Here is a 57671-nt window from a genome sequence, read left to right as displayed (position 1 = left end):
AGGGCACGGCCGACGCCGTCTTCCAGAACCTCGACATGCTGCGCCGCCATCGCCCCAAGTACATCCTGGTCCTCTCCGGCGACCATGTCTACAAGATGGACTACGGCCGCATGCTCGCCTTCCACGTCGCCGAGGAGGCCGACATGACCGTGGCCTGCATCGAGGTGCCGCGCGAGGAGGCCAGCGCCTTCGGCATCATCAGCGTGGGCGAGGATTGGCGCGTCACCCGCTTCACCGAGAAGCCGAGGGACCCCGAGCCCGTCCCCGGCAAGCCCGATCGCGCCCTCGTCAGCATGGGCGTGTATGTCTTCAATGCCGGTTTTCTCTTCGAGCAATTGATCCGCGACAGCGACGACCCGGCCTCCTCCCATGACTTCGGCAAGGACATCATCCCGCACATCGTGCAGCGCTACCGCGTCTTCGCCCACGATTTCGCCGGGAGCTGCGTCGGCAGCGAAGAGGGCGAGCCCTACTGGCGCGACGTCGGCACGCTGGATGCCTACTGGGAAGCCAACATGGACATCATCCGCGTCACGCCGGAGCTGAACCTCTACGACGATGCCTGGCCGATCTGGACCTACCAGGAGCAGCTGCCGCCGGCCAAGTTCGTCTTCGACGACGACGATCGCCGCGGCATGGCCGTCGATTCGATGGTCTCGGGCAACTGCATCATCAGCGGCGCCGTCGTGCGCCGCTCGCTGCTCTTCTCCGGCGTGCGCGTCGAGGAGCGCAGCGTGGTCGAGGATTCGGTGATCCTGCCCAAGGTGCAGATCGGGCGCAACGCCGTCATCAAGCGCGCCATCCTCGACAAGCGCTGCCGCATCCCGGACGGCATGCAGATCGGCGTCAACCGCGAGGAAGACGCACGCCGCTTCCACGTCACGGAAAAGGGCATCACGCTGGTGACGCCGGAGATGCTCGGCCAGCAGGTGCATCGGGTCCGGTGACCCGCCAGCGGTGAACGCAATGGAAACCCAGCGCAGGCTCGACCTGGTCTTCCTCTGGCACATGCACCAGCCGGATTATCGCGACCACGCCACGGGCGAATTCCGCCGGCCGTGGACCTATCTCCACGCCCTGAAGGACTACACCGACATGGCGGCGCACCTGGAGCGGCATCCTCGGGTGCGCGCCGTGGTGAACTTCGTGCCGGTGCTCCTCGACCAGATCGAGGACTACGTGCGGCAGTTCGACACCGGCGCCTTCCGCGACCCGCTGTTGCGCCTGCTGGCGCGCGAATCCCTCGACCGCCTGGAAGCGGATGAGCGGGCGCTGATCCTCGCCACCTGCCTGCCCGGCAACCATGCGCGCATGGTGGCGCCCTACCCCCGCTTCGAGCGGCTGCACAACCTCTTCCGACCGATCGCCGGCCAGGGCATCACCGCCACCGCCTACCTGTCGGGCGCCTTTTTCGCCGACCTGCTGGTCTGGTACCACCTGGTGTGGACCGGGGAAACCGAGCGCCGGCACCAGTCGCTGCTGGCCGAGCTGATGTCCAAGGGCGAGGGCTTCACCCTCGATGACCGGCGCCGCCTGCTGTCGTTGATGGCGGACGCCATGCGCGGGCTCATCCCGCGTTACCGGACACTCGCCGAGCGCGGCCAGGTCGAGCTGTCGGCGACGCCGGACACGCACCCCCTGGCGCCCCTGCTCCTCGATTTCGCCTCGGCGCGCGAGGCGCAACCCGACCTCGCCCTGCCGGCATCGCATTTTTATCCGGGCGGCCGGTCGCGCGTCGACCGGCATATCGCCCTGGCACGCGACAGCCACGCGCAACGCTTCGGCCAGCCGCCAACGGGAATGTGGCCGGCCGAGGGCGCACTGTCGACCGCCTTCCTGCAGCAACTGGCGGCCCAGGGCTGCCGCTGGGCCGCATCGAGCCAGGGCGTGCTCGCCAACAGCCTGCGCCGCAGGCACGTCGATTCATCGAAGGGCCATCTCTACCATCCCTGGCGGATCGAGGCCGCGCCCGGCATCGCCGTTTTCTTCCGCGACGAAAAACTGTCCGACCTGATCGGCTTCGAGTATGCCAAGTGGCACGGCCGCGATGCCGCCCAGCATTTCGTCGACCAGCTCGCGCGCATCCGCGACGAGGCGCCCGTCGGGGAAACGCCGCTGGTCTGCGTCATGCTCGACGGAGAAAACGCCTGGGAGCACTATCCCTACAATGCCTATTACTTCTTCGAGGACCTCTACGGGCTGATCGCCGCCCAGTCCTGGCTCGCCACCACCACCCTGGCCGACTGGCTGGCCCGCCACCCCGATCGCTCGGGAACGCTGCCCGCACTGGTGGCGGGCAGCTGGGTGTACGGCACCTTCTCCACATGGATCGGCGACCCGGCCAAGAACCGCGCCTGGGACCTGCTCTGCGCCGCCAAGCAGGCGTATGATCTGGTCATGGACAGCGGGCGGCTCGACGACGCCGCGCAGCGCGCCGCCGAGGCGCAACTGGCGGTATGCGAGGGCTCGGACTGGTTCTGGTGGTTCGGCGACTACAACCCGCGCGAAGCGGTGGAAAGCTTCGACGCGCTGTTCCGCGCCAACCTCGCCCACCTCTACCGCCTGCTGCGTCTGCCCGAGCCGCGCGAACTCGCGGTACCGCTCTCCAGCGGCGGCGGCTCGCCAGAGGGTGGCGGCGCAATGCGGAGAGCCTCATGACCCAACCCGTTTCCCTCCTCCTCGGCGTGCATGCCCACCAGCCGGTCGGCAACTTCTCCTCGGTCCTGGAGGAGGCGCACGAGCGTTGCTACCGCCCCTTCCTGCGCACCCTGCACCGCTACCCGCAGTTCCGCTTCGCCGCGCATTTCTCCGGCTGGCTGCTCGACTGGCTGCTGGCGCAGCACCCGCTGGACATGGCGCTGCTCAAGGAGATGGTGGCGCGAGGCCAGGTCGAGCTGTTCGGCGCCGGCGACTGCGAGCCGGTGCTGGCTTCGATACCTCAGCGCGACCGCATCGGCCAGCTGAGCGTCCTGTCGGACAAGCTGCAGCGTCGCTTCGGCGCCCGCGTAGAAGGCGCCTGGCTCACCGAGCGCGTCTATATCCCCACCGTGGTGCCGGCGTTGGCCGACTGCAGCATGAAATACGTGACGGTGGACGACTATCACTTTCTCTGCACCGGCAAGGCAGCCGACGAACTCGACGGCTTCTACACCACGGAAGAGGATGGCCGAACCATCGATCTCTTTCCCATCTCGGAGCAGCTGCGCTACCGGCTGCCCTTCTCGCCGGCGGCCGAGGCCGTCGCCTACCTGGAAGGGCTGGCCCGCGAAGGTCACCAAGCCGCGGTGTATTTCGACGACATCGAGAAATTCGGCATCTGGCCGGAAACCTATGAGTGGGTATACGAAAAGGGCTGGCTGGAGCAGTTCATCGAGGGCGTGCTCGCCTCGCCGCTCATCCGCACCGAGACGTATAGCGCATTCCATTCCCGCAGCACGACGCGCGGCATCATCTACCTGCCGACCACCTCCTATATCGAGATGAACGAGTGGGCGCTGCCGGCGCGCGCGGCGGCGGTCTACGACGAAGTGGTCGAGCGCGAGAAGCGCGAAGGCCGCTACGAGCGCACCAAGCCGTTCGTCCGCGGCGGCATCTGGAAGAATTTCTTCATGCGCTACCCGGAATCCAACTGGATGCACAAGCGCATGTTGGGCCTGTCAGACCGGCTGGCGGCATTGCCACCCGGCGGACGCACGGTCGCGCTCACCGAACATCTCTACCGGGCCCAGGCAAACGACGCCTACTGGCACGGCCTGTTCGGCGGCCTCTACCTGCCGCACCTGCGGCGCGAGGTCTTCAGCAACCTGCTCGCGCTGGAGGCGGCGCTCGATGCCGTCGCGCCGCGCCCGCCGCTGGCCGTCGGCGATGCCGACTACGACGGAGTGCGCGAGCTCTTCCTCGGCAACGCCGATGTGCAGGCGGTGGTAAAGCTCGACGCCCACGCCGCCCTGTGCGAACTCGACGCCTATGGGCTGGCCCAGAATTTCGGCGACGTGCTGACGCAGCGCGCCGAACATTACTATCACAAGCTCGAAGCCGCGCCGCAGGCGAAACAGGAAGCGGCGGGCATCGCTTCCGCCCACGACCGCGTCGCCTTCAAGGATGTGATCGGCGCGGCCGACGTCGTGCCGGATGCACGGCCGCGCCGCCTGTTTCTCGATGCCTGGCGCCGCCCCGACGGCAAGACGGTCTGGCCGGAGTATGCGGCGGGCGCCTTCAAGGCGCCGCTGATGAGTGCCGCCTTCGGGGCCGCGCTCGACGGCGGCGAGGTGACGAAGACGCTCACGCTGGCCGGACGCGCGCTGCAGGTCGCCTACCGGCTGCGCAACGTTCCCGGCGGCCGCTTCTCGGTCGAACTCAACCTCGCCATGCCCAGCTGCGACGGCTATTCGGGCCGCTACATCCTCGCCGACGGCAGCATCCCCTGCGGCTTCGGCCAGGCGCTGGACCTCGCCGCATCGCAGCGACTGACTCTGGACGACCGTTTCCTCGGCGGCGGGCTGCGGCTGACGGCAAGCCGGCCCGTCGACATCTCCGGCCGCCCGCATTACACCGTCTCGCAATCCGAGGCCGGCTTCGAGAAGATCATGCAGGCGGTCTGCCTGACCCTGTCCTGGCCGGTCGACGCCGTCCTGCAGGAGCTGACTTTCGCCCTGGAAATCCTCGCCGACAAGTAGGTATCCGCATGCGGCTGCTCGGCACCCTCATCGTCGGTCTCGTTCTCGGCTACGCTGCGCTCGCCGCCCTGCTGGTCGTCTTCCAGTCGCGCTTCATCTACTTTCCCGAGATGGGGCGCGAAGACCGCGCCACGCCGGCGCAAGTGCGGCTGCCCTTCGAGGAGGTGCGCATCGCCACCGCCGACGGCGAAACCCTGCACGGCTGGTTCGTACCGGCGTCCGATGCACGCGCAACGGTCTTGTTCCTGCACGGCAACGCCGGCAGCATCGCGCACCGGCTCGACTGGCTGCCGATGTTCCAGCGGCTGAGCCTGTCCGCCCTGCTGGTCGACTACCGCGGCTACGGCGCCTCGACCGGCCGCCCCTCCGAAGCCGGCACCTACGCCGACGCCGAGGCGGCCTGGCGGCATCTGACCGAAGACCGGCGCATCGCGCCCGGGCGCATCGTCGTATTCGGCGAATCGCTCGGCGGCGCCGTCGCCGCGCGCCTTGCCGCCCGCGTCAATCCGGCCGCGCTGGTGCTGCACTCGGCCTTCACGTCGGCACCGGACCTCGCCGCCGACCTCTATCCCTTCCTGCCGGCGCGGCTGCTCACCCGCTTCTCCTACGACACGCTGGCGGCCGTGCGCGAGCTGCGCTGCCCGCTGCTGGTGGCGCACAGCCTGCAGGACGAGATCGTTCCTGCAGCCCACGGCCGCCGGCTGTACGAGGCCGCAGCCGGCCCGAGGCAGTGGATTGAGCTGGCCGGCTCGCACAACGACGGATTCATTTTCATGCGCACCGAATGGGTGCATCGGTTCGACGAGTTTTTGCAGCGCCATCTGCCTGTCTGAACGGCGGTGGTAAGATTGACGCAAGCGCGCCACAAGGAGGCCACAACATGTCTGACATAGTGAAACTGCTCGGCGACGAAGCCGACAAGCTCCTCAAACACGAATGCCGCGGCATTCCCAAGGCCCGCCTGCATCTGCCCGGCCCGGATTTCGTCGATCGCGTCGTCGCCCAATCCGACCGCAAGCCGGCGGTGCTGCGCAACCTCGCCGCGCTGTTCAACCACGGACGCCTCGCCGGCAGCGGCTACCTGTCGCTGCTGCCGGTGGACCAGGGCATCGAGCATTCCGCCGGCGCCTCCTTCGCGCCCAACCCGGACTTCTTCGATCCCGAACACATCGTGCAGCTGGCCATCGAGGGCGGCTGCAACGGCGTCGCCTCGACGCTGGGCGTGCTGGGCGCCGTGTCGCGCAAGTACGCCCACAAGATCCCCTTCATCGTGAAGTTCAACCACAACGAGTTCCTCTCCTACCCGAACACCTACGACCAGACGCTGTTCGCCGACGTCGAGCAAGCCTTCGAGATGGGGGCGTGCGCGGTGGGCGCGACGGTGTATTTCGGCTCGCCCGAATCGCGCCGGCAGATCTGGGAAGTGTCGCAGATGTTCAAGCGTGCTCACGAACTCGGCATGGCGACCATCCTCTGGTGCTATCTGCGAAACGGCGCCTTCAAGCAGGGCGACATGGACTACCACGTCTCGGCCGACATGTCGGGCCAGGCCAACCACCTCGGCGTCACCATCGAGGCGGACATCATCAAGCAGAAGATGGCGGAGAACAATGGCGGCTTCAACGCACTGAAGTTCAGCAAGACCAGTTCCAAGGTGTACTCCGAACTGACGACCGACCATCCGATCGACCTCGTGCGCTACCAGGTGGCCTGCTGCTACATGGGCCGCGCCGGCATGATCAATTCCGGCGGCGAGTCGAAGGGCGCCGGCGACCTCGCCCAGGCGGTGCGCACTGCAGTGATCAACAAGCGCGCCGGCGGCATGGGCCTGATTTCAGGACGCAAGGCCTTCCAGAAGCCGATGAAGGAAGGCGTCGAGTTGCTCAACGCCATCCAGGACGTTTACCTCTCGAAGGACGTGACCATCGCCTGATCGCCGATTATGCCCGGGACACCCTTTCATCTCGAAGTCAATCCGCAGCTGCCGCCGCGCCTGGCGCGGCTGGAGGAGCTCGCCAACAATCTGTGGTACAGCTGGGACCGGCAGACGCGCACGCTGTTCGCCCGCCTGCACCCCAGCCTGTGGGGGGCGGTCGGCCACAGCCCGAAGGCCTTCCTCAAGCGCGTCGACCAGCAGCGCCTGCTCGATGCCGCCGACGATCCGGTGTTTCTCGGCAATTACGCTCGGGTGCTCTCGGCCTACGACACCTACCACAACGAGCCGGGGCGCACCAACGGCGCCCAGCATCTGCGCCACACGGATCTCGTCGCCTATTTCTGCTTCGAGTTCGGCTTCCATGAGAGCCTGCCGATCTACTCGGGCGGCCTTGGCATCCTCGCCGGCGACCACTGCAAGGCGGCCAGCGACCTGCGCATGCCCTTCATCGCCGTCGGCCTGCTGTTCCGTCAGGGCTACTTCCACCAGACCATCGACAGCGAGGGCGCCCAGCACGCCATCTACCGCGACGCCGACTTCGACGACCTGCCGATTACGCCCGTCCTGCGCACGGACGGCTCCGAGCTGCATGTCCAGGTCGAAATGCCCGACCGCCTGGTCGAGGTCAAGGTCTGGCAGGTGCGCGTCGGCCATGTCACCCTCTACCTGCTCGACACCGACCTGGAGGCGAACAGCGCGCACGACCGGGACATCGCCCACCGTCTCTATGGCGGCGACCGCACCACGCGCATCGAACAGGAGATCATTCTCGGCGTCGGCGGCGTGCGGGCGCTGGTGGCGATGGGCCTCAAGCCGACGGTGTGGCACATCAATGAAGGCCACGCAGCCTTCATGATCCTGGAGCGGATACGGCACCTCACCACCCAGGGCATCGACATCGCCGCCGCCGTCGAAGCCGTGGCATCGCACACGGTGTTCACGACGCACACCGCGGTGCCGGCCGGGCACGACCATTTCAGCGAGGACATGATCCGCCGCTATTTCGAGCATGCCTGCAAGGAGTTGCAGGTATCGACCGAACAGCTGCTGGCGCTGGGCCGCGTGCCAAGCGGCCACGAGTTCAACATGACCGCCCTGGCGATCCGCGGCTCGCGCTTCCACAACGGAGTCTCGCGCATCCATGGCGGCGTCTCTGCCCACATCCTGTCCGGCCTGTGGCCGCAGATCGAGGCCGACGACAACCCCGTCACCTACGTCACCAACGGCGTGCATGTGCCGACCTTCCTTTCCAACGAATGGAACGAACTGTTCGACCGCTTCCTCGGCCCGGGCTGGAGCCAGCGCGTCATGGACAAGGGTTGCTGGGAAGGCATCCACACCATTCCCGACCACCAGTTCTGGAGCGTGCACCAGTCGCTCAAGGCGCAGATGCTGCACCTCGTGCGCCACCGTGTTTCCACCCAGCACGCCCGCAACCACGGCTCCGAAGCGCACCTCGACCGCATGTTCCGGCTGGCCAATCCGGACAATCCGAACGTCCTGACGATCGGCTTCGCCCGCCGCTTCGCCACCTACAAGCGCGCCGCGCTGCTGTTCGAGAACCTCGATTGGCTTCGCGAGATCCTCTGCGATCCGCAGCGCCCCGTGCTGTTCCTATTCGCAGGCAAGGCCCATCCGGCCGACCAGCCGGGGCAGGCACTGATCCGCCGCGTCATGGAAGTGGCCCGCATGCCGGAATTCGAAGGGAAGATCCTGCTGGTCGAGGACTACGACCTGCGCTTCGCGCGACGCCTCGTCTCCGGCGTGGATGTCTGGCTGAACAATCCGCAATATCCGCTGGAAGCCTGCGGCACGTCGGGCATGAAGGCCGCTATCAACGGTATCCCCAACCTCTCCGTCCTGGACGGCTGGTGGGGGGAGGGCTACGACGGCAAGAACGGGTGGGGCATCAAGCCAGCCTCCGAGACGCTCGACGAAACGCGCCGCAACCGCGAGGAAGCGCGCACGCTCTACGAACTTCTGCAGGACAGCGTGATCCCGCTCTATTACAACTGGGGCCCGATGGGCTACTCGCCCGGCTGGGTGGCAATGGCCAAGCACTCGATCGCCACGCTGCTGCCGCGCTTCAACTCGACCCGCATGCTCTCGGATTATCTGTCCCGCTTCTACGTGCCGGCCTCGCATCAGTACCGGCGCTATTCCCAGGACAACTATGCCGGCGCACGTGCGGTGGCGCAATGGAAGTCTCGCGTGCGCGCTGCCTGGCCGCATGTCACGCTGCGCCGGCTGGACGCCCCGAAGCGGCGCATCCATTTCGGAGACAGCCTGCGCTTCGAGGTGGCGGTCAATCTGGGCGGGCTGCAGCCCGGCGATGTGGTGGTGGAACTGCTGTTCGGCCGTCCCGCCGGCGGCAACCTGCCCAAAAAGGCGCGCAGCCACCGCTTTCAGCATGAGCGGCAGCTCGATCCTGGCGAGCAGCTCTACGCCCTTGAACTGACGCCGGAATACTGCGGCAAGATCGAGTACCGCATCCGCATCTACCCTCACCATGAAATGCTGACGCACCCCTTCGAGATGGGCATGATGATCTGGCTCTAGCCGGTTGTCGAAATTGGCATCGCCTGCAACCGGATTCCGCATGAAAGTTCTTTTCGTCACGCCCGAACTCGCGCCCTGGATGAAAAGCGGCGGCCTGGGGGAAATCTCCTGGTCGTTGCCCGCTGCGCTGCTGGAGGCCGGCATCGATGTGCGCATTCTCGTGCCGGCTTACTCCTCGCTGCTGGCGGCTTTCCCGACCGCAAGGCAGGTTGCGGAATTGCCAGGACCTGGCGGCAAATTGCCGGATTCCCGCTTGCTCGAGGCAAAGGCCGAGAGCGGCGTGCCGCTGCTCCTGCTCGACTGCCCGGCTTTCTTCCGGCGCGAAGGCTCCGCCTATCTGGACGCCGACGGCAACGATTTCGCCGACAACTACCTGCGCTTCGGGCTCCTGTCGAATGTCGCCGCCCTGTTGAGCAGCGAGTCAAGCCCTCTGGACTGGCGTCCCGACGTCCTCCATTGCAACGACTGGCCTTGCGGCCTGGCGCCAGCCTACCTGCATTTCATCGGCGGGGCGAAGGCCGCGACCGTCATGTCGATCCACAACCTGGCCTTTCAGGGGATCTTCCCCGCCGACTCGCTGACCGCGCTCGCCCTGCCGTCCGCAGCCTTCGCAATGGACGGGGTTGAATTCTGGGGGAAGCTTTCCTTCATGAAGGCCGGCCTGCACTACGCCGAGCGGATCACGACTGTCAGCCCCCGCTATGCCGAGGAAATCCAGACGGAGGCTTTCGGCTACGGTTTCGCCGGACTGCTGCGATGGCGCCGCGACGATCTGTGCGGCATCCTCAACGGCATCGACACGAGGACATGGGACCCGGCCACCGATCCCTATCTGCCGAGGCATTACGAGTTCGCCCACCTGAAAGGCAAGGAAGCCAACAAGGCTGCCCTGCGGCAGCGCTTCGGCCTGTCGGCAGAAACCTCCGCGCCGGTGCTCGGGGCGGTGTGTCGCATCACACAGCAGAAGGGTCTCGATTTGTTGCTCGGCATAGGCGACGAGATCGCCGCCATGCCGGCGCAACTCGTCGTGCTCGGCACCGGAGACAAGGGCCTGGAGGCCGCGCTGTCAGGCCTGGCGGCACGTCATCCCGGGCAATTCGCGGTGCGCATCGGATTCGACGACGGCTTGGCACACCTCGTCGAGGCCGGCGCCGACATCTTCCTCATGCCTTCGCGCTTCGAACCATGCGGACTGAATCAGATGTACAGCCTACGCTATGGCACACCGCCTCTGGTCCGTGAAACCGGGGGGCTGGCCGACACGGTGGTCGATTGCAATGAGGCAACGCTTGCAGACGGCACGGCCAACGGCTTCGTTTTTAATGATGCCACCCCGGAAGCCCTGTTTCAAACCATTCGCCGCGCCGTGTCCGCCTGGCACGACAAGGCCCTCTGGCACAAGCTCCAGCGAAACGGAATGGTGCTGGATTTCAGCTGGTCGAAAGCAGCTACTGCCTACAAGGCAATCTATGCCGAGCTGCCGGTCAGCCGCGAGAAAAAGAAAACTGCGGCAAGGACACGAAGTCCCGCCGCTAGCTGAGAACGGTGCGGACGCTCTGGAGGATGATGACAAATCCGCCCAGACCGACTGCGCCGACGAGGAGATTGTTGAGGGCCGAGCCGTTGCGGCGATCCAGCAGGCGCTTGGCCAGCGCCAGCGCACCGATCACCGCGCTCAAAGCAGCCAAGGTGGAGAGATTCGGATCGAGCAGTACGGCCCGAACCCGCTCGACCAGCCATCCGTCGGGCCCCATGGTATAGAACACCGCGCCGATGATGCCGACAGCCAGGCAGGAGAAGACCATCAGGGTCGTAAAGGTTTCCCTGGTTTCATGCATCAAACGTTCCATGGCATCCCCTCTCGTGTAAAAAGAAGCCGGCGCAGACAGGACGCGATCGGTTGGCTCAGGACCGATCCCCGAAGGTAGAGGCATCCTGTCTTACGGGCGGCCGGCATTCGTAAAACCGTCCGTACAACTTGCTGCAAAACTTATTCTCATCCCATTTATAGCAAACGCTGTGCCAGTCACTGGTTTTCCATTTTTAAACATTGCACAAGATGATTTTCTTAATGCCATTCGATAGACACGAATTTGATTAAAGCGTCTGGCGTAGACGACACGCCGCCCGCGATGATGGCGCAACCTTTTGAATCAACGTGATTTTTATTTGTCGCCTGAAAGCGACAATGGAGTGGGGAATATTGGGATGCCCGACAACCCGGGTTCAGGCCTTTTCCGATTTCTCGGCCTTGAACAACGAGGGAGTAAGGTCGTGCCGCTGCAGCAGCTTGTAGAACTCGGTGCGATTGCGCTGCGCCATGCGCGCCGCCTGGGTAACGTTGCCTTCGGTGGCACGGAGCAGGCGCACCAGGTAGTCGTGCTCGAACGCCCGGCGCGCCTCATCGAGGGACACCATCATGGTGTTGTCGTCATGCAAAGCCTGCTGCACGAGCGAGGCCGGGACGACCGGTGAGGTGGAAAGCGCAACGGTCTGCTCAACCACGTTGAGCAGCTGACGCACGTTGCCGGGCCACGAGGCGTTCACCAGCAATTCCATCGCGTCGGGGGCAAAGGTGCGCGCCGGCTTGCTGTAGCGCCCGGCCAACTGCTCGACAAAATGTGCGCACAGGAGCGGAATGTCCTCGCGCCGCTCGGAAAGAGGGGGCAGCGCCAGCGAGACCACATTCAGCCGGTAGTAAAGGTCCGGTCGGAAAGCGCCGACCCGGATGCTCTCCGAGAGATCCCGGTGGGTGGCGGAGATGATGCGCACGTCGATCGGAACCATTTCGGTCGAACCGACCGGCCGCACACTGCGATCCTGCAAGGCGCGCAGCAGCTTGGCCTGCAGGGCAAGCGGCATGTCACCTATCTCGTCGAGGAAGAGGGTGCCGCCCTGCGCCGCCTGGAAGAGGCCGCGGTGGGCATAGATCGCCCCGGAGAAAGCGCCTTTGGCATGGCCGAACAATTCGCTTTCGAGCAAGTGCTCCGGAATTGCCGCGCAGTTGACCGCCATGAAAGGCCCCTTGGATCGCACGCTCGCCAGATGAATGGCCTGGGCGAGCAATTCCTTGCCGCTGCCGGATTCGCCGAAGATCAGCACGCTGGCGTCGGAGCCGGCCACCAGCTTGGCCTGGCGCAGCACCTCTTCCATGCGCTGGCTGCGCGTCACGATGGCGGAGCGCCAGGCCTCGGGCACCCCGACGGTTTCCGTCCCGCCCGAAAATTTCAGTGCCTGCTCGACCTGGGCAAGCAGATCCTTGCCATCAAAGGGCTTGGTAAGAAAGCTGAAGACGCCGCGCCGGGTGGCGGTCACGGCATCGGGAATCGTGCCATGCGCCGTCAGGATGATGACGGGCAGCGTCGGCATGACGGCATGGATGCGATCGAACAGCGCCATGCCGTCCATTCCTTCCATGCGCAGATCGGTGATGACGACGCGGGGGTGGGCTACCGCCAGCTGGGCCAGCGCCTGCGCGCCACTTTCCGCCGTCTGCACCGCGTAACCGGCAGCCGACAGGCGCAGCGAAATCAGCTTGAGCAGGTCGCGGTCGTCGTCGACCAGCAGTATCTGTGCTTTTCCTTCAGTCATTTTCTCTGTGGTTGCCGCGAACGCAAGCTGCGCTCGATGGCCAAAATTGAGTCCAGTTTCTGCTGCAGCTCGTCGGCACGCTTCTGCTCCCGCAGGCGCTCCACCACCTGTTTGAGCAGAAACACCACGAATTGCCGCCTCGGCGAGTCCGGCGGCGCCTTGCGGCTGGCCGACCCATCAAGGAGGCCCACCAGCTTCGCATCGTCACGCCAAGCCGCCCCCGGAACATTCATCAGCATGGCCAAACGCAACCGCGCCAACTCGCTGTGGTCGCGGGCGAACGATTGGCTGGTGCGCTGGTACTCGCGCCTCAAATCCTCCGCCGGCAGGTCGAGCAGTCCCTGATAGTATGCCAACAAGGCCGATACTTCCGAATTTTCCTGCACACGCACCGCTTCGGGCAGGGATGCGGATGCGGCATCCTGATCTGGCGCGGCCCCGGGCATCAATGCGCATCCGCCCACCAGCATTGCAGCGGCAATCCACAGCAATCGTCCCACTCTCAACCCTTCTTTTCCCAGTTCAGCGGAAGCTTGACGCGAAAATGCCCGCCTTTGCCTGCCTCAATGATTTCAATTTTGCCACGGTGCGCCAGGACATACTCCTTGGCGATGGCCAGGCCGAGGCCACTGCCCTTGACCGTGCCGCGTCTGGCCCGCGTGCCGCGAAAGAATGGCTCGAAGACGCGCTCGCGCTCCTCGGCCGCAACGCCAGGCCCCTGATCGGCGACATCGAGCACGGCGCGTCCATCCTGCTTTGCCAGTTCGACGTGAATGATCCCCTCCCGCGGCGAGAACTTGATGGCATTGGTGATCAGGTTGTCGACCACCACACGCAGTTTGTCGGCATCTCCCTCAACCAGGACGGGGGCCAGCTTGCGTTCGAAGCGAATGGCGCGAGCGGCAGCCACCAGGCGATGCGTGCGCAGCACCTGGGTACACACCACGTCGAGCGCAACCGGGTGCGGATCGATGCTGCTTGCCGCAAAACCCGCCTGCTGGTAGTTGATCAATTCTTCGATGAGTTGCTGTAGGCGGCGACTGTTCTGGTCGATGATGCCAATGATGGTTTTCTGCTGTTCGTTCAGCGGCCCCGGCACGCCCTCTCCCAGCAACTGGGACCCCTCGCGGATCGCGGTAAGGGGCGTTTTCAGGTCATGCGAGACATGTCTCAGGAAACGATTCTTCTGCTCCTCCAGTTCCGCCAGCCTGCGCCGCAGCCAGTCCAGCCGCCGGCCGAGATAGGCGAGGTCCTGCGGGCCGGCAACCGTTACGCCGTCGGAGTACTCGGCGCGGCCGATGGCGCGGATGGCCCGATCGACCTGCTGCAACTGGCTGGAAATGATGGCGCGAAACCACAGGGCAATCCCGAGCGTCACGGGTATCGCCGCGAGCAGTTGCCACATCAGTGTACTGCGCGCATCGAGCGCCGTCGTGCGCAGACGCTCAACCTCGGCATCGATCAGCCTGCCGCTGGCCGACAATACGGCCCGCGCCTGCTCGGCGATGGTGGAGAAATCATCCACTGTGGCTGTCCCGCCGGCATTCAGACCCTCCAGCAATTTCCGCTCGCGTTCGAGTACGGCTTGCAGGCTGGCGCGCCCAGTTTCATCCAGCGGCAACTGGGAATACTCCCGTGTCGCCTGCACGAACTCGCCCCGCAGGCGGCGATAATCCTCGAGCAGCCCGCGCTCCCGAAGCACAAGATACTGGCGCAGGGCACGCTCCATGCCAGTCAGGGTTTCATGCATCTCTCGGCTGGCGCGCGTCGCCAAGGCCGCCTCACGCACCGCCCGCTCACTCTGTTCAGCCAAATGCTGGACGTTAAAGGCCGCATTGCCCAGCGCAAACACGAGTGGCAGCGAAACCAGGCCGAAACCGATCAGGATCAGGCGCAGGAAGGATTTAGGATAGAGGCGGCTCACTCGGTATAATCTCGCGGCTGCAACATTCTGCTTTTTTTACGATAACACATCGATGGATCAAGCCCGCAAACCCCGCCTTTCCCTCATCGCTGCCGTTGCCGCAAACGGCGTTATCGGCAGCGACAACGCCCTGCCCTGGCGTCTGCCCGAGGACCTGAAGCGCTTCAAGGCGCTGACGCTGGGCCATCCTGTGATCATGGGCCGCAGGACACATGAGTCAATCGGCCGCCCCTTGCCCGGACGGCGCAACATCGTCGTTTCGCGCAATGCGGCATACAGTGCAGAGGGCTGCGAAGTCGCCGCTTCACTCGATGAGGCAATCAAGGCCTGCATATCAGCCGGCGATGAAATCTTCGTTATCGGCGGCGCGCAGATCTATGCCGCAGCAATGCCCGTGGCGCAGCGCCTCTACCTTACCGAAATCCGGCGTGAATTCCCGGGAGACGCACGATTCCCGGCAATCGACCGCATTGGCTGGCAGGAAAAGAACCGTGAACGGTTAAGCACGCCAGAAGGTCTGGAGTTCGATTTCGTCGTCTACGATCGCATGCCATAGCGGCCGCGTAAATCAGAGGAGCGTCCCGCAGCGGGCCCATCCGGCTACATGCGCGGCCCCTGATACGGCGGTGGCGAGATCGGTTCCGGGGGAAGCTGGTGCGGCGGCTTGTGGGGTGGTGCGATCAGTTCCGGGCTGTCGCCGGAAGAAAAGCCTGGCACCGGCGTGGCGGGAGGAGCCAAAAGCGGATCCAGGGCGCTGCGCCGGGTCAGTAGCGGCAAGGTGTTGGCGTCCGGCACAAAGGCCGATTGTCCCGCTTCCACCAGCAGACAGCCGGCGCTGTTGCAGACCTCGACCAGGCCGGAATTCGTCGTTACGGTAATGCTGTTCCCGTAGGCCACCGCATACTCGGTGCCGCGAATGCCGATGGTGGCCACCGCCGTGTCAAGCCGGTAAGCCTTGCGATCCGTCTTGCCTATGGCACCCGTGATGGTGCGCATTGCTCCCTTCAGCAGGCTGAAAAAGCCCTTCTCGCTACCGTCCGGCTGGCCCTTGAATTCATAGGCGTCAATGCGGAATTGCGTCTGCGGCTGCAGCGAAACCATGGCTCCGTCGGAAAAGCGCAACTGCGCCCGTCCGGCGCCGGTGTCCACCGTCTCGCCGGCACTGACTTTTCCTCCGCGCGCAAGCTGTCGCCGCGTGCCATCCGCCTGCACCGCAACGACTTCGCCGAGCGCAAAATCGACCTTCGCGGCATCTTCTGCCAGCGCCGTCCCGAGCCCGAGGCATGCCCACAGCAACGCGCCGCCAAGCATTGGCCGAAGCCGGACACTATGCAGTAAGGAAATAAGCTTCATAGAACTATTCTAGCGCACGCATCGACAATCGCGAGCCATGCTGATGGCCTCAGCGCGCTGGCCCATCGAGAGGCGGAACGGCGAAGCTTTCGGGCGACAGGCCGGCTGCATGTCGCTCCCACATCATCAGAAAGGCTTGGTCAAGTTCGCGTACGCGGTGCGACGTATCAAACAAGGTGCCGGACTCGCGCATGCGCGCCAACCGCTCGCGCAGCGCGCCCAGCTCGTCTGGATGCGTCGCCAACCGAAACGCCGCATCCTCGTAGGAAACATGGTCGGAAGCGATCAGTTCCGGCAGGCCTGCCGCCCGCACAATGCTCGCACCGATGCGGGATGCCATGGTATTCCCCGCCCAATTCAGCACCGGCAAACCGCCCCACAGGGCATCCGCCGTGGTGGTGTGCGCCCCGCAGTAAAAGGTGTCGAGAAAAAGGTCTGCGCAGACGTGGCGCGCCAAGTGCGCCGCCCGCGGCAGGCGCGGCGCGAAGACCAGGCGCTCCTGCCCCACACCGCGCGCCGCGGCTTCGCGCAGCAAATTGCGACTGGTCTCCGGCCCGGCCTCCAGCAGCCACAGGACGCTGCCCGGCACGCGCAGCAGCAGGTGCATCCAGACGGAGAACACGTCGGGTTCGATCTTGTAGGCAGTGTTGAAGCAGCAGAACACGAAGCCACGCTCCGGCAATCCGCATTCAATCCGGCTAGGCGTCTTGCTGTCAATCACCTCCAGGTCGTTGTAGATCCACAGGGTATCGGGCAGGAAAACCAGCTTCTCGCTCCACCATGCAATCTCCTCATGCGTAGTGGTGAAGTGATCGGTAATGCGGTAGTCGATCAGTTCCCGTCCCATCGTTGCCGGCAGGCCCATGTATGACACTCTCAGGGGAGCCGGTCGCAGGGCAAGGACCTCCGGACGAGAGAAGTCCATGTGACCCGCCAGATCAACAAGAATATCGATACCGTCATACGCAATACAGGCGGCAATTTCCCTATCGCCAAGTTCTGAGACTTCCCTGAATTCATCGCAGGATTCAACGATGCGTTTTCTTAATTCACCCTCACCTTGATGCAGTGAATAGGCGAATACTTCGAAGCAGGAGCGGTCACGCAGGGCAAAGTGCCTTCCGTGCTGCTGTGCCGAGGGATGCTCGCGGAAATTGGGGGACAGAAATCCAAGGCGAATCCTGTTCCCACGCCGAGAGGCAAAAGTCGCTGGGGGGCGATCCCCCAGACGAATCTTTAAGGCCGAAGAGATGCCCTGCGCCAGCGCCTGCTGTTCTCCAGCGCTCAGCGGCAAGGATAGCGCCGTATGATAGAGGCCCATCTCCTCGATGGGCGATGATGCCCTGCGTATATCGCCTGCCAACTCGCGCATGCCGCGGATCAACCGATCCCGTTCGCCCCAGTCGCAGGTTTTCTGTCTTTCCAGCAAGCGCGCCAAGCGAATCTGGCGCGGGTCACGGGTCAGTCCGTCTTCTTTGGCAAGCCCGACGGTGGACGCAGCGGCAGCCCGGTAGCGCCGCGCACCTTCCGGATTCAATTCATGGGCGCGCATAAACGAGGCGCTTGCTTCCGCATCACGTTCCAGCATTGCCAGAACGAGGCCACGCAGCATGTGGTACTCGGCGGTTGCCGGCGCCAGGCGCAAGGCACGTTCGACCGCAGCCAGCGCGTCCGCATAGCGGTCAAGACGCAGCAGGACATCGGCGAGATTGTAGTGTGCCGCCGCGCTGCCGACATGGCTGCGCACCAGGGTCTGGTTGTCCAGCAGCGCGTCTTTCAGGCGGCCAAGCCTCGACAGCAGGGCGCCGCGATTGAGGCGTGCGCGGTAGTCCCGTGGGGATAATCTCAGCGCAGCATCGTATCGCGCCAGCGCCGCCGGCAGATCGCCCACTTCTTCCAGAATGATCCCGGCATCGACGATCGTGCTGATATCCCCCGGGTGCCGCCGACAAAGGTCCTCCGCAAGCGGTAGCGCTTCCCTGGGCCGCTTCAGTTCAAGGTAAAGGATGGCGCAGGCCCGTAGTGCTTCGTCCTGCGCCGGATCGAAGGAGAGTGCATGCAGCATGGCGGCCAAGGCGGCCTCCGGGCGCTGCAAACGATGGCGGGCGGCGCCGACAAGAAACCAGGCACGGGCGGCGAAATCAGGCTCGTCCCCGATTGCCTGCAGGGCAGTCGCCTCGGCTTCCTCATGCTTGCCTTGGTGCAACAGCGCCGACGCCCTATCCAGCGCCGACTCAGTTGCTCGGCCTGGTGTCGTGCCCATTGGAGCGTATGCGGTGACCGGGGAGATGCCTAAGGGGTGATCCGGGAGAGGATTAGGTTCTCCCGGGGATCCTCAGTTTTTCGTGAAAGCGGCTGCGCCGTGGATGGAACCGTATTGCGTGCCCCCGATATCATAGATCAGGCCGGCACGGGCGGCATTTGCACCGGAGAAGAACCCCTGGACATTGGTATAACAGCCACAAGCTCCGCAATCAGCGCCGGTAGAAGTTGCATACGTAGTCCCGGAGAACGAGGACGGCGATGAAACAGATACAGGCCAGCCGCCGTTGCTGCCAATTGTTCCGGCCCAAATCGCCGTGTAGGTATTGGCGCCCAGTGGCACGGTGAGACTGCCGTCAATCAAATAGGATCCGAAATTCGCCGTGATGCTGCCAGTAACTGGCTGAGTGCCGAAGGTGGTTGTCGCATTGTCCCAAGCGGTTGGATAGGTAAAGCCCGTGAGCGAGTAGGTGGCTGTCGTATTCGCGATTTGCAATGCGCTCATGTCAGCCGTTGGCGTTGGCATGCCGCCGACGTAATGCACATGCTGCATGGGCGTCGTGCCGCCGCCGTCGGTATAGGTGCCATCGACCCAGCGCCCCCAGCCCAGAACACCGTCGGTGAGCATGCCGACCGGTGTGCCCTGGGTGAAAGTGTAGCTGTCCGTCCCGTCAAAGGCATAGAAGCTCTGCTGTTGGCCGGCGAGGAACGTCGCGCTGGTCGACATGGCGTCGCCGGGAAACAGGCCCCTGTCGCTCACCCCTCCGATTTGGCCGATTCCCGCAAGCGTATAGCCCGCCACAGTTGTCGGCGTAGGTGGCGGCGGCAAGGCTGTTGAGCTTACTGTGCTCGTCTGCCGGAACGCCGCTGCACCGCTGATGTCGCCATAATCGGTTCCCATGAACTGGTAGGTCAAGCCAGCATGTGAAGCCATCGCGCCTGCGAAAAAGCCTGCAATGGAAGAACTGCAACCGGCCGTGGAACAGGCACCGCCGCTGACCGTGCCGCCACCAAAGAAAAATGCAGGTACGGTATAGGGTCCCGATCCCATGGTGGCCGACCACGCCGATGTGTAGACATGGGCGTCCATCGGCACGCTGAGGTTGCCGGAAACGGTACCCAGGCCGAATTCGGCAGTCAGGCTGCCAGTAACGGGTTGGGTGCCGACGGTCGTCACGCCAGTGCCGGCGTTGTAGGCGGTGGGATACGTGTAGCCGATCAGCGAATAGGTGCCCGCCATGCCGGCTAATTGCAACGCGGACATGTCGGCGTCCGGCGTCGGCATGCCGATGACGTAATGCACATTGTGCATCTCCTCATCCACCACACCGTTGTCATAGATGGTGCCGCTTCCCCAGCGGCCCCAGCCCAGCGTGCCGTCGGATAACGCGCCGACAACTGTCCCGGCCGTCGCCGTATAACCTTGTCCGCCATCGTAATTTGTCAGCGCGCCGCCGGCATCGAAGGTGGCCTGCGAAGTCGAGTAGTGGTTGAAAATCCCTATCATCGGTCCGCTCTCGAATGCGTCCTTGAACTCGCCCGCCAACGCCAGAGCATAACCCGGTCCCGAAGGCAACACCGGGATCAGGCCGGCCGGCGCGCCGCTGCTGGAAGTGTCGTTGCCGGCGGTAAAACCGGGAAGCTGCCCCTCCTGCGCCGGCGGCGGCGGCAGTTCCGCCTTCTTGTCCGTCAGGACCGGCCGTGTGTCATTGTTCTCGACGCGGGCCGTCTCGCCGCTGTTCACGATCAGGCAGCCGGCGGCATTGCAGACTTCGACAATCCCTTCGCCGGTGCTGACGCTGATGCTGTTGCCGTAGGTGACAGAGTATTCCGTACCGCGGATGCCGATCGTCGCAACCGTCGTCGTGACCTTGTAGTTGTCGCGGTTGCTGCGGCCGACCAGGCCGGTGATGGTGCGCAGGCCGCCCTTGATCAGGCTGAAGAATCCCTTCTCGCTGCCATCCGTCTTGCCGCTGAACTGATAGTTGTCGATGCGGAACTGGGTCTGCGGCTGCAGCGATACCTGGGCGCCGTCCGAGAAGCGCACCTGGGCGCGTCCGTTGCCGGTGTCGATGGTCTCGCCGCTGGCGACTTCGGCTCCCTTGGCCAGTGCCCGGCTGCGGCCATCCGGGGCAAGCGCCCTGACATCGCCGAGGGCAAAATCGACGCGCGCCGCGCCAGCCGCCTGCCCGGTCAGCGGAAAGGCTGCGGCCAAGGCCGCCATCAGCACGGCGCTGGATTGCTTCATCTTCAATTCGTTCGGCATGGTGCCTCCTGCTCAGAATTGCCGGCGCACGGTAACGGAAACCACTTCGCGCTTGAAGTCGTTCAGGGTAATGTTCGAGTCGCTGCGGGTATATTGGAATTGCGGCGTCACCAGCCAGTCCTTGGACGGCGTCCAGGCTACGCCCACTCCGAGATTCAGCTGGTTGTCGGTACGCAACTTCAGGAAGAAGGGATCGTCGGCACCATAGCGGCGGTGCTCGTAGCCCAGATTGGCAAAGAAACGTGCATCGCGATGAAACTCGTGCTGGGCGCCGAGGCGAACGCCATACAGGCTATGGCTGAGATGGTCGAAGCCGATCTTTCGGACCACCTCCTCGCCAAGATAGGCGCCGCCGTAAAACACCGTCTTGAAGCCGGCCATGGCGTGCGCCATGTTCGCGCCAATGACAAAACGGTCGGCGTTGCGAACTTCCTGCGTCATGTAGCGCAGATCGGAATACTGGACGAAGAGGCTGGCTTGGTTGCGGGCATCGTAGTTATGCTGCCACTGCGCGGTAAGGCCTGCTGCTTCGCGATAACGGTTGTTATCCACCCAGAACTGGTTGTACTGCAGCGACGCGCTGAAAACGTCCTTGCCGTAAGTGCGCACCACGCCGAGATTGGCGTCGGTGGAGCCAGTGTCGTAGATGTCCACGTCGGTATTGACGCGCTTGCTGCCATTCAAACCCGCAGTAAGCGCCCATTCCTTGTCCAGGGGCTTCCGAAAGCTCAGTCCGGCACCGGCCGAAGTGAAGGAATCGCTGCGGCGCACGCCGCCAGGTCCAAGGGTGAAGATGGCGCCACCGAAGAGGGGCACCGCGACATCGCGATCCGAGGTCGCACTATTGACGTTGGAGTCGTGGCCGATGGTACCCTCCACGTAACCCCGCAGCGTGGTACGGCCTTGATCCTCGACGCGCTCGATTGCGGAGAGCACGCGGTCGATGGTGGCTGCGACTTCACGCGGCACCCCCTGCCGCTTCACCGCATCGAATTCCTGCCTGGCGGTCTTGGTCTCTCCAAGAACCGCGTAGGCGCGTGCGATCTCGGCGCGGGCACGAACATGGTTGGGGTCGACAGCCAGCACTCGTTCCAAGGCAAAGACGGCATTGGTATTCTTGCCCGCCTCGAGGGCCGCCAAACCAAGAAGGAAATCGAATTCGGGGTCGCCGGCACGCTGTGGCTCAAGCGGTTCGAGAAGGGCATAGGCGGCCTTGGCATTGCCCCGGTCTAGCAGCGCGCGCGCATTGTCGGTTACGGCATCGGCCCGCACTGTACCTGCAGCAAGCAACCCCGCCATCAGCAGAGCAGCACGAATTTTGCACTTGGTATTTTTCACGGAGCCCCCTTCACGGCAAATATGCAACCGTGCGCATCCCTTCATAGCCGCACTAGGTTATATGATTTGCTGCTTGCGTTCAATCGTATGACGGCGGGCAGCAGCAGGCAAAAACTGTCTGATGGGCGTATTTTCCAGACCGGTCATGCACACAATTGATCCAATCGCCTGCCAGCCTGATGATGCCGGCATCTCCGCCTGCGCCAATCCCACGGGCACCAGCACCGACAAAACAAGAAAACCCAGAAACATCAGAATGCGCATACTCCCTCTGGACCACAATAAGCCACACTAGCTAGTATATGCAAAATACGCTTTATGTCAATAAGTTATATTGATTTTTTAGCATACAACTTTAAGTCTATCGCTAGAGAATAAAAAACCGCCGCAAGGCGGTTTTTTACTTGCAGTTGCAAGCTACCTGACGCAATCCACGAAATAGCGCACCTTTCCGTTCGACTCGTCTTTGACCAAGCCGTGGATGTCGGTCTCGAACCCCGGGAAACGCTCATTGAAGTCGCGCGCGTATTTCAGGTAATTCACGATGGTGCGATTGAAGCGCTCGCCCGGGATGAGAAGCGGGATCCCGGGCGGATAGGGGGTAAGGAGGACACTGGTGACGCGCCCTTCGAGTTCGTTGATCTCGACCCGCTCGATCTCCCGATGGGCCATCTTGGCGAAGGCCTCGGCGGGCGGCATCGCCGGCACCATGTCCGAGAGGTACATTTCGGTGGTCAGGCGTGCCACGTCATTGGCCTTGTAAACGTCGTGGATCTGCTGGCAGAGGTCGCGCAGGCCGACGCGCTCATAGCGTGGATGCTTGGCCACGAACTCCGGCAGCACTTTCCACAACGGATGGTTCTTGTCGTAATCGTCCTTGAACTGCTGCAGCTCGGTGACCATCGTGTTCCATCGGCCCTTGGTAATGCCGATGGTGAACATGATGAAAAAGGAATACAGGCCGCACTTTTCAACGATGACACCGTGCTCGGCCAGGTATTTGGTGACGATGGCTGCCGGGATGCCCCAGTCGGCGAAGTCGCCGTCCACGTCGAGGCCCGGGGTGATGACCGTGGCCTTGATCGGGTCGAGCATGTTGAAGCCGTCAGCCAATTGACCGAAGCCGTGCCACCGCTCGCCCGGCTTGAGCATCCAGGCCTCGCGCTCCTCGATGCCTTCCTCGGAGAGGTCGTCCGGCCCCCACACCTTGAACCACCAGTCGGCGCCCCATTCCTCGTCGACCTTGCGCATGGCTCGGCGGAAGTCCAGCGCCTCGGCGATGGACTCTTCGACCAGCGCTTTCCCGCCAGGCTCCTCCATCATCGCCGCCGCCACGTCGCAGGAGGCGATGATGGCGTACTGCGGCGAGGTCGATGTGTGCATCAGATAGGCCTCGTTGAAGACGTCGCGGTCGAGCCTGCGGTTCTGCGAGTCCTGCACCAGGATCTGCGAGGCCTGCGAAAGGCCGGCCAGCAGCTTGTGCGTAGACTGTGTCGAGAACACCATCGACTCCTTGCAGCGCGGGCGGTCGGCGCCGATGGCGTGGTAGTCGCCGTAGAAGTCGTGGAAGGCGGCGTGCGGCAGCCAGGCCTCGTCGAAGTGCAGGGTATCGATCCTGCCGTCGAGCATCTCCTTGATTTCCTCTACGTTGTAGAGGATGCCGTCGTAGGTGGACTGGGTAATGGTCAACACGCGCGGCTTGCCCTTCACCTTCGAGGCGAAGGGATGGGCAGCGATCTTTTTCTGGATGTTCTTCCAGGCGAATTCCGATTTCGGGATCGGGCCGATGATGCCGTAGTTGTTGCGCGTCGGCATGAGGAAGACCGGAATCGCGCCGGTCATGATGATCGAGTGCAGCACCGACTTGTGGCAGTTGCGGTCGACGACGACGATGTCTCCCGGCGCCACGGTCGAGTGCCAGACGATCTTGTTCGAGGTCGACGTGCCGTTGGTGACGAAGAACAGGTGGTCGGCGTTGAAGATGCGCGCCGCGTTGCGCTCGGAGGCGGCCACCGGGCCGGTGTGGTCGAGCAGCTGGCCGAGCTCCTCGACGGCGTTGCAGACGTCGGCGCGCAGCATGTTCTCGCCGAAGAACTGGTGGAACATCTGGCCTACCGGCGACTTGAGGAAGGCCACGCCGCCTGAATGGCCCGGACAGTGCCATGAATAGGAGCCGTCGGCGGCATAGTGCGTCAGGGCGCGGAAGAAGGGCGGCGGCAGGGAATCCAGGTAGGACTTGGCCTCCCGTACGACGTTGCGGGCGATGAATTCCGGCGTGTCCTCGAACATGTGGATGAAGCCGTGCAGTTCGCGCAGGATGTCGTTCGGGATGTGGCGCGAGGTGCGCGTCTCGCCGTGCAGGAAGATCGGGATCTCGGCGTTGCGGGTACGAATGCCGACGACGAAGGCGCGCAGTTCGGCGATGGTCTCCTCCTCCTCGTTGGCCAGTTCCTCGTCGTCGATGGAGAGGATGAAGGCCGAGGCGCGGCTCTGCTGCTGGGCGAAGGACGACAGGTCGCCGTAGCTGGTGACGCCGAGCACCTCCATGCCCTCGGCCTCGATGGCTTCGGCCAGGCGGCGGATGCCAAGACCCGAGGCGTTTTCCGAGCGGAAGTCCTCGTCGATGATGATGACCGGAAAGTGGAAGCGCATGGGGGCTCCTGAAATGCGGCGACCCGCACTGAGCGGGTCGCAATAAAAAGGTGGATAGGTTGGGCGCTAGTAACTAGATTTTCGGCAGGGTCACGCCGACCTGCCCCTGATACTTGCCGCCGCGGTCCTTGTACGAAGTCTCGCAGACCTCGTCCGACTCGAAGAACAGCACCTGCGCCACACCCTCGTTGGCGTAGATCTTGGCCGGCAGCGGGGTCGTGTTGGAAAACTCCAGCGTCACGTAGCCCTCCCATTCCGGCTCGAAGGGCGTGACGTTCACGATGATGCCGCATCGGGCGTAGGTGCTCTTGCCCAGGCACACCGTCAGGACATTCCTCGGGATGCGGAAATACTCGACGGTGCGCGCCAGGGCGAAGGAGTTCGGCGGGATGATGCAGAAATCGTTCTTGATCTCGACGAAGGAGTTCGGGTCGAAGTTCTTCGGGTCGACGATGGTGCAGTTGATGTCCGTGAACAGCTTGAATTCGTTCGAGCAGCGGATGTCGTAGCCGTAGCTCGACGTGCCGTAGGAGACGATCTTGCGTCCGTCGACCTCGCGCACCTGGCCGGGCTCGAAGGGATCGATCATCTTGTGCTCCGCCGCCATGCGGCGGATCCACTTGTCGGACTTGATGCTCATCGGGGCGCCCAAAAATAAAGAGCGGAATTATCCGCTCTTTCGGGAGTGGGTCAACACGGAACGGGGCGCCGTGCCGCCGGGACTGACTTTTGCCTCAGGTGTTCTGAATCACGATGTTGGGGAACTTCGCCGTCATGTCCTTGGCCTGCTCGGCGATCTTCACGGCGACGCGCCGTGCGATGCCGCGGTAGATCTCGGCGATGCGGCCCTCGGGGGCGGCCGCCACCGTCGGCTTGCCGGAATCGGTCTGTTCGCGGATGGCGATGTCGAGCGGCAACGCGCCGAGGAACTCGACCTCGTAGTCCTTGCACATCCTCTCGCCGCCCCCGGAGCCGAAGATATGCTCCTCGTGGCCGCACTTCGAGCAGATGTGGATGCTCATGTTCTCGACGATGCCGAGAATCGGGATGCCGACCTTCTCGAACATCTTGAGGCCCTTGCGCGCATCCAGCAGGGCGATGTCCTGCGGCGTGGTGACGATCACGGCGCCGGTCACCGGCACCTGCTGCGCCAGGGTGAGCTGGATGTCGCCGGTGCCAGGCGGCAGGTCGATCACCAGGTAGTCGACGTCGCGCCATTGCGTGTCGCCGAGCAGCTGCTGCAGCGCCTGGGTCACCATCGGGCCGCGCCAGACCATCGGGGTTTCCGGATCGATGAGGAAGCCGATCGACATGGCCTGCAGGCCGTAGGCCTGCATCGGCTCCAGCGTCTTGCCGTCGCGCGACTCGGGCTTGTCGGTGATGCCGAGCATCTGCGGTTGCGAGGGCCCGTAGATGTCGGCGTCCAGCAGACCGACATTGGCGCCCTCGGCAGCGAGCGCCAGCGCCAGGTTCACCGCCGTGGTGGACTTGCCGACGCCGCCCTTGCCGGAGGCCACGGCAATGATGTTCTTCACGTGCGGGATCAGCTTGACGCCGCGCTGCACGCTGTGCGAGACGATCTTGCTATGGACGTTGGCGGAGACGTTGCCGGCGCCCGGGATGGCCTTCAGCTTGTCGATGACCGCCTTGCGGATGCCGTCGATCTGGCTCTTCGCCGGATAGCCCAGTTCGATGTCGACGGCGATGTCGGCACCGTCGACCTTGATGTTCTTGGCGGAACGCGTGCTGACGAAATCCTTGCCGGTATTGGGGTCGGTTATTTCCTTCAGCGCCGTCTGCACTTGCAGCTCGGAAATGCTCATGGGATGCTCCATCAGGTTTCTAATACCTGAGCATTATACTCAGGAATGGCGGGTCTGGTCCGGCAGAATACAGTTTGCCCGCACCAACTGCTAAAATTACTGTTTTTTCAAGCAAATTTTCAGATGCCGCGCCAGATCCTCGTCACCAGCGCCCTGCCCTACGCCAATGGCGCCATCCACCTCGGCCACCTGGTCGAGTACATCCAGACCGACATCTGGGTGCGTTTCCAGAAGATGCGCGGCCATGCCTGCTGGTACGTCTGCGCCGACGACACCCACGGCACGCCGATCATGTTGCGCGCCGACAAGGAAGGCATCACGCCCGAGGCGCTGATTGCCCGGGTGCACGAGGAACACACGCGCGACTTCGCCGGCTTCCACGTCGCCTTCGACAACTATCATTCGACGCACTCGGAAGAGACGCGCTTCTTCGCCAACGACATCTACGGCAAGCTGAAGGCCGCCGGCCTGATCGAGGTGCGCCCGATCGAGCAGTTCTACGATCCGGTGAAGGAAATGTTCCTGCCGGACCGCTACATCAAGGGCGAGTGCCCGAAGTGCGGTGCGGCCGACCAGTACGGCGATTCCTGCGAATCCTGCGGCGCCGCATACGCTCCCACCGACCTGAAGAACCCGGTCTCCGCCGTTTCCGGCGCGGTGCCGGTGCGCAAATCCTCAGATCACTACTTCTTCAGGCTCTCCGACCCGCGCTGCCAGGACTTCCTCCGGCGCGCGACGCGCGAAGTCTGCAAGGCCCAGCCCGAGGCGGTGAACAAGCTGCAGGAATGGCTCGGCGAGCCGGGCGAGAACCGGCTCACCGACTGGGACATCTCGCGCGACGCGCCCTATTTCGGCTTCGAGATCCCCGGCGCGCCGGGCAAGTACTTCTACGTCTGGCTGGATGCGCCGATCGGCTACTTCGGCAGCCTGAAGCACCTCGCCGCACGCACGCCACAGATCGACGTCGCCGCCTTCACGGACAAGGCCGCCGCAGCGAAAGCCGGCACCGAGCTGTACCACTTCGTCGGCAAGGATATCCTCTACTTCCACGCCCTCTTCTGGCCGGCCGAACTGGAGCACGCCGGCTACCGGATTCCCTCGGCAGTCTTCGCGCATGGCTTCCTCACCGTGGACGGCCAGAAGATGTCGAAATCACGCGGCACCTTCATCACCGCCGAGAGCTATCTCAAGCAGGGCCTGAACCCCGAATGGCTTCGCTACTATTACGCCGCCAAGCTCAATGCGACGATGGAGGACATCGACCTCAACCTCGACGACTTCATCGCCCGCGTCAATTCCGACCTGGTCGGCAAGTTCGTCAACATCGCTTCACGCTGCGCCGGCTTCATTCACAAGCGCTTCGGCGGCGCATTGGCCGCGTCCGCCAGCGGCCTGCTCGGCGACGCGCAGGCGGCGGGCGAAGCGATCGCCGCCCACTACGAGGCACGCGAGTACGGCAAAGCCGTGCGCGAGATCATGGCCCTGGCCGACCGCGCCAACCAGTTCGTGAACGACCATGCGCCGTGGGAACTGGCGAAGAAAGAAGGCATGGACGCCGAGCTGCACCGCGTCTGCTCGGAAGCGCTCAACCTGTTCCGCCTGCTGACCATCTACCTCAAGCCGGTGCTGCCGAAGCTGGCTGCCGACGTCGAGGCTTTCCTCAAGGTCGCGCCGCTGGCCTGGGCCGACGCCGCGGCGCTGCTGCCAGGCGGCCATGTCATCGGCGAGTACAAGCACCTCACCACCCGCGTCGAGCGCAAGCAGATCGACGCCCTCGTCGAGGCCAACAGGGAATCGCTCGCCCCGGCGCCCGCGCCGCAGCCGCATTCGCAGCAGCGCCACGCCGAACACCAGCAGCACACCGAGGAGAAGGCCGCCGTGTCCCACATCTCGATCGATGAGTTTTCCAAGGTCGACCTGCGCGTCGCCCGCATCGCCGGCGCCGAGCACGTCGAAGGTGCCGAGAAACTGATCAAGTTGACGCTCGACCTCGGCACGGAGACGCGCACAGTGTTCGCCGGCATCAAGTCGGCCTACGACCCGGCGACACTGACCGGCCGCCTGACGGTGATGGTAGCCAACTTGGCGCCGCGCAAGATGAAGTTCGGCCTCTCCGAGGGCATGGTGCTGGCCGCCTCCGGCGAAGGCCCGGGCATCTTCCTGCTCTCGCCCGACAGCGGCGCCCAGCCCGGCATGCGGGTGAAGTAGTGGAGCGCCGGCGCCTGGTCATCCACGGACGGGTGCAGGGCGTCGGCTTCCGCGCCTCGCTGGCCTGGCAGGCGCAAAAGGAAGGCGTCACCGGCTGGGTGCGCAACCGCCGCGACGGCACGGTGGAAGCCCTGGTCGCCGGCAGCGACGAGGCCGTCGCGGCGATGATCGCCTGGTCACGGCGCGGCCCGCCGGGCGCGCGCGTCGATCGCGTCGAGGTCGAACTCGGCAACGGCGACTTCACCGATTTCCAGCAATGGCCTACCGCATGACGCTTACCGACCTGCGCTACATCGTCGCCCTCGCCCGCGAGCGCCACTTCGGCCGCGCTGCCGAGAAATGCTTCGTCTCGCAGCCAACACTGTCGGTGGCGGTGAAGAAGCTGGAGGAGGAACTCGGCGTGATCCTCTTCGAGCGCTCGCCGCAGGAAGTGCGCGTGACTCCCGTCGGCGAGCGCATCGTCGCCCAGGCGGAGAAGGTCCTGGCCGAAGCGGCGCAGGTAGCGGAAATCGCCGCTGCCGACAAAGGCCCACTGGTTGGGCCGCTGCGCGTCGGCGTCATCTTCACCATCGCGCCCTGGCTGCTGCCGCGCCTGGTGCCGCTGGTCAAGGCACGCGCACCGGAAATGCCGCTGATCCTCGAGGAAAACTACACGCACCGCCTGCTCGACAAGCTGAAGAACAATGAGCTCGACCTCGCCATCCTCGCATTGCCGATCGAAGAACCCTCGCTGGTGGCGCAAGCCGTCTACGACGAGGAGTTTCGCGTGCTGGCGCCCGTCAGCCATCCCTGGGCCAAGCAGAAAGCCATCGCCTCCTCCGCCTTGCTCGACGCGCAACTCCTGATGCTCGGCGCGGGCAACTGCTTCCGCGACCAGGTGCTCGACCTCTGCGCGACGGCGAGCAGCCAGGCCGGCATCTCGCCCCACGTCATCGAGGGCAGCTCGCTGGAAACCATCCGTCACATGGTCGCCAGCGGCGTCGGCGTCACGGTGATGCCCGCCTCGGCGGTGGACGATATCTCTCCCAAGGACCCGCTCCTGCGCGTGCGGCCGTTCAGCGAGCCCAACCCGACGCGACGCGTCGGCCTGGTCTGGCGGGCCAGCTATCCGCGCCACCAGGCTGTCGAAGTGGTTCGGCGCGCACTGCTCGACTGCAAGCTGCCCGGGACGAGGGCTGCTGCCAAGCGATAGCCAGCGGCTATCGATAAGGTTAAAAAAACCAATTTCCCTTTCGCTTGAAAGGGGAATATCTTTCTCCTCGTCAAGGCCGTCGAGCCTTGTCGTATTCAACCCACGTGAGGAGTCAGACTATGCAACTCAAAGGAAGCAAGACCGAAAAGCACCTGAAGGACGCCTTCGCCGGCGAATCCCAGGCCAACCGCCGTTACCTGTATTTCGCAAACAAGGCCGACGTCGAGGGCTATGCCGACGTGGCGGCCCTGTTCCGCTCGACCGCGGAAGGCGAGACCGGCCACGCCCACGGCCATCTGGAGTATCTGGAGAAGTGCGGCGACCCGGCCACCGGCCTGCCCTTTGGCGCCACCGCCGACAACCTGAAGTCCGCCGTCGCCGGCGAGACCCACGAGTACACCGACATGTACCCGGGCATGGCCAAGGATGCGCGCTCCGAAGGCTTCGACGAGATCGCCGACTGGTTCGAGACCCTGGCCAAGGCGGAGCGTTCGCACGCCAACCGCTACCAGAAGGCCCTGAACGACCTCGGCAAGTAAGTAAGAAGGAAGCCATCCGGCCCCGTCACGGGGCCGGACGCGCTTTCCACAAGATCATAGGGAGAACGACATGGCCGCACCGACGTCCCGCGAAGGCAACCTCGAAGCGCCGACCCGTCATCCGCTCGACTGGAACAACCCGGCTTTCTACGACGAGGCCGCGCTCCACCACGAGATGGAGCGCGTCTTCGACATCTGCCACGGCTGCCGCCGCTGCGTGAGCCTGTGCCAGTCCTTCCCGACGCTGTTCGACCTGGTCGACGAGTCGCCGACCCTCGAAGTGGACGGTGTCAAGAAAGAGGACTACTGGAAGGTCGTCGAGCACTGCTACCTGTGCGACCTTTGCTACATGACCAAGTGCCCCTACGTGCCGCCGCACGAGTGGAATCTGGATTTCCCCCATCTCATGCTGCGCGCCAAGGCGGTGCACTTCAGGAAGGGCACCACCAAGCTGCGCGACAAGGTGTTGACCAGCACCGACACCGTAGGCAGGCTGGCCGGCATTCCGGTCGTCGCCCAGACCGTGAACGCCGTGAACAAGCTCGGCCCGGCCCGCAAGGCGCTGCAGGCCGTCGCCGGCATCCATGCCGACGCCTGGGTGCCGGAATATTCCAGCCGGCCGCTGCGCAGCCGCCTGGACACGCTGCCCCTCGACACACCCGCCGAAGCAGCCGGCGAGACGAAAGGCAAGGTGGCCCTCTTCGCCACCTGCTACATGAACCGCAACGAGCCCGGCCCCGGCGAGGATCTCGCCGCCGTCTTCGCCCACAACGGCATCCCGGTCACGCTGGCCGAGAAGGAGCGCTGCTGCGGCATGCCGAAGCTGGAACTGGGCGACCTCGAGTCGGTGAAGGCCGCCAAGGAAGTGAACATCCCGCAACTGGCGAAGCTGGTCGACGCCGGCTGGGACCTCACCGCACTGGTGCCCTCCTGCGTGCTGATGTTCAAGCAGGAACTGCCGCTGATGTTCCCGGACGACCCCGAGGTGCAGAAGGTGAAGAACGCCTTCTACGACCCCTTCGAGTACCTGATGCTGCGCCACAGGGAAGGCAAGCTGAAGACCGACTTCAAGTCGCCGCTCGGCAAGGTGTCCTACCACGCCGCCTGCCACCAGCGCGTGCAGAACATCGGACCGAAGACGAAGGAGGCGCTGTCGCTGGTGCCGGGCACCGAGGTGGACATCATCGAGCGCTGCTCCGGCCACGACGGCACCTACGCCGTGAAGAAGGAGTTTCACGAATTCGCCGTGAAGATCGTCAAGCCGGTGGTGAAGCGCGTGAACGAGGCGCAGCCCGACCACTACGGCAGCGACTGCGCCATGGCGGGCCACCACATCGGCCACATCCGCGCCGACGGATCGTCACCCGAACATCCGATAACCCTTCTCAGAAAAGCCTACGGAGTCTGACCATGTTGCGCCACGAAGACCTTTACAGCCTCGAGAAATACGCCCGCGTGCGGCCGGAGTTCCGCGCCAAGGTGATCGCGCACAAGAAGAACCGCCAGCTGCCGATCGGCGACCACGCCACGCTGTACTTCGAGGATGCCCTCACCATGCAATACCAGGTTCAGGAGATGCTGCGCCTCGAGCGCATGTTCGAGCCGGAGCTGATCCAGGAGGAACTGGACGTCTACAACCCGCTCATCCCCGACGGCCACAACTGGAAGGCCACCTTCATGGTCGAATACAGCGACGAGAGCGAGCGCCGCGCCGCCCTGGCGAAGCTGATCGGCATCGAAAAGAAGGTCTGGCTGCAGGTCGACGGCTGCGACAAGGTCTACCCCATCGCCAACGAGGATCTCGAGCGCGAGACCGAGGACAAGACCGCCGCGGTGCACTTCCTGCGCTTCGAGCTGACGCCGCCGATGATCGCCGCGGCGAAGAGCGGTGCCGCCATCCGCGCCGGCATCGACCATGACCTCTACCGCGAAAGCGTGACCGTGCCGCAGAACGTGCGCGACTCGCTGGCGGCCGACCTGTCGTAGGTCGGCCTTCAGGCCGACTCGGGCGCCGTTGTCGGCCTGAAGGCCGACCTACTGGTAAACCACCTCGACGTTCTCCGCCTGCAGCCACTGCTGCAGGCCGGCCAACAGTTCGTCGTCGAGGCGAACCCGCCAGCTCTCGCCCAGCGGCAACTCGCATTCCGCCTGCGCATTGCGATAGCGCACGCGCACCGGGCAGGGACCGTTGCGATACGGCGCGAGGAGTACGCGCAGCCGCTCCGCGGCCGCCGTGTCGCCGAGACTGACTTTTCCGTTCAGGGCCACGCGCAGTGCCTTGGCATAGCGCCCGCGCGCCTCGGCCAGGGTCATCAGCCTGTCGGCATTCACGCGCAGGCCGCCATTGAAATCGTCGCGGCTCACCCTGCCCTCGACGATCAGGGGATCGTCCTCGCGGATCTTGGCGCGCTCGGCGTCGTACAGTTCGTTGAACACCGTCATCTCGACCTGCGCCGTGCCGTCGTCGAGCGTGACGACGATCATCTTGCCGCGGCGGGTCATCTGGGTGCGGGTGGCGGTGACGATGCCGGCCAGCAGCACCGGCTCCTTCTGCGGCTCAAGCGAAGCGAGCGGACGCCGGATGAAGGCGGACAGCTCGGCGCGCACCTCGTTGTAGGGATGGCCGGAGAGGAAGAAGCCGAGCGCCTGCTTCTCGTTGAGCAGCCGCTCGCGCTCGCTCCAGGGCGGCGCCTCGATCATTTTCAACGGCTGATCCTGCCCGCCGCCGGCATCGAAGAGGCCGGCCTGCAGGGCGTTGCGCTCGGCCTGCTCCGCCGCCTCCAGCGCGATGCCGACCGAGGCCATCAAGCTGGCGCGACGCTCGTCGATGGAATCGAAGGCGCCGGCGCGGATCAGCGCCTCGATGACGCGGCGGTTCACCACGCGCTTGTCGATGCGCCTGCAAAAATCGAAGAGGTCCGTGAAGTCGCCGCCGGCTTCTCTCGCGCGCTGCATCGCGCCGATGGCCGACTCGCCGGTGCCCTTGATGGCACCCAGCCCGTAACGGATGGTCTTCGCATCCACCGGCGTGAAGCGGTGGCGGCTGCGGTTGATGTCGGGCGGCAGGAAAGTCAGTCCGTTGGCGACGGCGTCGGCGACGAAGAACTGCACCTTGTCGGTGTCGGCCATTTCGGAAGACAGCGTCGCCGCCATGAAGGCCGCCGGGTGGTGGCACTTCAGGTAGGCCGTCTGGTAGGCGACGAGGGAGTAGGCGGCGGCATGCGACTTGTTGAAGCCGTAGCCGGCGAACTTCTCCATGGTGTCGAAGATCTCGTTGGCCTTGTCGGCGCCGATGCCGTTGGCAGCCGCCCCGGCGACGAAGATCGCGCGCTGCTGCGCCATCTCCTCCGGCTTCTTCTTGCCCATGGCGCGGCGCAGCAAGTCGGCGCCGCCGAGCGAGTAGCCGGCCACCACCTGGGCCGCCTGCATCACCTGTTCCTGGTACACCATGATGCCGTAGGTCATGCCGACGACCCGCTCGAGCAGCGGATGCGGATAGACGATGCGCTCGCGGCCGTGCTTGCGGGCGATGAAGTTGGGGATGAAGTCCATCGGCCCCGGCCGGTAGAGCGCATTCAGGGCGATCAGGTCCTCCAGCCGGTCGGGTTTGGCCTGGACCAGGGTTTCCTTCATGCCGCGCGATTCGAACTGGAACACCGCCGTGGTGTTGGCCGTCTTGAAGATGCGGTCGTAGGTCGGCTTGTCGTCGAGCGGCAGCCGGTCGAGGTCCACCTCGACGTCCTCCACCTCCTTCACGAAGCGCACCGCTTCGGCGAGGATGGTCAGGGTGCGCAAGCCGAGGAAGTCGAACTTCACCAGGCCGGCCTTCTCGACATCGTCCTTGTCGAACTGGCTCACCGCCGACTCGGCGCCGCCGGCCGAGTAGAGCGGACAGAAGTCGGTCAGCTTGCCCGGCGCAATGAGCACGCCGCCGGCATGCATGCCGACGTTGCGGGTGAGGCCCTCGAGCTTCTCCGCCAGCTCCAGCAGTTGGCGAATCTCCTCCTCGCGCTCGGCGCGCTCGTTGATGGCCGGCTCCTTCTCGCGCGCGTCCTTCAGCGTGATGCCCAGCTCGTTGGGAATCAGCTTGGCGAACTGGTCGACGAAGTTGAAGCCGAGGTCGAGCACGCGGCCGACGTCGCGGATCACCGCCTTGGCCGCCATGGTGCCGAAGGTGGCAATCTGAGAAACCGCGTGGCCGCCGTAGCTGCGCTTGACGTAGTCGATGACGCGGTCGCGGCCCTCCTGGCAGAAGTCCACGTCGAAGTCCGGCATCGACACCCGCTCCGGGTTGAGGAAGCGCTCGAACAGCAGCTCGTAGCGCAGCGGATCGAGGTCGGTGATGCCGAGCGAATAGGCCACCAGCGAACCGGCGCCGGAGCCTCGCCCCGGGCCGACCGGCACGCCATTCTGCTTGGCCCAGTTGATGAAGTCGGCGACGATGAGGAAGTAGCCGGGGAAGCCCATCTGCTGGATGGTCCTGCACTCGAAGGCGAGGCGCTCGGCGTATTCCGGCCGCTTCCGCTCGCGCTCGGCCGCATCGGGATAGAGATGCGCCAGGCGCCGCTCCAGCCCTGCCTCGGCCTGCTGCGTCAGGTAGTCGTCGAGGGTCACGCCCTCGGGCACGGGGAACTGCGGCAGGCGGTTCTTGCCCAGTTCAATGGAAAGGTTGCAGCGGCGGGCGATCTCGACGGAATTCTCCAGCGCTTCGGGCAGGTCGGCGAAGAGCGCCTGCATCTCGGCCTGGGACTTGAAGTACTGCTCCTCGGTGAACACGCGCGGCCGGCGCGGGTCGGCCAGCACATAGCCCTCGGCGATGCACACGCGCGCCTCGTGCGCCTTGAAGTCGTCGCGCGCGAGGAACTGCACGGGGTGGGTCGCCACTACCGGCAGGTTCAGTTGCGCCGCCAGCGCCACGCTCGCTGCAACCAGCGCTTCGGCCTGCGGCTGGCCATAGCGCTGCAGCTCGATGTAGAAGCTGTCGGGAAACAGCCGCGCCCATTCGCGTGCCGCGGCCTCGGCCGGGGCGGTGGCGCCCATCAGGAGCGCCTGGCCGACATCGCCCAGGGCCGCCCCGGACAGGGCAATCAGGCCGGCATTGTCGCCGGCAGCGAAGGCGGCGCGCGGAATCTCCGCCCGGCCGCGGCTGCGCGGCCCGAGATAGGCCTGCGTCAGCAGTTCGCACAGGCGCAGGTAGCCGCCGCGGTTCTTCACCAGCAGGAGCAGGCGGGCGGGCCGGTCGCGGTCGCCCGCACCCGCGGCAGACTCCACCCAGACATCGCAGCCGATGATCGGCTTGAGGCCACGGCTGCGCGCCCCGCTGTAGAACTTGACCATGCCGAACAGGTTGGCCAGATCGGTCAGCGCCAGCGCCGGCATGCCGTCGGCGGCCGCCTGGGCCACGGCCTCGTCGAGGCGCACCATGCCGTCGGCTATGGAATATTCGCTGTGCAGGCGGAGATGGACGAAGGCGGGAGACGGCATGGGCGTATTTTAAGTCCGATCCCCTTTCGACGAGGCCTCAAATTTTTTCGCCTGGAGTTTTTCGGCGTTGCCGTGGTGTCGCCGTTTCTCCATAATGCGCCTCTCCCCCATGAAAAACGAAGCCACGGTTTTCCAATCGCCCGAACAGCGTTCCCTGGACGCCTGTCTGCGTTCGCTCAAGGCGCGCTGGCAGGATTACGGCGACCACGGCAGCTTCGAGCACTTCGTCGAATTCACGCTCGCCCTCGACAACCTGACGGAGCAGCTGAACAGCCTCAAGCTGCCGGGGCTGCTGCGCCAATGCGAGGGCCTGGAAAATGCCGCCCTGTCGCTCTTCGGCAACGAATCGTCGCACCCGGTCGGCGCCCAGGATGCGGTCGCCCTGGAACGTCAGATCGACACCCTGCTGCACACCATCGAACACGCCATGGCGCCCCAGGCCGGCGCCGAAGAGGAACATCGCCGTCATCCTTCCCAGCTGCCGCATGCCGGCGCCGAGTGGGCCAAGCCGCGCGCGATCTGGCTGATTGCCGAGGAAAGCCACGCCTGGGTGCCCGGCCTGGCCGAACAGCTCGGCTTCTTCGGCTTCCGCGTGCTGCGTTTCGGCTGGGGCGACCCGACGCCGAACGACGCCTCGCCGCTCGTCGCCCTGTTCATCCCGCAGGCCGACGGCTATGCTTCGGCAGAACTGCAGTCCATCCAGCTGATTCGCAGCGAGCATCCGACCAGCCAGCTGTTCTGCCTGTCGGTACCCAAGTCGTTGGAAACCACCGTGGCGCTGATGCGCGCCGGTGCCGATGCCGCCATCCAGTCCGAGCAGGAAACCTTCACCGTGCTCGGCCGCGTCCTCGACCTGTTGCAGTCGCGCGAACAGGATCCCTATCGCGTGCTGGTCGTGGAAGACTCACCGACGGCGGTCGCCATGATCCAGCGCTCGCTGTCGCAGCACGGCATCGACAGCCACCCGATCGGCAACCCGCAACTGCTGCTGTCGGCGGTCGAGCAATATCGCCCCGACCTCGTCCTGATGGACATGTACATGCCGCACTGCACCGGCGTGGAGGCCACCCGCGTGCTGCGACAGCTGACGGCCTACCAGTCCCTGCCGGTGGTGTACCTCTCCAGCGAGACCGACATGGGCATGCAGGTCGAGGCCTTGCGGCTGGGCGGCGACCAGTTCCTCACCAAGCCCTGCAACCCGGTGCTGCTGGCGGCCGTGGTGAAGACCAAGATCGAGCGCTACCGCGAAATGCAGCGCCACAGCCAGCACGACAGCCTGACCGGCCTGCTCAACCACTCGGCGGCGAAGAGCCGCCTGAACCTGCTGGTGCAGTCCCTCCTCAGCACACCCGAACCGCTGTGCGTGGCGATGCTCGACATCGACCATTTCAAGTCGATCAACGACTCCTACGGCCATCCGGTCGGCGACCAGGTCATCCGCAGCCTGGCCTGGCTGCTGAAGGGGCGACTGCGCTCCTCCGACATCATCGGGCGCTACGGCGGCGAGGAGTTTCTCGTCGTCCTGCGCAGCGCCTGCCTCGACGAAGCCGAAGCCGTGCTCGACTGCATCCGCGCCGACTTCGCCACCCTGCCCCACGCCCACGCCGCCGGCACCCTGCGCGCCACCTTCAGCGCCGGCATCGCCTGCTTCCCGGCCTGGAAGACCGGCAACGACCTCACCCACGCCGCCGACGAAGCCCTGCTCGACGCCAAGCGGCTGGGGCGCAATCGCATCGTACGGTCCGGGCAGATCAACACCGCGCAATGAACCCCGCCAGATGGGCGCTCGCGGCGCTGTTCGCCGGCGCCATCGGCATCGCCTTCGCGCCGATCTTCGTGCGCTGGTCCGAGGTGGGGCCGGTAGCGACGGCTTTCTGGCGCCTGCTCCTGGCATTGCCGCTGCTCGCGCTTTGGGCCGCCCTGGAGGAACGGCGCCAGCCTCCGGCAGGCACGACAGCCGGCTGGCCGATGGCGATGCTGGCCGGCATCTTCTTCGCGGCGGACCTCGCCGTCTGGCACTGGTCGATCCGCCTCACCAGCGTGGCCAATGCCACCTTCCTCGCCAACCTGGCACCGGTCGCGGTCACCCTAGGCGCCTGGGCCCTGCTCGGCGAGCGCGCGCGGCCGATTTTCTTCGCCGGTCTGCTGCTGGCGCTGTCCGGCGCGGCGCTGCTGATGGGGGCGAACCTGGGCGGACCGGGATCGGTCCTGCTCGGCGACGGCCTCGGCGTGCTGACGGCGGTGTTCTACGCCGGCTACCAGCTCTGCGTGAAGCGCCTGCGCGACACGCAGTCGACGGCCCGCATCATGCTGCTGAGCGGCACCGCCTGTTCGGCGGTCCTGCTGCCGGCGGCCCTGCTCATGGGGGAAAACATCCTGCCGACGAGCGCGACGGGCTGGCTGGTGCTCGTCGGCCTGGCGCTGGTCTGCCAGTTCGCCGGGCAGAGCCTGATCGCCTATGCGGTGGCGCACCTGTCGGCGAGCTTCTCCTCGGTCAGCCTGCTGCTGCAGCCGGTCGCGGCGGCGGCCTTCGCCTGGCTGCTGTTCGGCGAGGCGCTCGCCGCCCTGCAGTGGCTCGGCGCGGCAGCGGTGCTGGCCGGCATCTGGCTCGCCCGCCGCGGCACGAATTAGCTGCGGGTGTAACGCAGCGCGGTTTCGGCCACGCGCTTGCCCAGATGGGCGGCCGTCTTCAGGTCGCTCTCCAGCATGGCGTCGGCGCCCTGGTCGACGTTCGACTGCGACATCGCGCCGGCGAAGCTGCCGAGGCGGTTGAGGTCGTTCACCGAACCCTTGCTGCTGTTGTTGCCCGGCATCAGGCCCAGGCTCACCCACAGCATGCCGTGCTGGTTGGCGAAGACCATCAGCTGGACGAGCGAGTTCAGCTTGTCGCCGTTCTGGCTGCCGGAGTTGGTGAAGCCGGCGGCCAGCTTGTCCTTCCAGGCCGAGGAAAACCAGGCCTTGGAACTGGCATCCATGAACTTCTTGAAGTCGCCGGACAGGCTGCCCATGTAGGTGGGCGCGCCGAAGACGATCGCATCGGCCGCCGCCAGGGCGTCCCAGTTCCGGTCGGCGTCGGCCACGGAAAGCAGCTGCACTTTCACGTTCTCCACCGCCGCCGCGCCTTCCGCCACGGCCTTCGCCTGGCGCTCGGTGTGGCCGTAGCCGCTGTGATACACCACTACGACATGCTTCATTGTCATTTCCTTTCAGGGTAGATCGAACAACAGGACTTCCGCGTCTTGCGTCGCGGCAATCTCCAGGTCGGTTTCGTCGGCGATCTTCGCGCCGTCGCCGCTGCGCAGCGACTGACTATTGAGCGTCACGGCGCCGCGCGCCACATGCAGGTAGGCATGCCGCCCGGGCGCCAGCGCGTGGCGCACCGCTTCGCCCGGCGCCAGCAGCGCCGTGTAAAGCGCCGCGTCCTGGTGGATCGTCACGCTGCCCTCGCGCCCGTCGCTCGAGGCGATCGGGCGCAGGCGGCCGCGCCGCTCCTCCGGCGGGAAGTAGGTCTGCTCGTAGCCGGGCTTCACGCCGCGCACGTTCGGCTCGATCCAGATCTGCAGCAGGTGCGTCGCCTGTTCCGGCGCAGGATTGAACTCGCTGTGCAGCACGCCCTTGCCGGCGCTCATGCGCTGCGCCTCGCCCGGACGAATCACCGCGCCGTTGCCCATGCTGTCCTTGTGCTCGAGCGAGCCGTCGAGGATCCAGGTGACGATCTCCATGTCGCGGTGGCCGTGCATGCCGAAGCCCATGCCGGGCGCGACGACGTCCTCGTTGATGACGCGCAGCGCGCTCCAGCCCATCTGCGCCGGGTCGTGGTAGTCGGCGAAGGAAAAGGTGTGCCAGGTGTCGAGCCAGCCGTGGTTGGCGTGGCCGCGCTCGGCGGCCTTGCGCAGGGCGATCATGGCGCTCTCCTTTCAAAATGATTGAAGCATTGACGCCATGGTAATTCAGGCACAAACTGCCTGAAAAGCGAATAATTTCGACATTATCGTTCGATTTTTTTCAACATGCGAATTTCCCTCGACGCCCTGCAGGTCCTCGACGCCATCGACGCACGCGGCAGCTTCGCCGCGGCGGCCGAAGCCCTGCACCGCGTGCCCTCGGCGCTGACCCACGCCGTGAAGAAGCTGGAGGACGACCTCGCCGTGACGCTGTTCGTGCGCCAGGGCCGCCGCGCCGTGCTGACGCCGGCCGGCCGCCTGCTGCTGGAGGAGGGCCGCCACCTGCTCAGCGCCGCCGGCGAACTGGAGTGCCGCGTCCAGCGCATCGCCACCGGCTGGGAACATGAACTGCGCATCGCCGTCGAGGCGGTGCTCGATTTGAGCGCACTCTGGCCGCTGATCGGCGAGTTCTACCGGGAGATGTCCGGCACCCGGCTGCGCCTGTCGACCGAAGTGCTGGGCGGCTGCTGGGATGCGCTGGCCACAAGACGCGCCGACCTCGCCGTCGGCGCGCCCGGCGACATGCCGCCGGGCGGCGGCTACCGCTCGCAGCTCATCGGCCGCTCGCAGCCGGTGTTCGCCGTGGCGCCGTCGCATCCGCTGGCGAAGGCGCGCGAGCCGCTGCCGACCTCGGAAATCCTCAAGCACCGCGCCGTGGTGATCGCCGACACCTCGCGCCAGCTGTTGGCGCGCACGGCGGGCCTGCTCACCGGACAGGACACGCTGGTGGTGCCGGATTTCGCTGCCAAGCTCGCCGCACAGGTGGCGGGCCTCGGCGTCGGCCACTTGCCGTTGTCGCTCGCTGCGCCCGAGATCGCCGCCGGCCGGCTGGTAGCGAAACGCACGGTCGAGGCGGGCCCCGACCTGCCATTGCACGTCGCCTGGCGCAGCGACCACGAGGGGCGGGCGCTGGAATGGTTCCTGGAACGGCTGGAGGATGAAACCTTGCGGGCGGTCCTGCTGGGCGATGCGCCGAGGAAGCGCGCTACTCGTGCGGCGCGTCGACCCAGTCGATGATGCCCTGCCACTGCGGCAGGTCCTTCTCGGCGCGCGCCGGCGAGAGGTCGAACAGCGTCAGGCCGTGGGCGGCGGCCTGCACGTAGATCTGGGTGTCGCGCAGGAAGCCGAGCACCGGCACGTCGAGGCCCTCGAGGAAGCGTTCCAGCTCGTGCGCCGCGCGCGTGCGCGGGTCGACGCGCATGCCGACGACGGCGACGAAGGTCTTCTGGTTTCGCACCGCCTTCTCCTCCAGCAGCACGTCGAGGAAGTCGCGCGTGGCGAGGATGTCGAAGATCGAGGGCTGCAGCGGCACGATGACGCGGTGGATGCTCTTCACCACGACGTCGAGCTTCTTGCCGTGCAGGCCGGCCGGTGTGTCGAGCACGACGTGCGTGGTGTCCTTCGGCGGACGCGCCGGCTCGCCCGGCTGGATGTCCCAGCTGCGGATCGGCGGCAGCCCCTGCGGGCGCAGCTTGAGCCATTCGCGCGCCGACTGCTGGCGGTCGATGTCCCCCAGCATGACGCGATGGCCCCGGCGGGCGAACCAGCCGGCGAGGTTGGTCGCCAGGGTGGTCTTGCCGCAACCGCCCTTGGGGTTGGCGATGAGGAATGAATGAAGCATCGAGTTAATTTACCATAGCTGCATGACGCACAAGCGACGGCCGCACGCACAGGGGCACGGCGAGACGGCGGCCCACTACCTGGTGGGCGGCGTGCCGCGGGTGCGCCCGCAGCAGACCGCCGCGGAAGTCGTGGCCAGCCTGTCCGGCCGCGACTTCGAGTGCGCCGACCTCGTCTGCGTGCTCGACGACGACGAGCGCCTGGTCGGCATCCTGTCCGCCGCCGAACTGCTCACCCTGCCTGGCGGCCGGCCTGTCGGCGAGGCGATGCGCCGCGACTACCCGCGCGTGCATGCCGACGTCGACCAGGAACGGGTCGCCTCGCTGGCGCTGCACCACGTGCTCGACGCCGTGCCCATCGTCGACCGCGGCGAGCGCCTGCTCGGCGTCGTGCCGCCCTCGGCCCTGCTGCACATCCTGCGCCGCGAGCACGTCGAGGACATCCACCGCATCGCCGGCATCGGGCGCGAGACACATCGCGCCCGCGAGGCCATCGAGGCGCCGCCGCTGCGCCGCGCCCGCCACCGCCTGCCATGGCTGATCGTCGGCCTCGTCGGCAGCATGCTCGCCACCTTCATCGTCGCCCGCTTCGAGCAGGCTTTGAGCCAGAAAGTGGCCATCGCCTTCTTCGTGCCCGGGTTGGTCTACCTCGCCGACGCCATCGGCACGCAGACGGAGGCCGTGGCGGTGCGCGGCCTGTCGCTCTCGCACGCCGGTCTGGCGCATCTGATCGGCGGCGAATTGCGCACCGGGCTGCTGATCGGCCTCGTCCTCGGCGCCATCACCTTTCCCGCCGTCTGGCTGGCCTTCGGCGACTGGCACCTGGCGCTGGCGGTCACCGTCGCCCTGCTCGCCGCCGGCGGCGTCGCCACCAGCATCGGCCTCTTGCTGCCCTGGCTGCTGCAGAAACTCGGCACCGACCCGGCCTACGGCAGCGGTCCGCTCGCCACCATCATCCAGGACGTGCTGAGCCTGCTCATCTACTTCGCGGCAGTCACGCTGTTCCTATTCTGAGGAGGAATCATGGCCGAGAAACCCGGCTGGCAGGGCCGCTTCTACGAGGATTTCGAGGTCGGCGACCTCTACCGCCACCCGCTCGGGCGCACCGTGCTGGAGGTGGACAACGCGTGGTTCACCCTGCTCACGCAGAACACCGCGCCGATACACTTCGACCGCCACTACGCGGCGCAGACCGAGTTCAAGAAGCCGCTGGTGGATTCGACCTTCACCCTGGCGCTGATCACCGGCCAGAGCGTCACCGACATCTCGCAGAACGTCTTCGCCAATCTCGGCTGGGACGAAGTCAGGCTGCCGAACCCGGTGTTCGAGGGCGACACGCTCTATTCGCAGTCGGAAGTGCTGGAGAAGCGTGAATCGAAGTCGCGCCCCGACGTCGGCATCGTCAAGGTGCGCACCGTCGGCTTCAACCAGGACGGCAAGACGGTGATCGGCTTCATCCGCACGGTGATGGTGTTCAAGCGCGGCAAGGCGCCGGTCATGCCGCGGCCGGCGCCCTGAAAAAAGTCAGTCTCCGCAGTACGGCGATCAGGGCAGCAGGACCGTCGAGCCGGTCGTCCTGCGCGCTTCCAGGTCGGCCTGCGCCTGCGCTGCATCCTTCAGGGCATAGCGCTGGTTGACCTCGATCTTCACCTTGCCCGAGGTGACCATGCCGAACAGTTCGTCCGCCGTCTGCACGAGATCGCTGCGCTTGGCCGTATAGACGAACAGCGTCGGCCGCGTGATGAACAAGGCGCCCATCTTCGCCAGCAGGCCGAGGTCGAAGGGCGGCACCGGGCCGGAGGCGGCGCCGAACAGCGCCATCATGCCCATGGGCCGCAGGCACGACAGCGAATCCATGAAGGTATCCTTGCCGATCGAGTCGTACACCACCGCCACGCCCTCGCCGACGGTGAGCTCTTTCACGCGCTCGGCGAACTTCTCGCGGGTGTACACGATCGGGTGGTCGCAACCGTGCGCCTTCGCCAGCGCGGCCTTCTCGTCCGAGCCGACCGTGCCGATCACCTTCGCGCCGAGCGCCTTCGCCCACTGGCAGACGATGAGGCCGACGCCGCCGGCGGCGGCGTGGATGAGGATCGTGTCGCCCGGCTGCACGCTGTAAGTGCGCCGCAACAGGTACTGCGCCGTCATGCCCTGCAGCATCATCGCCGCGCCCTGCTCGAAGCTCAGCGCCTCGGGCAGCTTCACCAGCCGGTCGGCCGGGATCAGGCGCACTTCCGCATACGCGCCAACCGGCCCGCCGGCATACGCGACGCGGTCGCCGGCCTTGAGGTCCTTCACCTCAGCGCCGACCGCCTCCACCACCCCCGCCCCCTCCAGGCCGATGCCCGAGGGCAGCGGCAGCGGATAAGCGCCGGTGCGATGGTAGATGTCGATGAAGTTGAGGCCGACGGCATGGTGGCGCACGCGCGCCTCGTTCGGGCCGGGATCGCCGACGGCGACCTCTTCCCATTTCAGGACCTCGGGGCCGCCGGGCTGGTGGAAGCGGATGGCGTGGGGCATGGTCATTTCCTCTGTGGGTCTGGGGTTGTCTTGAAGGGCGGGTTCGAGGTGCCCGCTTCCTGCTCATATTCCGGCAGGCCGAACAACAGGCGAACGCCCGGTTCGGCATGACGGAGCAACTTAGGGTTTTGCTTGTAGGCGAGCAAAAGAAAGTCGCGGTTCGCCTGGATCTCCATCAGGAGGCGATAGTTCTCGTCGGCGGTCATGAGTCGCCTCCGGTCATGAGCTTCCGCAACTCTTCGATGTCGACCTTGTCCTTGCTACGCCCGGTGCCGGTCTTCATGGCGATCAGGTGGTCGATGGAGGCGACAGGAATGTTCAGCGGGCCGACGGCGACGGAAACGGCATCGCGCCGCAGTTCCTCGTAAGGCACCACCGGCCGGATCAGGACATCGATGATCGTCGCCGTGCCCTCCGGCTTGCGCAGCCCAAAGGCCAGCATGCCCTTCTCCCTGTACCAGCGATCGAGCAGTTCCGGCCGGGCCAGCGAATCGATATCGACGGGAATCACCGGCTGCAGTCCGGCCGCCTTGGCGCCAGCGATGAAGCGCCGCAGGTTGTCGTCGTCCAGCGCCAGCACGACATCCACGTCCATGGTCACGCGCCGGTAGCCATGTAAGGCCACGGCCAGTCCGCCGACCAGCACGTAGTCGACACCGGCATCCTCCAGCATCTTGATCAGATCGAACATGCCCATGGACGAATAATACGGCAAGCTCAATTCAATAGTCAGTCTCTGTGATACGGCGAGCTGGTTGGCGGGAGGGCGGTGCCTGGCTTGGCATGCCGACCGCGGCATGCCAAGATGGCGGCATTCTCGTGGAATTATCCGTTGCCCCCGGTCCTCCTCATGAAAATCGCACTTGGCAACCATTTCCCTCTGGCAAGCGCCGAATTCCCCGCATCATGGACTGAAGAGTTAAGAAAAGAGCTTACGCATGGCGCCCTCCAGCGCGTCGAAACGGTGGTGTCCATTCTGCTTGCCATCGAAGGCATATTGCTCATATTCGATTTCTATCGGACCAGTTGGCTGACGACCGGAGTCGACGCAGTTTTCATCTGGCGGGTTGCTTTCCTGGCATTCCTGCTGGCTTACCGCTTTTTCATAGACCGGCATTACCAGACCGAAATCCGCCTGAGGGCATTCCTCCTGTTCGGAATCCTGTTTGTTTCCTGGGCAAGTTTGGTGATGGCGGAAGTCTCCGGGGATATGTCGACTTATACGATCGGGGTCCTGGCGGTCGCTGCCGTCTGTCCCTTGCCGGGGCGTTTCAATGCTCAATTGTTCATTGGCTCCGGCATTGCCCTCGCCTCCGGTCTTTTTCTTCTTTTTCCGACCAAAGGTGCGTTTTGGCTCATCAACATCGTAGCCACCTGCGTGATTGGCATCGCCATAGAGCGCCTGGCTTTCAGGACGGCAGTGCGCGAATATTCACAACGCAAGGGCATTGAACGGCAACGGGAGCGTGTTGACGAACTTCTCTACAATGTGTTCCCGGAATCCATTGCGGCATCGCTGAAGGAGGGGCGCCGCTCGATTGCGCTTCATGGCGAGGTCACCATACTTTTTGCCGATGTTGTCGGTTTTACCCAGCTCGCCAGCCGACTGCTGCCTTCGCAGTTGATCGAGGTGCTCGAAACGCTCTTCGGCCACTTCGACCAGCTGGCGGCAAGGCACGGGGTCGAAAAGATCAAGACGATCGGGGATGCCTACATGGCGATTTCCGGAGCGCCGGTTCCCGTCGACCGCCAGGTGGAAAGAATGGCGGATTTCGCCATCGACATCGTCAACGCCTGCAAGGAATTCTCGGCCGAAAGCGGCCTTGACCTGGCGATGCGGGTCGGGATCCACACCGGCCCGGTGGTCGCCGGCGTCATCGGCAGTTCGCGGCTCTGCTATGACCTCTGGGGGGACTCGGTCAATATCGCCCAGCGCATCGAGTCCAACGGAGAGTCGAACACGATCAGCGTTAGCGAGCCCGTCTACTTCAAGTTGCGCAAGGAATTCGAACTGGAGGATCGCGGGGTCGTGGACATGAAAGGCAAGGGGCCGACCAAGACTTATGTCCTTAGGGGGCGGCTCGGCGACAACCCCAGGATTGCGTACGACGGCCTGGGTGTCGGCATAGGCGTTCCCCAGGAAAACAGGGCGTGACGACGTTTCCGGCTCGCCCGGCCGGAGGAGCCGGAAACGTCAGCCACGCAGGTGGTTGGCATCCACCACCGCCAGCGCCGTCATGTTCACCAGCCGCCGCACCGTCGCAGTCGAAGTCAGGATGTGCACCGGCTTCGCCGCGCCGAGGAGGATGGGGCCGACGGTGATGCCGTCGCCGCCGGTGATCTTGAGCAGGTTGAAGGCGATGTTGGCGGCATCCAGGTTCGGCATGATGAGCAGGTTGGCCTCGCCCTTCAGCGCCGAATCCGGGAACACCCTCTGGCGAATCTCTTCCGACAGCGCGGCATCGCCGTGCATCTCGCCGTCCACCTCCAGTTGCGGCGAACGCTCGGCGATGAGGCGGCGCGCCTCGCGCATCTTCAGTGCGGAAGCGGTCTTGCGGCTGCCGAAGTTGGAATAGGAGAGCAGCGCCACCTTCGGCGCGATGCCGAAGCGGCGCACCTCTTCCGCCGCCATCAGCGTCATCTCGGCGATCTGCTCCGCCGTCGGATCCTCGTTCACGTAGGTGTCGCAGATGAACAGCGTGTGGCGCGGCAGCATCAGCACGTTCATGGCGGCGAAGTTGCGCGCGCCGGGCTTCAGGCCGATGACGTTGGCGACGCGCTCGAGGTGGCGCGTCAGCTGGCCGTGGGTGCCGCAGAGGATGGCGTCCACGTCGCCGCGCTTGAGCAGCAGGGCGCCGATCAGGGTGTTGGAGCGCAGCACTTCCTTCTTGGCGATGCCGGGCGAGATGCCGTCGCGCTGCATCAGCCTGTAGTAGTCGTGGGCGATGTCGCGGTAGCGTGCGTCGTGCTCGACATTGATCAGCTCGAAGTCGCGACCGGGCGCAATGCGCAGGCCGAGCTTCTGCAGGCGCGCCTCGACCACCGCCGGGCGGCCGAGCGCCACCGGACGGGCGATGCCCTCGTCGACGGCGGCCTGGATGGCGCGCAGGACGCGCTCGTCCTCGCCCTCGCAGTAGAGCACGCGCTTCGGCGCCTTCTTCGCTGCGGCGAACACCGGCTTCATCAGCGTGCCGGAATGGAAGACGAACTGGGTGAGCTGCTGGCGGTAGGCGTTGAAGTCCTTCAGCGGCCGCGTGGCGACGCCGGAATCCATCGCCGCCTGCGCCACCGCCGGGGCGATCTTGACAATCAGCCGCGGATCGAAGGGCTTGGGGATGATGTACTCGGGCCCGAAGGCCATCTCCGTGTCGCCGTACGCCGTCGCCACGATGTCGGAGGCTTCCGCCTGCGCCAGCTCGGCGATGGCGCGCACGGCGGCGAGCTTCATCTCTTCCGTGATGGTCGTCGCTCCCGCATCCAGAGCGCCGCGGAAGATGAAGGGGAAGCAGAGGACGTTGTTGACCTGGTTCGGGTAGTCCGAGCGGCCGGTGGCGATGATGGCGTCACTGCGCACCGAGCGCACTGTCTCGGGCAGGATCTCCGGCGTCGGGTTGGCCAGCGCCAGGATGAGCGGGTTTTTCGCCATCTTCGCGACCATCTCCGGCTTGAGCACGCCGCCGGCGGAGAGGCCGAGGAACACATCCGCGCCCTCGATCACCTCGGCGAGCTTTCTGGCGGAGGTCTTCTTGGCGTAGCGCGCCTTGATCTCGTCCATCTCCTCGGGCCGGCCCTCGTACACCACGCCGTGGATGTCGGTGACCCAGATGTTCTCGACCTTCACGCCGAGCATGACGATCATGTCGAGGCAAGCCAGCGCCGCGGCGCCGGCGCCGCTGGTGACCAGCTTCACCGCGTCGAGCTTCTTGCCGAGGAGCTTGAGGCCGTTCAGCACCGCCGCACCGACGACGATGGCGGTGCCGTGCTGGTCGTCGTGGAAGACCGGGATTCGCATGCGCTCGCGCAGCTTGCGCTCGATGTAGAAGCATTCCGGCGCCTTGATGTCCTCGAGGTTGATGCCGCCGAAGGTCGGTTCCAGCGCGGCGATCATGTCGACCAGCTTGTCGGGGTCGCGCTCGGCCAGCTCGATGTCGAAGACGTCGATGCCGGAGAATTTCTTGAACAGGCAGGCCTTGCCCTCCATCACCGGCTTGGCGGCGAGCGGGCCGATGTTGCCGAGGCCCAGCACCGCCGTGCCGTTGGTGACGACGCCGACCAGGTTGGCGCGGGAAGTCAGTTCCGCCGACACGGCGGCATCGGCGACGATGGCATTGCAGGCCGCCGCCACGCCGGGGGAGTAGGCGAGCGCAAGGTCGCGCTGGTTGGTGAGTCCCTTGGTGGGCACCACGGAAATCTTGCCGGGGGTGGGCAGGCGGTGGTATTCGAGCGCCGCCGCGTCGAGGTCCTTTTCCATTCTCTTCTCCTCCGTCTCGTGGACGGTCGATTCATTCTAGGCCGGGGCCGGCCGCGCTTCCATTGTGGGAAGCCGCAGGGAGAGTATCGCGGATCGGCGCGGCGGCGTCAGTCGCCCGGAAGACAGCTCGTCAAAAGGTGCCGGGGTAGGCGCCGCCGTCGAGGAGCAGGTTCTGCCCGGTGATGAATCCGGCCTGCGCGCTGCACAGATATGCGCAGGCGGCGCCGAACTCCTCGGGGTCGCCGATGCGGCCGGCGGGGATGGTACTGATGCGCTCGGCCAGCGCCTCCTCGTAACTGACGCCGCGCGACCTGGCCTGGCCGCCGATCACCGTGCGGATGCGGTCGGTGTCGAAGAAGCCGGGCAGCAGGTTATTGATGGTGACGTTGTGCTTCACCGTCTTCCTCGCCAGCCCGGCGACGAAGCCGGTGAGTCCGGCGCGCGCGCCGTTGGAGAGGCCGAGCACGTCGATGGGCGCCTTCACCGCGCCGGAGGTGATGTTCACGATGCGGCCGAAGCGGCGCGCGATCATGCCGTCCACCGTCGCCTTGATCAGCTCGATGGGCGTCAGCATGTTGGCGTCGAGCGCGGCGATCCAGTCCTCGCGCGTCCAGTTGCGGAAATCGCCGGGCGGCGGCCCGCCGGCGTTGTTCACCAGGATGTCCGGCTGCGGGCAGGCGGCGAGCGCCGCCGCGCGTCCCTCCGGCGTGGCGATGTCGGCGGCGACGGCCGCGATCGCCGTGCCGCGGGGACTGACTTTTTCCAGCTCGGCCGCCGTCGCCTCGAGGGCCTCGCGCCCGCGCGCGACGATCGTCACATGCACGCCCTCGCGTGCCAGCGCCAGCGCGCAGCCGCGGCCGAGGCCCTTGCTCGCGGCGCAGACCAGTGCGCTTTTTCCTGCGATGCCGAGATCCATCGATTACTCCGTCAGAAAATCCAGCAGCAGCCGGTTGAAGGCGTCCGCCTGCTCGATGTTGGAAAGGTGCGAGGCGTCGGAAATGACCTCCAGCCGCGCGCCGGGAATCGCCGCGGCGATGGCTTCCGACATCGCCGGCGGCGTGCCGGGGTCGTCGCGGCCGACGACCACCAGCGTCGGCGCCTTGATCCCGTTCAGGCGATCCGTGACGTCGATGCGGGCAATCGCCTGGGCGCAGCCGACGTAGCCGGCCACCGGCGTGTTGCGGATCAGCGTGCCGATGGTCTCCATCACCTCCGGATGCGCCGCGCGCCAGGGCGGGGTGAACCAGCGCGCCAGCGTCGGCTCGACATGCGCCGCCATGCCCTGCTCCTGCGCGACGCGGATGCGCTCGGTCCACAACGTTTGCGCCTCCGCCGGCATGCGGCTGGTGGTGTCGGCGAGCACCAGGCGGCCGAGGCGGCCCGGCGCCTTCAGGGCGAGGTGCTGGCCGATCATGCCGCCCATCGACAGGCCGCAATAGTGCGTGCGCTCGATCTTCAGCGCATCGAGCAGGCCGAGCACGTCGTCGGAGAGCTGGTCGAAGGTATAGGCGCCGGCCGGCGCGTCCGTGCCGCCGTGGCCGCGCGTATCGAAGCGCAGCACGGTGAAATGCGGTTCGAGCGCCGCCAGCTGCGGCGCCCACATCGAGCCGTCGCAGCACAGTGAATGCGACAGCGTCAGCCAGGGGCCGCTGCCGGATATCTCGCAATGGATGTCGATGCCGTTGGCGCGTACCTTCATCGTGCTCTCCTCAGACCGGCGTCAGCTTGGCCACCGACAGCGCCAGCCACTTGACGCCCTCGCGACCGAAGTTCACCTGCACGCGGGCGTCCGAACCGGCGCCCTCGGCGTTCACGATCACGCCCTGGCCGAATTTCGCATGCGCCACGTTCTGGCCGATGCGGAAGCCGCCGGCCTCCTTCTCCGCCATGCGCCGCACGACGGCGGCCGGTGGCGGCGCGGCCCAGGCGGCCCGGCGCGGCGATGCAAAAGTCAGTCCCCCGGATACGGCGGCATGGCCGCGCGCCATGCGCGGCGTCAGCCACTTCAGCAAGCCTTCGGGAATCTCGTCGAAGAAGCGCGAGGGCAGGTTGTAGCGCGTCTGGCCGTGCAGCATGCGCGTCTGCGCGTGACTGAGATACAGGCGCTTCCTGGCCCGCGTCACCGCGACGTACATCAGGCGGCGCTCCTCCTCCAGCCCCTTGTCTTCGCGCACGCTGTTCTCATGCGGGAAGAGGCCTTCTTCCAGACCGCTGATGAAGACGACGTCGAACTCGAGGCCCTTGGCCGAGTGCACCGTCATCAGCTGCAGGGCGTCGTCGCCCTCGCCGGCCTGGTGCTCGCCGGCTTCCAGCGAGGCGTGCGAGAGGAAGGCGGCGAGGTCGCCGGAGAGTTCGCCCTCGGCGTCGGCGCTGCCTTCCTCGGCGACGAAGTTCTCCGCCGCGTTCACCAGCTCGTCGAGGTTGGCGAGGCGGTCCTGGCCTTCCTTCTCGGTCCGGTAATGGGCACGCAGGCCGGAAATCTCCAGCACCTGCTCGACGGTCTCGGGTAACGTCAATCCTTCGCAGGCGGCCTTCAGCCGGTCGACCAGCGCGGCAAAGGTGGCCGCCTTGCCACCCTGCTTCGCCGTGCCGTAGAGACTGACTTTCCCTGCCTTCGCCACATCCTGCAACTGTTCGATGCTGCGCGCGCCGATGCCGCGCGCCGGGAAATTCACCACGCGCAGGAAGGCGCCGTCGTCGTCGGAATTGGCGATCAGGCGGAGATACGCCAGCGCATGCTTCACCTCCTGCCGCTCGAAGAAGCGCAGGCCGCCGTAGACGCGGTAGGGCAGTCCGGCGGAGAAGAGGGCGTGTTCGAGCACGCGCGACTGGGCGTTGGAGCGGTAGAGCAGCGCCATCTCGCGGCGCGCCAGACCCTCGGCGGCGAGGGACTTGATCTCCTCGACGATCCAGCGCGCCTCTTCCGTGTCGTTGAAGGCTTCGTACACACGGATCGGCTCGCCCGAGCCGGCGTCGGTCCACAGGTTCTTGCCGAGGCGCGCCTCGTTGTGCTTGATGATGGCGTTGGCGGCGTCGAGGATGTTGCCGTGCGAGCGGTAGTTCTGCTCGAGCCGGATGACGTTGGCCACCTTGAACTCGCGCTCGAAGTCGCGCATGTTGCCGACCTCGGCGCCGCGGAAGGCGTAGATCGACTGGTCGTCGTCGCCGACGCAGAACAGGCTGGCGCCGCCGCCGGCCAGAAGCTTGAGCCATCGATATTGCAGGACATTGGTGTCCTGGAACTCGTCGACCAGGATATGGCGGAAGCGGCCCTGGTAGTGGCTCCGGATCGGTTCGTTGCGGGCGAGCAGCTCGTAGGAGCGCAGCAACAGTTCGGCGAAATCCACCACGCCCTCGCGCTGGCATTGCGCCTCGTATTCGCGATACAGCTCGACGCGCTTCCTTGTGTAATCGTCCCAGGCTTCCGCCGCGTCCGGCCTCAAGCCGGCTTCCTTCTGGCCGTTAATGAAATTGACGACGTCCCGGGGAGGAAACTTCTCGTCGTCGACATTGAGCGCCTTGAGCAGCCGCTTGACCGCCGCCAGCTGGTCGGCCGAATCGAGGATCTGGAACAGCTGCGGCAGGCCGGCGTCGCGGTGATGCGCGCGCAACAGGCGGTTGCAAAGGCCGTGGAAGGTGCCGATCCACATGCCGCGCGTGTTGATGGGCATCATGGCGGACAGGCGCGTGAGCATCTCCTTGGCCGCCTTGTTGGTGAAGGTGACGGCGAGGATGCCGTGCGGTCCGGCCTGGCCGGTCTGGATCAGCCAGGCGATGCGTGTGGTGAGCACACGCGTCTTGCCGGAGCCGGCGCCCGCCAGGATCAGGGCGTGCTGCGGCGGCAGGGTGACGGCGGCGTGCTGGGGCGGGTTGAGGCCGCTCAGGAAGCTGGACATTGGCCGATAACGTAGTTCAAGCCGAAATTATACTGCCCGGCAGACTGTAATCCGTTTGTAATTGACGACAACGCATCGTGCGCGAAATCGATACGGCACACCCAAACGCCGACTCCTCAACCCGCTCGCCCGCCAGGGAATGGCTGGAACTCGCCGGCGGCAGAAAAATCGTTGCTCTCGCCGCCACCGTGACGCTGGCCGGCGCGCTCGTGTACGTCGCCCTGCTGCCGGAACTGAAAGGCCTGAAAGACTACCGGCTGCTCGGGCCGGCCTTCCTCATCCCGATCGCCCTGGTTGCGCTGCTGCTCGTCCGGCTCGGCAAGCCCCTCGCCGCCTATCACGGCCTGCTCTGGGGCGCGCTGCTGGCGGTCACGGCGTCCTGCGCCCTCGTCGCCGGCCTGCGCACCGGCATCGTCTTCGCCTACCCGGCAATCATCGTCGGCGCCATGGTGCTTGGCCCGCGTGTCGTCGTGCTGGCCGGCGCGCTGGCCATCGCCGCCGTCATCGGGCTCGGCACGGCGGAATATGCGGGCCTGCTGCCCCCGCCCAGATTTTCCTCGACCTTCATCATCGGCCTGGCTTATGTGATCGTGCTGTTCGTCCTCAGCAGCATCGCCGCCGCCATGGTGCGCGAACAGAAACGCTGGCGGGACAAGGAAGCGAGGGCCCTGCACGCCCTGCAGTCGAGCCTGGGGGCTCTGACGCAGCGCGAGCAGGACTTGCGGCTGATCATGAACAATGTCCCGGCGGGAATATGCGCCTTCGACGGGTGGGTATGCCGTTTCGCCAACGGACACCTTGCCGCCTATTGCGGCTTCAGCGAGGACGAGATCGTCGGCAAGCACCTGAGCGAGGTCCTCGGAAACGTCAACTTCCCGCTGGCCCGCCCTCACGTCGAGAAGGTGCTGAAAGGCGAGCCGGTGAACTATCGCGGCCCCAACCCGTCGCCGCTGGCCGCAGGCCGATACATGCAGTTCAACCTGGTCCCCCGCAGCGGCAACGACGGGAAGATCGAGGGCTTCTACGGCCTGTTTTTCGACATCACGCACCACGAGAAGGCCAAGCAGGAGATCGAGCGGCTCAATCGCGAGCTGGAGCAGCGGGTCAGGGAGCGCACCGCCGACCTGGCCTCGGCCAACCGCGAACTGGAATCCTTTGCCTATTCCATTTCGCACGACCTGAGGGCGCCGCTGCGCGGCATCGACGGCTTCAGCCAGATGGCGCTCGAGGAGTACGGCGACCAGCTCGAGGCAGGGGGGCGCAGCTACCTCGAGCGCGTGCGCGCCGCCGCGCAGCGGATGGGGCATCTGATCGACGACATTCTCGAACTGTCGCGCGTCTCGCGCCACGCCATGCAGCAGGAACGCGTCGACCTCTCGCGCCTGGCGGCGGAGCTGATGGACGAGATCCGCGAGGGCGATCTCCTGCGCAGCGTCGAGGTGTCGATCGCGCCGGGCTGCACCGCGCTGGGCGATCCGCGCCTGCTGCGCGTGCTCCTGCAGAACCTGCTGGAGAACGCCTGGAAATACTCCGCCCGCCAGACCGAGGCCCGCATCGATTTCGGCAGCGAGCTGCTCGACACCGGCGAAACGGCCTTCTTCGTGCGCGACAACGGCGTCGGTTTCGACATGAAGTACGCCGACCGCCTCTTTTCTCCCTTCCAGCGCCTGCACGACCCGAAGGACTATCCCGGCTCGGGCATCGGCCTGGCCACCGTGGCGCGCATCGCCCATCGCCACGGCGGCCGGGCCTGGGCCGAGTCGGCGCCCGGACAGGGCGCGACGCTGCGCTTCACCCTGGGCGGCCAGGGCGTCTCAGATAGCTTGGCGCCGTAGCGTGGTGACTGACATTCCCGGGTTTCTCGGCGTGCCGGGGCGGGTTGAGGCCGCGAAGTATATTCCGCATCTGAGGAGTCGCGATTGAGCACTAAATATAACGCCCGCCCGCAGGGCTTCTGTTAATGTTGTCCGGACAAAAGGAAGACGGCTGCCGGGAACCCGCGGCACCCCAGGGAGGGGCATGAGCGCCAAGCAGAAAAACATTGCTTCGGCCGAGGCAATGGATGCATCGAAAGTACGCGCCCTGCGCATGACGGGCTGGTTCCTGCTCGCGGCGCCGTCGTTTTACCTGGTCCTGCTGTTCGCGGCCTTTCCCGGGCATGTCGTGCGCGGCATCGGCCCCGGCTTCCTGCTGGTCCTGGCGATCGTCACCCTGCTGCTGCTGCGCACCGGCCGTGCCCTGACGGCCGCCCGCCTGCTCGTCTATGCCGGCTGGACCGGGCTCGCCGTGGCGGCAGCCTTCGGCGGCGGCGTCTACGCGCCGCAGATCGTCGCCCTGCCGCTGGCCATCGTCCTGGCGGGCTGGATGCTCGGGCCGCGCCACGCCATCGCCGTCGCTGCGCTGTCCATCCTGCTGGGGCTCGGGCTGGCCGTGGCGACGCACCTCGGGCGGCTGGCCCTGCCGCCGCCGGCGCCGCCCCTCCTGATGTGGATCTCCTTCGCGCTGCCCGCGGCCATCGTCTGCCTGCTCACCTTGTACATCGTCCGCAGCTACGAGGGCCGCCTGGAGGCGCAGCGGCGCACCGAGGAAGAACTGCGCCGGTCCGAGGACAAGTTCGGCAAGGTGTTCCGCTCCAATCCGCTGGCCGTCTCCATCACCCGCCTCGAGGACGGCCGCTACGTCGACGTCAACGACACCTGGCTGCAGCTTTTCGGCTGGTCGCGCGAGGAGGTGGTCGGCCGCACCTCCCTCGAACTGGGCAAGTGGGTGCAGCCGGCCGACCGCGAATCCTGGGCCGGCGCACTGCGGCGGTCCGGGCGCATCCAGAACATGGAAACGCGCTTCCACACGAAAAACGGCGGGGTCCTGGACGTGCTGCTCTCGGCCGAGATGATCGACCTCGCCGGCGAGCAATGCGCGCTGATCATGGTCTCGGACAACACGGACCGCAAGCGCGCGGAGCAGGCCCTGCGCGAGAGCGAAACCCTGCTCCGCATCGCGGTGCAGGGCGGCAACATCGGTCTGTGGGAGTGGGACGTCGCCACGGACAAGCTGCGCTGGAACAAGCGCCTGCGGGCCATCTTCGGCCTGCCGCCGGACGAGGGCGAACTGACCCTGCCACGCTTCCTGGCCGCCATCCATCCGGACGATGTGGAGGCAACCCAGGACGCCTTCATGACGGCCCTCGCCAACGACACGGAATTCGACAAGGAATACCGCATCGTCTGGCCGGACGGCACGGTGCGCTGGATCGTCGCGCGCGGGCACGGCGAATACGCGGCCGACGGCACCCCGTTGCGCATGACCGGCGCCGCCCTGGACATCACGGAGCGCCTACAGGCAGAAGCTTCGCAGCGCGAGTCGCAGGAGCGGTTTGCCAAGATCTTCGAGGCCAGCCCCGTCACCATCCTCATCACGCGCAAGGACACCGGGCAGTACCTGAACGTCAATGAGTCCTTTACCCGCCAGTTCGGCTGGGCCCGGCAGGAAGTCATCGGCCGCACTTCGCTGGACATCGGCATCTGGCAATCGGCCCGCGAGCGCGAACGCTGGGTCGACGAACTGGGCCGGCGCGGCACCGTGCGCGACTACGAGGTCGGCCTGCTGACCAGGTCGGGCGAACTCCGCCAAACCGTGGTCGCCGCCGAAGCCATCGAGATCGGGGGCATGCCCTGCATCATCTCCATGATCCACGACATCACCGACCGCAAGCAGGCGGAAGAGGCGCTGAGGGCCAGCCAGGCGCGCCTGACCGAAGCACAACGCATCGGCCATTTCGGCAGCTGGGACCTCGACCTGGCGACCGGCCGCATGGAATGGACGGACGAACTCTTCAGGATCTTCGATTGCGGGCGCGACGCATTCGGCGGCACCTGGAACGCCCTGCTCGACATGGTGCATCCGGATGACATGCCCGTCATCCGCAACGCCTTCCGGGAGTCGGCCGCGACGCAGGGCGCCTACGAGATCGATCATCGCATCGTCACGCCGGCGGGGCAGGTCAAGTTCCTGCATGTTCGCTGGGAAGTGTCTTTCGACGAAGGCGGCAAACCGGTGCGGGCCCTCGGCACCGCACAGGACATCACCGAGCAGAGGCTGGCCAAGGCCGAGATCGAACGCCTCAACGCCGAGCTGGAGCAGCGTGTGCAGGAGCGTACGGCGGAATTGACGGCGGCCAACCGCGAGTTGGAGTCCTTCGCCTATTCCATCTCCCACGACCTGAGGGCACCGCTGCGCGGCATCGACGGCTTCAGCAAGCTGCTCGCCGACGAATACCGCGAGCGCCTCGACGACGAGGGCGTCGACTACCTCGACCGCGTGCGCCGCGCCGCCCAGCGCATGGGCACCCTCATCGACGACATCCTCGAACTGTCCCGCGTCACCCGCCAGGAAATGCGCCGCGTCAGGGTCGACCTCTCCCAGATCGCCGCCGAAATCATCGAGGAGCGCTCCCGCGCCGAGCCCGACCACCGCGTCGCCGTCACCCTGGCACCCGACTGTACCGCCCATGGCGACCCGCAGCTGCTGCGCGTGCTCATGCAGAACCTGCTGGAGAACGCCTGGAAGTACTCCGCCAAGAAGGCCGACCCCGCCATCGAGTTCGGCCGCGAGACGATCGACGGCGAGACCGTCTTCTTCGTCCGCGACAACGGCGTCGGCTTCGACATGAAGTACGCCGACCGCCTGTTCACCCCCTTCCAGCGACTGCACCGCCCCGAAGAGTTCGAAGGCACCGGCATCGGCCTGGCCACCGTCGCCCGCATCATCCGCCGACACGGCGGCCGCGTCTGGGCCGAATCAGGCCCGGACGAAGGAACGACATTGCGGTTCGTGTTGGGCGCGGGCGGGAGGCCATGAATGAACGATAAGCCCCCCATCCAGGCCCTGTCCTCCGAAGACAGGCTGAAACGCATCGGCGGCGTCGACATCGTCAGATTGGCGGCATCGCTGATCCTGGCCGGTGCGGTCGCCTATCTCCTGTCGCTGGCCTTCGCCGACCTGTACGACAAGCGCCGGCTGGTCGGACCGCTCCTGATGATTGTCTCGGCGCTGGCCAGCCTGTTCGCGCTGCACCGCCGGAAGGTCGCGCCGGCCTACCGGCTCTTGCTGGTGTGCGCCTGGCTGGCCGTCACGCTCTCCGCCGTGCAGGTCGCCGGACTGCGCACGGCCGTGGTCTTTGCCTATCCCGTCATCATCATGGCCGCATGGCCCCTCGGACGCCGGGCCGTCATGATCGCCGGAGCCGGCACAATCCTCGCGGTCCTCGCGCTGGCGCTGATCGAATGGGGCGGGCTGATGGACAACCTGCTCCCCACGCCCTTGTTCCTGCTCGGCCTGGTCTATTGCATCGTCCTGGTCGTGGCCACGCTGTTCACGACCACGACCGTTTCCCGGCAGGACAGCTGGCTGGACAGCGAG

The 57671-nt window shown here is 65.6% G+C and carries 46 protein-coding genes (2 of these 46 only partly in view); 22 read left to right on the top strand and 24 right to left on the bottom strand.

Annotated features, from left to right (window positions below; all coding sequences use genetic code 11):
* The 7 genes in view from glgC to glgA are tightly spaced (at most 47 nt apart) and all read left to right on the top strand, a layout consistent with a single transcriptional unit that may run on beyond the window.
* Window positions 1-947 carry the 3' portion of a glucose-1-phosphate adenylyltransferase gene (gene glgC, locus ROZ00_16445; protein ID MDT3737820.1) on the top strand. It extends 373 nt beyond the left edge of the window, so only the last 947 of its 1320 coding nucleotides appear in the window; its start codon lies off the left edge, out of view; the stop codon is at window positions 945-947.
* Between the two features lie 19 nt (window positions 948-966).
* Entirely contained in the window at window positions 967-2658 is a 1692-nt protein-coding gene (locus tag ROZ00_16440) for a glycoside hydrolase family 57 protein (GenBank protein ID MDT3737819.1), read from the top strand.
* Window positions 2655-4676, top strand: coding sequence for an alpha-amylase/4-alpha-glucanotransferase domain-containing protein (locus tag ROZ00_16435; protein MDT3737818.1), 2022 nt, complete (start codon window positions 2655-2657; stop codon window positions 4674-4676). Before ROZ00_16440 ends, ROZ00_16435 begins: the two co-directional genes overlap by 4 nt.
* Before the next feature lie 8 nt (window positions 4677-4684).
* Window positions 4685-5509, top strand: a complete 825-nt coding sequence (locus ROZ00_16430) for an alpha/beta hydrolase (protein MDT3737817.1) — start codon at window positions 4685-4687, stop codon at window positions 5507-5509.
* Between the two features lie 47 nt (window positions 5510-5556).
* A complete protein-coding gene (locus ROZ00_16425; protein MDT3737816.1) occupies window positions 5557-6609 on the top strand; it encodes a class I fructose-bisphosphate aldolase in 1053 nt (350 codons plus the stop codon).
* Window positions 6610-6618: 9 nt separating this feature from the next.
* Complete coding sequence (gene glgP, locus ROZ00_16420) at window positions 6619-9171, top strand: alpha-glucan family phosphorylase (GenBank protein MDT3737815.1); 2553 nt, start codon at window positions 6619-6621, stop codon at window positions 9169-9171.
* 40 nt (window positions 9172-9211) lie between these two features.
* On the top strand, window positions 9212-10711 hold the full coding sequence (gene glgA / locus ROZ00_16415; GenBank protein ID MDT3737814.1) for a glycogen synthase GlgA: 1500 nt from the start codon (window positions 9212-9214) through the stop codon (window positions 10709-10711).
* On the opposite strand, the gene ROZ00_16410 is transcribed toward glgA, so the two are convergent.
* The 4 genes from ROZ00_16410 to ROZ00_16395 all read right to left on the bottom strand — a co-directional run bounded on the left by ROZ00_16410 (window position 10704) and on the right by ROZ00_16395 (window position 14686).
* Window positions 10704-11021, bottom strand: a complete 318-nt coding sequence (locus tag ROZ00_16410; GenBank protein MDT3737813.1) for a hypothetical protein — start codon at window positions 11019-11021, stop codon at window positions 10704-10706. The genes glgA and ROZ00_16410 overlap by 8 nt on opposite strands.
* A gap of 376 nt (window positions 11022-11397) precedes the next feature.
* A complete protein-coding gene (locus tag ROZ00_16405) occupies window positions 11398-12762 on the bottom strand; it encodes a sigma 54-interacting transcriptional regulator (GenBank protein ID MDT3737812.1) in 1365 nt (454 codons plus the stop codon).
* Complete coding sequence (locus ROZ00_16400) at window positions 12759-13262, bottom strand: hypothetical protein (protein MDT3737811.1); 504 nt, start codon at window positions 13260-13262, stop codon at window positions 12759-12761. The genes ROZ00_16405 and ROZ00_16400 overlap by 4 nt, the downstream gene beginning before the upstream one ends.
* A gap of 2 nt (window positions 13263-13264) precedes the next feature.
* Window positions 13265-14686: an ATP-binding protein gene (locus ROZ00_16395; protein MDT3737810.1), complete on the bottom strand. Its 1422-nt coding sequence runs from the start codon at window positions 14684-14686 to the stop codon at window positions 13265-13267.
* A 52-nt stretch (window positions 14687-14738) separates the two neighbouring features.
* Here ROZ00_16395 and ROZ00_16390 point away from each other — a divergent pair, with 52 nt between their 5' ends.
* The gene (locus tag ROZ00_16390) at window positions 14739-15242 is read left to right on the top strand and encodes a dihydrofolate reductase (protein ID MDT3737809.1); all 504 of its coding nucleotides are present in this window, start codon (window positions 14739-14741) and stop codon (window positions 15240-15242) included.
* A 44-nt stretch (window positions 15243-15286) separates the two neighbouring features.
* Here ROZ00_16390 and ROZ00_16385 read toward each other — a convergent pair whose 3' ends face one another.
* The 8 genes from ROZ00_16385 to apbC all read right to left on the bottom strand — a co-directional run bounded on the left by ROZ00_16385 (window position 15287) and on the right by apbC (window position 26380).
* Window positions 15287-16039 (bottom strand): FecR family protein, encoded by a 753-nt coding sequence (locus ROZ00_16385; protein MDT3737808.1) that lies wholly within the window; start codon window positions 16037-16039, stop codon window positions 15287-15289.
* 49 nt (window positions 16040-16088) lie between these two features.
* A complete protein-coding gene (locus ROZ00_16380; protein MDT3737807.1) occupies window positions 16089-18302 on the bottom strand; it encodes a tetratricopeptide repeat protein in 2214 nt (737 codons plus the stop codon).
* A gap of 72 nt (window positions 18303-18374) precedes the next feature.
* Window positions 18375-20567 carry a FecR family protein gene (locus ROZ00_16375; protein MDT3737806.1) on the bottom strand — a complete coding sequence of 731 codons (2193 nt, stop codon included), beginning with the start codon at window positions 20565-20567 and terminating at the stop codon, window positions 18375-18377.
* 12 nt (window positions 20568-20579) lie between these two features.
* Complete coding sequence (locus ROZ00_16370) at window positions 20580-21905, bottom strand: surface lipoprotein assembly modifier (protein ID MDT3737805.1); 1326 nt, start codon at window positions 21903-21905, stop codon at window positions 20580-20582.
* A gap of 57 nt (window positions 21906-21962) precedes the next feature.
* Window positions 21963-22169 (bottom strand): hypothetical protein, encoded by a 207-nt coding sequence (locus ROZ00_16365; protein ID MDT3737804.1) that lies wholly within the window; start codon window positions 22167-22169, stop codon window positions 21963-21965.
* A gap of 153 nt (window positions 22170-22322) precedes the next feature.
* Window positions 22323-24557, bottom strand: coding sequence for an arginine/lysine/ornithine decarboxylase (locus tag ROZ00_16360; GenBank protein MDT3737803.1), 2235 nt, complete (start codon window positions 24555-24557; stop codon window positions 22323-22325).
* Window positions 24558-24630: 73 nt separating this feature from the next.
* Window positions 24631-25197 carry a dCTP deaminase gene (gene dcd / locus ROZ00_16355; protein MDT3737802.1) on the bottom strand — a complete coding sequence of 189 codons (567 nt, stop codon included), beginning with the start codon at window positions 25195-25197 and terminating at the stop codon, window positions 24631-24633.
* 94 nt (window positions 25198-25291) lie between these two features.
* Window positions 25292-26380, bottom strand: a complete 1089-nt coding sequence (apbC, locus tag ROZ00_16350) for an iron-sulfur cluster carrier protein ApbC (GenBank protein ID MDT3737801.1) — start codon at window positions 26378-26380, stop codon at window positions 25292-25294.
* A 123-nt stretch (window positions 26381-26503) separates the two neighbouring features.
* Here apbC and metG point away from each other — a divergent pair, with 123 nt between their 5' ends.
* The 6 genes from metG (at window position 26504) to ROZ00_16320 (ending at window position 32305) form a co-directional block, all read left to right on the top strand.
* Window positions 26504-28588, top strand: a complete 2085-nt coding sequence (metG, locus tag ROZ00_16345; protein MDT3737800.1) for a methionine--tRNA ligase — start codon at window positions 26504-26506, stop codon at window positions 28586-28588.
* Window positions 28588-28860: an acylphosphatase gene (locus ROZ00_16340; protein ID MDT3737799.1), complete on the top strand. Its 273-nt coding sequence runs from the start codon at window positions 28588-28590 to the stop codon at window positions 28858-28860. Before metG ends, ROZ00_16340 begins: the two co-directional genes overlap by 1 nt.
* Window positions 28845-29780, top strand: coding sequence for a hydrogen peroxide-inducible genes activator (locus ROZ00_16335; GenBank protein MDT3737798.1), 936 nt, complete (start codon window positions 28845-28847; stop codon window positions 29778-29780). The genes ROZ00_16340 and ROZ00_16335 overlap by 16 nt, the downstream gene beginning before the upstream one ends.
* A gap of 119 nt (window positions 29781-29899) precedes the next feature.
* Window positions 29900-30319 carry a rubrerythrin family protein gene (locus ROZ00_16330; protein ID MDT3737797.1) on the top strand — a complete coding sequence of 140 codons (420 nt, stop codon included), beginning with the start codon at window positions 29900-29902 and terminating at the stop codon, window positions 30317-30319.
* A 70-nt stretch (window positions 30320-30389) separates the two neighbouring features.
* On the top strand, window positions 30390-31727 hold the full coding sequence (locus tag ROZ00_16325) for a heterodisulfide reductase-related iron-sulfur binding cluster (GenBank protein MDT3737796.1): 1338 nt from the start codon (window positions 30390-30392) through the stop codon (window positions 31725-31727).
* 2 nt (window positions 31728-31729) lie between these two features.
* A complete protein-coding gene (locus ROZ00_16320; GenBank protein MDT3737795.1) occupies window positions 31730-32305 on the top strand; it encodes a DUF3501 family protein in 576 nt (191 codons plus the stop codon).
* A 48-nt stretch (window positions 32306-32353) separates the two neighbouring features.
* Here the strand turns inward: ROZ00_16320 and dnaE are convergent, their stop codons facing one another.
* Window positions 32354-35803 carry a DNA polymerase III subunit alpha gene (gene dnaE / locus ROZ00_16315; GenBank protein MDT3737794.1) on the bottom strand — a complete coding sequence of 1150 codons (3450 nt, stop codon included), beginning with the start codon at window positions 35801-35803 and terminating at the stop codon, window positions 32354-32356.
* A gap of 109 nt (window positions 35804-35912) precedes the next feature.
* On the opposite strand from dnaE, the gene ROZ00_16310 reads away from it, so the two are divergent.
* Window positions 35913-37571: a diguanylate cyclase gene (locus ROZ00_16310; GenBank protein MDT3737793.1), complete on the top strand. Its 1659-nt coding sequence runs from the start codon at window positions 35913-35915 to the stop codon at window positions 37569-37571.
* Window positions 37568-38434 (top strand): DMT family transporter, encoded by an 867-nt coding sequence (locus ROZ00_16305; GenBank protein MDT3737792.1) that lies wholly within the window; start codon window positions 37568-37570, stop codon window positions 38432-38434. The genes ROZ00_16310 and ROZ00_16305 overlap by 4 nt, the downstream gene beginning before the upstream one ends.
* Here ROZ00_16305 and ROZ00_16300 read toward each other — a convergent pair.
* Window positions 38431-38997, bottom strand: a complete 567-nt coding sequence (locus ROZ00_16300) for a flavodoxin family protein (protein MDT3737791.1) — start codon at window positions 38995-38997, stop codon at window positions 38431-38433. The genes ROZ00_16305 and ROZ00_16300 overlap by 4 nt on opposite strands.
* A 12-nt stretch (window positions 38998-39009) precedes the next feature.
* Window positions 39010-39708 carry a pirin family protein gene (locus ROZ00_16295; protein MDT3737790.1) on the bottom strand — a complete coding sequence of 233 codons (699 nt, stop codon included), beginning with the start codon at window positions 39706-39708 and terminating at the stop codon, window positions 39010-39012.
* Between the two features lie 105 nt (window positions 39709-39813).
* Between ROZ00_16295 and ROZ00_16290 the strand changes: the two genes are divergently transcribed.
* Window positions 39814-40764: a LysR family transcriptional regulator gene (locus ROZ00_16290; protein ID MDT3737789.1), complete on the top strand. Its 951-nt coding sequence runs from the start codon at window positions 39814-39816 to the stop codon at window positions 40762-40764.
* Here the strand turns inward: ROZ00_16290 and ROZ00_16285 are convergent.
* The gene (locus tag ROZ00_16285; protein MDT3737788.1) at window positions 40733-41368 is read right to left on the bottom strand and encodes a ParA family protein; all 636 of its coding nucleotides are present in this window, start codon (window positions 41366-41368) and stop codon (window positions 40733-40735) included. The two genes, ROZ00_16290 and ROZ00_16285, sit on opposite strands and share 32 nt — an antisense overlap.
* Before the next feature lie 22 nt (window positions 41369-41390).
* Between ROZ00_16285 and ROZ00_16280 the strand changes: the two genes are divergently transcribed.
* A complete protein-coding gene (locus ROZ00_16280) occupies window positions 41391-42380 on the top strand; it encodes a magnesium transporter (GenBank protein MDT3737787.1) in 990 nt (329 codons plus the stop codon).
* A 9-nt stretch (window positions 42381-42389) separates the two neighbouring features.
* Window positions 42390-42884 carry a MaoC family dehydratase gene (locus tag ROZ00_16275; GenBank protein ID MDT3737786.1) on the top strand — a complete coding sequence of 165 codons (495 nt, stop codon included), beginning with the start codon at window positions 42390-42392 and terminating at the stop codon, window positions 42882-42884.
* A gap of 27 nt (window positions 42885-42911) precedes the next feature.
* Here the strand turns inward: ROZ00_16275 and ROZ00_16270 are convergent, their stop codons facing one another.
* The 3 genes from ROZ00_16270 to ROZ00_16260 are packed head-to-tail and all read right to left on the bottom strand — an operon-like array spanning window position 42912 to window position 44577.
* Complete coding sequence (locus tag ROZ00_16270; protein ID MDT3737785.1) at window positions 42912-43886, bottom strand: quinone oxidoreductase; 975 nt, start codon at window positions 43884-43886, stop codon at window positions 42912-42914.
* Window positions 43887-43888: 2 nt separating this feature from the next.
* Window positions 43889-44092, bottom strand: a complete 204-nt coding sequence (locus tag ROZ00_16265; GenBank protein MDT3737784.1) for a hypothetical protein — start codon at window positions 44090-44092, stop codon at window positions 43889-43891.
* Window positions 44089-44577 carry a hypothetical protein gene (locus tag ROZ00_16260; GenBank protein ID MDT3737783.1) on the bottom strand — a complete coding sequence of 163 codons (489 nt, stop codon included), beginning with the start codon at window positions 44575-44577 and terminating at the stop codon, window positions 44089-44091. Before ROZ00_16260 ends, ROZ00_16265 begins: the two co-directional genes overlap by 4 nt.
* A gap of 159 nt (window positions 44578-44736) precedes the next feature.
* On the opposite strand from ROZ00_16260, the gene ROZ00_16255 reads away from it, so the two are divergent.
* Window positions 44737-46041, top strand: coding sequence for an adenylate/guanylate cyclase domain-containing protein (locus ROZ00_16255; protein ID MDT3737782.1), 1305 nt, complete (start codon window positions 44737-44739; stop codon window positions 46039-46041).
* 39 nt (window positions 46042-46080) lie between these two features.
* On the opposite strand, the gene ROZ00_16250 is transcribed toward ROZ00_16255, so the two are convergent.
* The 4 genes from ROZ00_16250 to ROZ00_16235 all read right to left on the bottom strand — a co-directional run bounded on the left by ROZ00_16250 (window position 46081) and on the right by ROZ00_16235 (window position 52253).
* The gene (locus ROZ00_16250; GenBank protein MDT3737781.1) at window positions 46081-48357 is read right to left on the bottom strand and encodes an NADP-dependent malic enzyme; all 2277 of its coding nucleotides are present in this window, start codon (window positions 48355-48357) and stop codon (window positions 46081-46083) included.
* 130 nt (window positions 48358-48487) lie between these two features.
* The gene (locus ROZ00_16245; protein ID MDT3737780.1) at window positions 48488-49273 is read right to left on the bottom strand and encodes an SDR family oxidoreductase; all 786 of its coding nucleotides are present in this window, start codon (window positions 49271-49273) and stop codon (window positions 48488-48490) included.
* A 3-nt stretch (window positions 49274-49276) separates the two neighbouring features.
* Window positions 49277-50056: a 3-oxoadipate enol-lactonase gene (gene pcaD / locus ROZ00_16240; GenBank protein MDT3737779.1), complete on the bottom strand. Its 780-nt coding sequence runs from the start codon at window positions 50054-50056 to the stop codon at window positions 49277-49279.
* Between the two features lie 10 nt (window positions 50057-50066).
* Entirely contained in the window at window positions 50067-52253 is a 2187-nt protein-coding gene (locus tag ROZ00_16235; GenBank protein MDT3737778.1) for a 3'-5' exonuclease, read from the bottom strand.
* A 77-nt stretch (window positions 52254-52330) separates the two neighbouring features.
* On the opposite strand from ROZ00_16235, the gene ROZ00_16230 reads away from it, so the two are divergent.
* Both ROZ00_16230 and ROZ00_16225 read left to right on the top strand, forming a co-directional pair.
* The gene (locus tag ROZ00_16230; GenBank protein MDT3737777.1) at window positions 52331-54088 is read left to right on the top strand and encodes an ATP-binding protein; all 1758 of its coding nucleotides are present in this window, start codon (window positions 52331-52333) and stop codon (window positions 54086-54088) included.
* A 184-nt stretch (window positions 54089-54272) separates the two neighbouring features.
* Window positions 54273-57110, top strand: a complete 2838-nt coding sequence (locus ROZ00_16225; GenBank protein MDT3737776.1) for a PAS domain S-box protein — start codon at window positions 54273-54275, stop codon at window positions 57108-57110.
* Here ROZ00_16225 and ROZ00_16220 read toward each other — a convergent pair.
* Window positions 57051-57671, bottom strand: partial view of a hypothetical protein gene (locus ROZ00_16220; protein ID MDT3737775.1) — the end only. It continues 657 nt past the right edge of the window; only the last 621 of its 1278 coding nucleotides appear in the window; its start codon lies off the right edge, out of view — the gene reads right to left on this strand; it ends in the stop codon at window positions 57051-57053. The genes ROZ00_16225 and ROZ00_16220 overlap by 60 nt on opposite strands.

It is taken from the genome of Denitratisoma sp. (genome assembly GCA_032027165.1).
GTDB lineage: Bacteria > Pseudomonadota > Gammaproteobacteria > Burkholderiales > Rhodocyclaceae > Desulfobacillus.
The sequence above is the reverse complement of the archived record's forward strand: the minus strand, read 5'-3'. Positions and strand labels throughout refer to the sequence as shown.

What these genes read in the sequence shown, in the direction of transcription:
- ROZ00_16440 (MDT3737819.1), top strand. Translation starts at nt 967, where the DNA reads ATGGAAACCCAGCGCAGGCTCGACCTGGTCTTCCTCTGGCACATGCAC.
- ROZ00_16435 (MDT3737818.1), top strand. Translation starts at nt 2,655, where the DNA reads ATGACCCAACCCGTTTCCCTCCTCCTCGGCGTGCATGCCCACCAGCCG.
- ROZ00_16430 (MDT3737817.1), top strand. Translation starts at nt 4,685, where the DNA reads ATGCGGCTGCTCGGCACCCTCATCGTCGGTCTCGTTCTCGGCTACGCT.
- ROZ00_16425 (MDT3737816.1), top strand. Translation starts at nt 5,557, where the DNA reads ATGTCTGACATAGTGAAACTGCTCGGCGACGAAGCCGACAAGCTCCTC.
- glgP (MDT3737815.1), top strand. Translation starts at nt 6,619, where the DNA reads ATGCCCGGGACACCCTTTCATCTCGAAGTCAATCCGCAGCTGCCGCCG.
- glgA (MDT3737814.1), top strand. Translation starts at nt 9,212, where the DNA reads ATGAAAGTTCTTTTCGTCACGCCCGAACTCGCGCCCTGGATGAAAAGC.
- ROZ00_16410 (MDT3737813.1), bottom strand. Translation starts at nt 11,021, where the DNA reads ATGGAACGTTTGATGCATGAAACCAGGGAAACCTTTACGACCCTGATG.
- ROZ00_16405 (MDT3737812.1), bottom strand. Translation starts at nt 12,762, where the DNA reads ATGACTGAAGGAAAAGCACAGATACTGCTGGTCGACGACGACCGCGAC.
- ROZ00_16390 (MDT3737809.1), top strand. Translation starts at nt 14,739, where the DNA reads ATGGATCAAGCCCGCAAACCCCGCCTTTCCCTCATCGCTGCCGTTGCC.
- ROZ00_16385 (MDT3737808.1), bottom strand. Translation starts at nt 16,039, where the DNA reads ATGAAGCTTATTTCCTTACTGCATAGTGTCCGGCTTCGGCCAATGCTT.
- ROZ00_16380 (MDT3737807.1), bottom strand. Translation starts at nt 18,302, where the DNA reads ATGGGCACGACACCAGGCCGAGCAACTGAGTCGGCGCTGGATAGGGCG.
- ROZ00_16375 (MDT3737806.1), bottom strand. Translation starts at nt 20,567, where the DNA reads ATGCCGAACGAATTGAAGATGAAGCAATCCAGCGCCGTGCTGATGGCG.
- ROZ00_16365 (MDT3737804.1), bottom strand. Translation starts at nt 22,169, where the DNA reads ATGCGCATTCTGATGTTTCTGGGTTTTCTTGTTTTGTCGGTGCTGGTG.
- ROZ00_16360 (MDT3737803.1), bottom strand. Translation starts at nt 24,557, where the DNA reads ATGCGCTTCCACTTTCCGGTCATCATCATCGACGAGGACTTCCGCTCG.
- dcd (MDT3737802.1), bottom strand. Translation starts at nt 25,197, where the DNA reads ATGAGCATCAAGTCCGACAAGTGGATCCGCCGCATGGCGGCGGAGCAC.
- apbC (MDT3737801.1), bottom strand. Translation starts at nt 26,380, where the DNA reads ATGAGCATTTCCGAGCTGCAAGTGCAGACGGCGCTGAAGGAAATAACC.
- metG (MDT3737800.1), top strand. Translation starts at nt 26,504, where the DNA reads ATGCCGCGCCAGATCCTCGTCACCAGCGCCCTGCCCTACGCCAATGGC.
- ROZ00_16335 (MDT3737798.1), top strand. Translation starts at nt 28,845, where the DNA reads ATGGCCTACCGCATGACGCTTACCGACCTGCGCTACATCGTCGCCCTC.
- ROZ00_16330 (MDT3737797.1), top strand. Translation starts at nt 29,900, where the DNA reads ATGCAACTCAAAGGAAGCAAGACCGAAAAGCACCTGAAGGACGCCTTC.
- ROZ00_16325 (MDT3737796.1), top strand. Translation starts at nt 30,390, where the DNA reads ATGGCCGCACCGACGTCCCGCGAAGGCAACCTCGAAGCGCCGACCCGT.
- ROZ00_16320 (MDT3737795.1), top strand. Translation starts at nt 31,730, where the DNA reads ATGTTGCGCCACGAAGACCTTTACAGCCTCGAGAAATACGCCCGCGTG.
- dnaE (MDT3737794.1), bottom strand. Translation starts at nt 35,803, where the DNA reads ATGCCGTCTCCCGCCTTCGTCCATCTCCGCCTGCACAGCGAATATTCC.
- ROZ00_16310 (MDT3737793.1), top strand. Translation starts at nt 35,913, where the DNA reads ATGAAAAACGAAGCCACGGTTTTCCAATCGCCCGAACAGCGTTCCCTG.
- ROZ00_16305 (MDT3737792.1), top strand. Translation starts at nt 37,568, where the DNA reads ATGAACCCCGCCAGATGGGCGCTCGCGGCGCTGTTCGCCGGCGCCATC.
- ROZ00_16300 (MDT3737791.1), bottom strand. Translation starts at nt 38,997, where the DNA reads ATGAAGCATGTCGTAGTGGTGTATCACAGCGGCTACGGCCACACCGAG.
- ROZ00_16295 (MDT3737790.1), bottom strand. Translation starts at nt 39,708, where the DNA reads ATGATCGCCCTGCGCAAGGCCGCCGAGCGCGGCCACGCCAACCACGGC.
- ROZ00_16290 (MDT3737789.1), top strand. Translation starts at nt 39,814, where the DNA reads ATGCGAATTTCCCTCGACGCCCTGCAGGTCCTCGACGCCATCGACGCA.
- ROZ00_16285 (MDT3737788.1), bottom strand. Translation starts at nt 41,368, where the DNA reads ATGCTTCATTCATTCCTCATCGCCAACCCCAAGGGCGGTTGCGGCAAG.
- ROZ00_16280 (MDT3737787.1), top strand. Translation starts at nt 41,391, where the DNA reads ATGACGCACAAGCGACGGCCGCACGCACAGGGGCACGGCGAGACGGCG.
- ROZ00_16275 (MDT3737786.1), top strand. Translation starts at nt 42,390, where the DNA reads ATGGCCGAGAAACCCGGCTGGCAGGGCCGCTTCTACGAGGATTTCGAG.
- ROZ00_16270 (MDT3737785.1), bottom strand. Translation starts at nt 43,886, where the DNA reads ATGCCCCACGCCATCCGCTTCCACCAGCCCGGCGGCCCCGAGGTCCTG.
- ROZ00_16265 (MDT3737784.1), bottom strand. Translation starts at nt 44,092, where the DNA reads ATGACCGCCGACGAGAACTATCGCCTCCTGATGGAGATCCAGGCGAAC.
- ROZ00_16260 (MDT3737783.1), bottom strand. Translation starts at nt 44,577, where the DNA reads ATGTTCGATCTGATCAAGATGCTGGAGGATGCCGGTGTCGACTACGTG.
- ROZ00_16255 (MDT3737782.1), top strand. Translation starts at nt 44,737, where the DNA reads ATGAAAATCGCACTTGGCAACCATTTCCCTCTGGCAAGCGCCGAATTC.
- ROZ00_16250 (MDT3737781.1), bottom strand. Translation starts at nt 48,357, where the DNA reads ATGGAAAAGGACCTCGACGCGGCGGCGCTCGAATACCACCGCCTGCCC.
- ROZ00_16245 (MDT3737780.1), bottom strand. Translation starts at nt 49,273, where the DNA reads ATGGATCTCGGCATCGCAGGAAAAAGCGCACTGGTCTGCGCCGCGAGC.
- pcaD (MDT3737779.1), bottom strand. Translation starts at nt 50,056, where the DNA reads ATGAAGGTACGCGCCAACGGCATCGACATCCATTGCGAGATATCCGGC.
- ROZ00_16235 (MDT3737778.1), bottom strand. Translation starts at nt 52,253, where the DNA reads ATGTCCAGCTTCCTGAGCGGCCTCAACCCGCCCCAGCACGCCGCCGTC.
- ROZ00_16225 (MDT3737776.1), top strand. Translation starts at nt 54,273, where the DNA reads ATGAGCGCCAAGCAGAAAAACATTGCTTCGGCCGAGGCAATGGATGCA.